Raw genomic sequence first — 57671 nt, 5'->3', positions numbered from 1 at the left:
GACATGGCGAAAATGCGCGCGCTTCCAGAAGGTGTCGCCATTCCAGCTAAGCAACGGATGCAGTTGTCCCCCGCAGGGCACCATATAATGCTAACTGGTTTGAAAAAAGGTCTGGCTGCCGGTGACACAGTGCCGCTCGTGCTGAAGTTTTCCAACGGCCTTACTATTGATATTAAAGCAGAGGTTAGAATGCTTGATAATGAAGGCGCCCATCACCATCATCAATAGAGAAAGAAGAAAACCTGCGCTATTGTAATCCAAAGCGTGTTTGCGATAGTATCAATAAGATAGATGATAAATACGGTTGTTAATCGTTAAAACCTTATAAAGGAGTGAATCATGAGCAAGATTGATATTGGTATTTCTGAAGGTGATCGTAATGAAATTGCGGAAGGTTTAAAGAAGCTGTTAGCTGATTCCTATACCTTATATCTGCAAACCCATAATTTTCACTGGAACGTGACGGGCTCACAGTTTCGTGAACTGCATCTGATGTTTGAAGAACACTATACAGAACTGGCTGAAGCAGTGGATGACATTGCAGAACGTATTCGTACTTTAGGTGTAGCCGCTCCTGGCACCTATAAAGCATTTGTTGAATTAAGTTCAATTGAAGAAGTGGATGGCGTGCCGGAAGCTTCAGAAATGGTCCGTTTATTAACCCACGGCCATGAGCAAGTGGTAAAGACCAGTCGTCTGGTTTTAAAAACCGCCCAGCAAGCTGACGATGAATCTACTGCAGCATTAGTTTCTGACCGCATGCGTGTGCATGAGAAAACGGCGTGGATGCTTCGCGCATTACTGCCTAACTAATCGTTACGGAACAAACGAATGCGAAAAATTCAAGTTCCCTTGTGCCTGGCAATCTTGTTGCTGGGCACATCTGCGTTTGCTCCTCTAGTTAACGCTCAAGAGCTTCAGGTTAAGGAATTGGCCGAGGGTTTGTCTAATCCCTGGGGCATGGCATTTCTGCCAGACGGAAGCATTATTTTGACTGAGCGGTCAGGAAATATTCGGCGTTATTCCGCTAACAAAGGTTTAAGTGAACCTTTGGCAAATGTGCCAGAAGTCGCTGCGGCGGGCCAAGGCGGGTTGTTGGATATTACTCTTGACCCGGATTTCTCTAAGAATCAGGTAATTTATTTTTGCTACAGCCGGGCCGGTGAGGGCGGAAGTAGCAGTAGCGTAGCCAAAGCAACGCTGGGTGTTACTGAACTAAAAGATGTATCAACCATATTTGTGGCTTCGCCTTTGGTTGATAACGGTTTTCACTTTGGTTGTAGGCTGGCTTTCGACAGCGACAAAAACCTGTATGTGACGCTCGGCGACCGATATAGCTTTAAAGAAGAAGCTCAGAATACGGACAATCATCTGGGGTCTATAGTGCGCATACATCGAGACGGCAGTGTGCCCAGCGATAATCCCTTTGTTGATGGAAAAGCGCCTGAAATCTTCAGCTATGGGCATCGTAATGTACAGGGATTAACAGTGCATCCTGAAACGGGAGAGCTTTGGGCGATGGAGCATGGCCCGCAAGGCGGGGATGAAGTAAACCAGCTCGCTAAAGGCAAAAACTATGGTTGGCCTAAAATCACCTACGGCATTGATTACAATGGTGACGTGATTTCAGATAAAACAGAAATGGAAGGTATGGAACAGCCAGTGGTTTATTGGGATCCTTCTATTGCACCAAGTGGTATGGCGTTTTATCACGGCGACGTATTTAAAGACTGGCAAGGTGATCTGCTGGTAGGTTCGCTGAAATTCAACCACTTACGGCATATTGCTATGGACGGTGATAAACCCGGGGAAGAAACTGAATATCTGCGGGATCGTAAAGAACGTATCAGAGACGTAGAAGTAGGACCTGATGGTCTGATTTATCTACTCACCGATGCACCCAATGGCAAACTCTTACAAGTCTCGCCGGCTAAGGGTTAAGCGCAAGATAAGTGTGAAATTGAAACCGGCTACGCGCCGGTTTTTTGTTATTTTGCTCACCAACTGACTACAGCAAAGAACAAGTTTAATGATCCTGATTGGTGATTTTTTGAGTACCAAACAGCGTTAATGATTATTTACGGACTTTATGTTCAGAAAATTTTCTCTCGCTCTCACCTCAAAGGAGAACACTATGATAAATAAAGCAGCGATTAGCATCGCGTTCGCTCTTAGCACATTTTCCGCCGCTCACGCAGCAGATAATATGACCGTTAAAATGAATGATTTGGAGTCAGGTAAAGCGGCTGGAACAGTAGAAATAAGCAAAAGTGACTATGGTGTCGTCTTCACTCCTTCTTTGTCCGGGGTCGCAAGAGGTGGACATGGTTTTCATGTACACGAAAACGGCTCTTGCGAAAGTAAAATGAAAGATGGCAAAAAAGTTCTCGGGGGCGCTGCGGGTGGACATTATGACCCAGAGAAAACCGGTAAGCACGGTTATCCTTGGACGGAAGACAATCACAGAGGCGATTTACCGCTGTTGTACGTTGATAAAGATGGAAATGCTCAGCATCCGGTGCTTGCTCCCCGTCTGGAAATGGACGAATTAAAAGGCCTGGCGCTGATGATTCACGCGGGCGGCGATAACTATTCCGATTCGCCTGAAAAATTAGGTGGCGGTGGCGCGCGAGTTGTATGTGGCGTAATCAAATAAGGCGCTGCTCAACTCCATGCTGTTGTTAAAGAAAGCCAGGGACTTTGCCTGGCTTTCTTGCACTTTTAAGCGCTACTGCGAGTCAGGCTTTTTCTTGTAACGCTCAAACCAAGCCAGAATATTTCCTACCTTCTGAATTAAACGCGAAGGCGTGGCAGCAATGCCGTGAGAGGCACCGGGAATTCTCACCATTGCCGCGTCTACGCCCTGTAAACGTAGCGCTTGATAGAATTGTTCAGATTCGCTAATCGGGGTGCGGTAATCAGATTCGCCGGTCAGCAATAGCGTAGGTGTTTTCACATTGCCAACAAGTGAAAGAGGGGAATGCTTCCATAAATGGTCGGGAATCTCCCAAGGCATTCCCGGCATCCAGTATTGACTGAAAAACGGGTAGGCATCTGCAGTTAACGCGAAGCTCATCCAATTAATCACAGGTTTAGCAACTACGGCAGCGGCAAAGCGATCGGTTTTACCCACTGACCATGCGGTGAGTACCCCACCACCAGAGCCGCCAGTGATAAATAAATTGCTTTCATCGATGTAACCTTTTGCAATGGTAGCATCAACAACATCCATAAGATCGTTATAATCTTCTGACGGATAATTATGATGAATTAGATTACCAAAATCTTCTCCATAAGACGCACTACCCCGCGGGTTAGACCAAACCACCACGTAACCCTTGGCCGCCATTAACTGTATTTCCATGGAAAAGTGAGGGCCGTATGCAGCGTGAGGACCGCCATGGATTTCCAAAATAAGCGGATATTTTTTCTTCGCGTCAAACCCGGGAGGTAATGCTACCCAAGCGCCAATCGAGCGTTGATCAACTGAGGAAGTAACATTCAGCTCTTCAACCTTGGCGAGGTTTAAGTGACCTAAAGCATCAGAATTAAGATCAGTGAGGGTTTGTGGTTTACCGCGGCGGCCCACAATAGCCAAGTCCGCCGGGCGGGAGGTGCTATCGGTAGTATAAACAATAGTGCCTTTGGCACTTACTGCAAAGTCACCCGAGGTGTAAGGGCGGCCCAGAGATTGTCCACCAATAGCTACATCCATTTTTTCGATGTCACCGTCTAAACTTACGCGGGCCAGTTTGCTGGTGCCTTGATCCAGATAACTAAACACCAACTCTTTGCTATCGTTTGACCAGACAAACTTACCTGGCGCACGATCCAAATCACCGGTCAGGCGAGTTACCGCACCTGAACTCAAGTTCATTACCACTAAGTCGGCATTTTGATAGGAAAGCTTGCGGTCATTAAGCTGAGTGAACGCCAGATATTTTCCGTTAGGACTAAGCAGAGGCGAGGCTTCCGGGCCTGCCATGTCGGTTACCTGGGTGACTTTACCACTGTCAATGTTCACCTGGAAAATATCGTTGTCCAGCGGGTGTAATGAATAATCTTCCCGACGATCAGTTGAAAAGTAGATAGCTTTATTGTCTTTACTAAAAGCCAGACTGCCACCGTTGGGGTATCGCCCGGACGTCAGTTGTCGGGGCGTACCACCGGCAACCGGCAGAATATAGATTTGCTGAAAACCCTCGGGTAAATATCCCGCACCATCAGAACGATATTGCGTCTTTTCAATAAATTTTGCGGTTTTCGCCCACTCCGCACCATCCGGTTTGGTTGGCATATCATTAAAAAGTGAAGCCGGTTTGCCTGGAGTAAATAGTGTAAAAGCCAGTTGAGTAGAATCGCCGGACCAGGTGAGGTTGCCCGGTGAAAAAGTAAGATTGGTCAGTTTGGCCTGCTGTCCGTTATCTAAATACTGAACATACAATTGACTGCTACCTTCCTCATCGGAGATAAACGCCAACTTCGTGCCATCCGGTGAGAGCGTTGCCTGGCTGACATTCGCACCGGTGGCGATAAGTGGACGATGCTGATGGTTATCTAAATTGATCTGCCAAAGACTGGTATGGGTACGATCCTGCATAATGTCCATAGAACGACGCTCGTATATCAGCGTTTTACTGTCTGGGGTAAAAAAAGGTGAGGCGGCATATTCAAGATTAAAGGTATCCTGGTATTGCAGCGTAGTCGGTAGAGCCTCTTCAGCCTGAACTGAAACTGCAGCGACTGTACCAGACAGCGCTGTAAAAATAATTGCATTGCGATACCGTCGCAGAGTTCCCGTCATTGTCGTTCCTATTGTTAGCTGTTTATTGTTGTTTAATTATTATCATGAGAAGACGGCGATGTCGAAGGAGGATTGGCGTCGCAAGCACTTCCTTTTAATGACAATCGGCCAGTGAGAATGTCTTTAAACATCACCCAGTCACCGATGAGGCTGTACAACGGGTAGCGAAAGGTGGCAGGGCGATTTTTCTCAAAGAAGAAGTGCCCAGCCCAGGCAAAGCCATAGCCAATAACCGGAAGTAACCAAAGCAGGGCCCACTGCTGTAATACCACAGTTATTACAACAACGGCCAGCACCAACCAAGAACCGATAAAGTGCAACATGCGACATGAAGCCGTCGCGTGTTCGCTTAAATAATACGGATAAAACTCAGTAAAACTTTGGTATGTTTGATTGGCATTCACAGTAAGCCCTCTGTTCCCATTCACGAAGTACGACTTATTAACCATTGTACTAGCTTTATGTTAGCAGAACTTCTGGCCGGGCAGTGTCTGTTATAGGCTTGTTTTTTGCGCTGAATACCCCATATCACTTTGCAAAGTGAGTCAATAGGCAGAATTCATGGACCTTTCAGCAACAAACAATATTGTGGATATCACCTTAGAAAATTTTCAGCAGGTGATTCTGCAGGAATCTCAGGAAAAACTTATTCTGGTCGATTTTTGGGCGCAGTGGTGCGAACCATGTAAAGACATGATGCCCATTCTGGAAAAAATTGCCCGGGAATACCAAAAAGTACTGATTCTGGCAAAAGTAGATTGCGATGAGCAGCAGGAAGTTGCTGCGCAGTTTGGTATTCGCAGCCTGCCGACGGTTATGGTAGTTAAAGATGGTCAACCTGTAGATGGTTTTGCCGGGGCGCAAACGGAGAGCCAAATTCGGGAAATGTTGGCAAAGTATCTGCCGCAGCCGGAAGATGAAGATTTGCAAAAAGCAGCGCAAGCAATCGAAGCTGGCGATTATCAGGGCGCTTTCCCTTTCGCAAAGCAAGCGTACGATCTTAACCCGGAAAATATTGATAGTCGGTACATGTATATCGACTGTTTGGTGGAAACAGGCTCTATCGAGCAGGCAAAGGCCGAGTTGGAAACTATTAAACTGGTAGATCAGGATAGCCGCTATCAAGTGTTGTTAGGTAAAATCGAGCTAGCGGAACAGGCCGCAGACACGCCTGAAATCAAACAACTGCAAGAGGCAGTGGAGCGAGAGCCCGAAAATCTGCAACTAAAAATTGAATTGGCAGTGCAGTTACAACAAGCGCGTAAAGTTGATCAGGCATTAGCACTGTTGCACTCGGTATTGCTGAAAGATTTAAACTTCGGTGAAGCTAAAAAGTTAATGCTGGATATGATTAATGCGTTGCCAGATGGCGAACCGCTCAAGTCTGCTTACCGTCGCAAAGTGTATAGCCTGTTATACTAAGGGTGAAACCGCACTGCGTAACAGCAGCTTATTTATAAACTAGGTTTCAACAGAAAAAGATTTACCGTAGGGCGTGTAGCCTTCTTCTTGTAGCCAGCTTAGCGCCGCAAAGTAACTGGAAAAGTAGCGGCGCTGGTAGCCCGCCTGTTCATGTTCGGCCTTAATGGCAGGATGAGTACGTTCAAGCTGGGCTTTTTTTACCATGCCCGAGTCCAGTACATAAGCAGAGCGCTTGAGGCCGAAGTCAATGTTCCTCTTTATGGCTTCTGAAATTACTTGCTGGCAATCTGGCGTCGAAAATATCCAGCGCCGCCCATCCATTAATGCCGCCCAGGGGGCATGATTAAATTCTTTCACCATGACATGCATTTCCTCAACCATGGCTTCAGTGGTCGCCAGATTCCACGCACCCGTAGCGAACACTTCCAACATATTGCCTGACATTTCCAGCGTATAATGCCCGTATTTAGGAAATCGCATTCCATCTTCCTGATTGCTCGCAGTAACTATTGTATAGCAGATATATAAAAAATAGGTAAAGGTAGATCTTAGTAGACGTAAACAATCAGCGGAAGCTGTTTACTGGCAAAGAAGCGGAAGGCTTAAAATTCAGCGAAGAATTAATATTTTCGTTTCAATATTTGCTAGAGTGGGCTTTTCGTTCCTTATAAGCCAGCAACATGTATCAGCATTTCTATTCCCGTTTTTTAAAGGCAAATGCGGGTAAGCAACATTATTCTTGCCACAGTCATTATTACTGGCCGGACGTAACGCGGGATGCCATGTGCGAATACTGGGATGACAGTGCGCGGTGGGTAGACGACAAATGGCAGTTTTTTTTTGAAACGGTAGTGCCCGAGGTTCAGCAGACTATCAGTGATATTTTGCAATCCAGAAAGCCAGAACAAATAGTCTTTGCTCCCAACACCCACGAATTATTATTTCGTATATTAAGTGCACTGGACTGGCGTCAACCGCAGAAAATTCTTTCCACTGATAGCGAATTCCACAGTTTTCACAGACAGGTACAACGGCTAACAGAATGGGAAACGATAGAATTAACCTCGGTGCCCACACTGCCTTTTGCTTCTTTTATTGATCGCTTCATTGAACAAATCAAACAACAGCAACCGGATGTGGTTTTTGTCAGTCAGGTATTTTTTAATTCCGGATTTGCTATTGGTGATCTTGAGGCAATTGTTAATGCCGTCACCAATCCCGACACCATTATCATAATCGATGGATATCACGGTTTTATGGCCGTGCCGACAAATTTAAGTCGCATTGCTGACCGTATTTTTTATCTGGCGGGTGGCTATAAATATGCCCAGGCAGGTGAGGGGGCTTGTTTTTGTCACGTTCCCCCAAACTGTCAGTTGCGGCCACTGTACACTGGCTGGTTCGCCGAATTTGGTGAGCTGGATAAAGCCCGCGATGATGTCGTCAGCTATGCTGCTAACGGAATGCGTTTTGCTGGCGCCACTATGGATTTTTCAGCGCTATACCGAATGCGGGCAGTATTTCAATTATTCAAAGCCAATCATATAACGGTGGATACAATCCAGCGCCATGTCCAATCTGTACAGGCTGCATTTTTGAAAAAGCTTAATGATATTAATCACCCTTTCATTAATTCATCGACATTAATGGTAAAAGATGCGGCTGAACGCGGGCATTTTCTTACATTTTCGCTGCCTGATGAAGCCAGTGCGGCGCAACTGGCTGCTGCGTTAGCGCACGAAGGTATTCAAACTGATTATCGCGGCGACCGATTACGTTTTGGCTTTTCCTTGTATCATCAGCCAAACGAAATCGATTTGCGTTGTTTGGCTAAATTTTAACAGGAGTAAGTAATGGAGTGGTTGTGGTCGGCATTAGCCATTGTTTGTATTCTTGAGGGGCTAGGGCCTCTGCTTATTCCAAATCGCTGGCGGTTGTATATGCTTCAGATAAGCCAGCAGCCGTCTAACCAGCTACGTCAGGTAGGCGGGGTGCTGGTGATAATAGGTTTTATCAGCCTGTTTTATCTTAACTATTGACACAAACGGGGCAAAGGTTAAGCGGCAATCAGTATCCACGATAGAAAATTCTCCACGTAAAATGATGCTGTTGTATTTTTGCGCATAAAACAGATGATCAACCATGGGAATCTTTGATAGAATCCTCGCCTAATTTTCTTACACAATTTGATTCATGGCAAAGAACGTTGTGGTACTCGGCACCCAATGGGGTGACGAGGGTAAAGGTAAGGTCGTTGATCTTCTCACTGATCGCGCGAAGTATGTGGTTCGTTATCAAGGCGGACATAATGCCGGTCACACCCTGGTAATTGACGGTGAAAAAACCGTGCTTCATTTGATTCCTTCTGGCATTCTGCGGTCTAACGTTACCTGCATTATCGGTAATGGGGTGGTACTCAGCCCGGAAGCACTGATGACAGAAGTTTCCATGCTGGAAGCGCGCGGCGTTCCGGTCCGCGAGCGCTTAAAAATCAGTGAAGCCTGTCCGCTTATTCTTCCTTACCACATTGCTATTGATGTAGCCCGGGAAAAAGCTCGCGGTGCTAAAGCAATTGGTACTACTGGTCGGGGTATTGGTCCAGCATACGAAGATAAGGTTTCTCGCCGAGGATTACGCGTTGGGGATCTTTTCAATCCAGAAGACTTTGCCGCGAAGCTGAAGGAAGTGCTCGAATATCATAACTTCATGCTCACGGAATATTATAAAGAAGACCCTGTAGATTTCGATAAAACTCTTGCCGACGCGTTAGCTGTTGCCGATATTTTAAAAGCGATGGTAGTTGATGTAACAGATGTTTTGGATAAAGCCCACAAAGCCGGTTTGCCCATCATGTTTGAAGGCGCTCAAGGTACGTTGCTGGATATTGACCATGGTACTTATCCTTACGTAACATCTTCCAACACCACGGTAGGTGGCGTAGCCACAGGCGCTGGGTTTGGGCCATTAAAGCTTGATTATGTGCTGGGTATTGTTAAAGCCTACACAACCCGCGTAGGTTCTGGCCCGTTCCCTACAGAACTGGCTTGTGATGTAGGTGAGCATTTAGGCGTAAAAGGTCACGAATTCGGTGCGACAACAGGTCGTAAACGCCGCACCGGGTGGTTTGATGCAGTAGCGATGAAACGGGCAGTACAAATAAATTCAATTACTGGCTTTTGTTTAACCAAGCTGGACGTGCTGGATGGTCTGGAAACCTTGCAGATTTGTACCGGCTACAAAGACGCAGATGGTAATATTAAAGACGTTCCGCCAATGGCAGCCGACGGTTATGACCTTATCTCACCGGTGTACGAAGAAATGCCGGGATGGAGTGACACTACCTTCGGCGTGACTGAATTTAGCAAGTTGCCAAAAGCCGCGCGTAACTATATTAATCGGTTAGAAGCCATTACTGGCGTTCCTGTGGATATTATTTCAACAGGTCCAGATCGTAACGAAACCATTGTGTTACGTCACCCTTACGACGCTTAAGCACAAGCTATCCACGAAGTTATCAACAGCCTGCCTTGCGCAGGCTGTTTCTTTTTCCATTCACGAAAATAATACCATGTGCTTTTCTGCGAATTGGCGTGGCTTCTTCGACTTGTGTCTGTATCCTGTCGCTGCTTTTGTCTTCCACACTCTGTTCCTGTCGCAGTTGCCTCGGCGCGCCTTTTTCTCGTGCTGAGTGAGCGCATTATTGCGGATTAATTCAAATTGCTTAAAACCGTGTTATCATTTTTGACTAAAATGATGAGGAGGTGTTATGCCGCAACCGTTCCATTTAGCAATTCCGGTAGATAATCTCGATGACGCCGCCGCTTTCTACGGCGATTTATTAGGCTGTGAGCGTGGCCGTAGTGACACACAATGGATTGATTGGAATTTCTATGGTCATCAACTGGTGACGCACAAGGTCGAAAGCACGCCTTCGGCTCCGAGACATAATGCAGTGGATAATCACGCAGTGCCCGTGCCGCATTTTGGCGTGGTATTGACTATGGAAGTCTGGCAACAGTTGGCCGAACGCCTGCAAGAATCAGGAACGACATTTGTAATAGAACCTTATATTCGTTTTAAAGGGCAACCCGGCGAGCAGGCCACGATGTTTTTTCACGACCCCGCTGGCAATGCGCTTGAATTTAAAGCGTTTGCGTCGCTCGACCAGCTATTTGCAAAGTAAGACAAGACCAAAAGGCCATGCGCCGGGCGTTTTCTTAATGACCCCCGGCTGCGACGATACTCTTGCCTCTGCCCCTTGCTTCTGAAGCGGCCTCTAACCCTGTGGCAGTGCGTTTAATTAGTTGCACATCGCCAAAATTGCTTTGCTTCATTGTGTAACCCATGGCTTCCAGTTCTGCAATTACCTGTTGCGATAAGCCTTCATGATAAGCAATGGTATCTTTGGGTAATAGTTGATGGTGGAATCGTGGCGCGTTCACCGCTTCTTCTGCTGTCATATCAAATAGCAATGCGTTCAACAGTGACTGAGTGGCTGACGAAATAATGGTGGTGCCACCAGGAGATCCCGTTACCAGCTGTACCTCATTGTCTTTCAACACGATTGTTGGGGTCATTGACGAAAGCATCCGCTTGTACGGCTGAATTTCGTTTGCCGTACCGCCTACTGCACCAAAAAAGTTAGGTACACCTGCTTTCGCGCTAAAATCATCCATCTCATCGTTTAACAAAAAGCCTGCGCCTTCTACTACCATCGCGTTACCGAAAAGCAGATTTAACGTGGTAGTGTTAGACACGGCATTTCCCCATTGATCCATTACTGAAAAATGCGTGGTTTGCGGGCTTTCATATAAACCTGGTTTTACATCTTCGGTAGCAGAAATGTTATTTATGGTGACTTCATTGGCGCGTTTATCAATATAGTTTTGATCAATTAATTGGCTGACCGGTACGTTCACGAAATCCGGATCGCCCATATACTCGGCGCGGTCGGCAAACACCCGTTTGCCAATCTCCGCCATAAGGTGCACGTAAGAAGCGCTGTTTTGGGCGGGCAGGGTTGTATTCTCCAGCACATCATCCAACATGCCTATCCACTGGGCCACGGCAACGCCGCCCGAACTGGGTGGTGGGGCCGTAACCAAGGTATAACCCCGCCAGTGGTAACGGACCGGTTGGCGCCATTTGGCTTCGTAGCGTGAAAGATCATTTTGGGTGATCAACCCGTTATTCTTTTGCATGTACTGAACTATAGCCTGGGCAGTTTCGCCAGCGTAGAAACCCTCTTTGCCTTCGTCGCGAATGCGTTTAAGTGTGCTGGCCAGTTCCGGTTGCTTAAACACTGTACCTGCCTTCGCGTGAGCAAAATACCGGTTAAAGTTGCTGTTTATGTCTCTTTTTTCTGCCCGGCTGATTTGATCGCTTATGCGTTCTGCTAGCTTTTTGGGTACCACAAAACCTTGTTCAGCAAGTTCAACGGCAGGTTGCACCAGACGTTTCCATGGCAGTTTGCCGAATTTTTGATGTGCTGCCCACATACCAGCGACCGTACCCGGCACTCCCGACGCGCGGGCACCGAACAGCGAATCCATTTTTACGACTTGGCCTTGTTCATTCAGATACATATCGCGGTCGGCGCTGCCCGGCGCCATTTCCCGATAATCCAAAAACATCGGCCGGTGGTCGTGATAAATTGTCATAAAACCACCGCCGCCAATATTCCCGGCTTCCGGTAACGTCACTGCCAATACAAACTCTGCAGCGATGGCAGCATCTATAGCATTACCACCATCGTCCATCACCGCCATTGCGGCATCGGCACTGAATGCATCTGGCATGGCCACAGCTTGCTGGCCGTTTATAGATGCCGATGACAGGTCAGGGTTGGTAGCAGTGCCTGCAGAACAGCCAATTAACCAAACGGTAAAAAAATAAATACTGAGTAATCGCATAATTTCATCCAATCATAATAAAGCTGGCAATAACATAGGCTAACAAAGTGAATCCGCCAGCAGTTAGCGCGTAGGGAAGCTGAGTTCTTACGTGTGTCAGAAGATCACAACCGGCAGCAATAGAAGACACTGCAGAGGTGTCAGAAATGGGGGAGCAGTGATCGCCAAAAACACCGCCTCCCAGAATAGCTGCCACGACAAGAGAAGGGGGAAGGCCGAGAGTTTGAATGAGCGGAACGCCGATAGGAATAAGAATGGCAAAGGTGCCCCAGGAGGTGCCAGTGGTAAAAGACATTACCGCACCCGCCAAAAAAAGCATAGGAACAATTAAAACATTAGGTAAGTACTCGCCAACGATTCCGGCTACAAATAAGCCAGTTCCCAATACTTTAAGGCTGCTCCCTAATGTAAGAGAAAGTAGCACAATAGTGACCAAGGGTAGTAATTCTCCCATTCCCTTAAAGCCAATTCCTACGGCTTGGTGATGAGTAAACCGCTTGTGCATCAATAGCAGAGCGTAAGCCACTGCCGTCGCCAGCATAGTGGCATAAAGTACAGATTTACTGCCGCTTCCTTCAGCCAGTACGCCATTGCCTGTCCAGAACATAAACCCGATCATACTGATGACCATAACCAGTAAAGGCACAATCATAAAACGCGCTTTTGTGGCGGGCTGTGCGGCTATTGACGTTTCCATTTGTCGCATAGCAGCATCTTCTTTAGCCATTGGCCCGTGTACTTTATCTTTAATGATGGTGTACAGCACAATCGCCAAGGTAAACAGTGCGTAAAAATTAAGAGGAACGCTTCCCCATAATATGCTGGCCGATGACGCTTCCAGTTCGTAGGTATCAAGCATACCCAGCACAAACGCGCCCCAGCCGTTTAGCAGTATCAGAATACAAACAGGCGCACTGGTACTATCAATAATGTACGCTAAGCGGGCGCGACTCATGGAGAATTTGTCAAACAGTCCGCGGGCGAAAATTCCCGCCGTAAGCACGCTAAGATTTGATTCGATAAACACAGCCACGCCAGTAAAGAACGTCAGCCCGCCCACTTGGCGGCGGGTTTTAGCCACACCTTTCCCGACCAGCCAGTTCACCGTAGCGGTAACGCCACCAGAATCACGAATATAGGCTAAAAGCGCCCCAACGAGCACGGAAAACAGCAAAATACGGGCATTTCCCGGGCTGGAAACCACCTCAATAACGCGTTCCACCGACGTAATGGGAGCCATTAGAATAGTGCTGTCTGTGGTGCCAAACAATATGAGCGCTTCTGCTGATAGCACTGCCAACAACAGCGCCATAATGACTTCTTTTTTCCAGAAGACGACAATTATTGCGACCAGGGGAGGGATGATTGACATCCAATTCATACTAGCAATTCCGTTAGAATTTCGTTTTTAATTCCGCCTCGGCGCAGATGTGCCTAAGCAGACTTTTATTGTAGCGCGATGAAAGCAGCAGAGTTTGTGCATAGCCTACTTATTTTAATCGCATAATCATAGCCATTTTACGATTCAACATCCTGGAGCGTTAGCGGGCGTTAAGAAGCGTTTCGTAAATTTTTGCGATCACACTACCATATTTTGCAGTTTCGAAGTCCGTGCCGGTAAAGCGCGGGTTACCATTGCTGTCTTTAACAATTGGGCTATGGCGCGCATTGGTTAGCAGCACAATACCCATATCAAGTTCCGGGTCGATAACGGTAACTGTGCCTGTCCATCCAGTATGACCATAGGCCGAGGCGCTGGCATAGGGGCCGAAATGCCAGCGATTGGCACCATCGGCTGGGCGGCGCCAGCCAAGCCCAAACCCAGGGTGATTAGCTGCAGGTTTGGTGAAAGTATTGACAATATCTTCACTAAACAATTTTACATTTCCGTAGCCGCCGCCGTTTAGCAGCATCTGAATCATTACCCCCATATCTTTGGCCGTAGAAAACAGACCAGCGTGGCCTGACACTCCACCCATAGCATAAAACGCTTTTTCATCATGTACTTCAGCGCGTAACGTGTGTGTACGAATATTCGGGAAGCTCATGGAATCGTCACGAGTATTGCCTCGTAACTCAGTGGCAGCGAATTCATAAGCGCTTAAGCCCTTGCGAAGCGGGTTAAACAATGTATGGCTTAGCCCCAGCGGCGTATAAAGCACACGTTCACAGTATTGATCCAGTGTCATTCCAGTTATGCGTTCTATTAATAGCCCCAGCAGCATAAAGTTGGTATCGCTGTATGACGCGTTCACCCCATTACCAACAACAAAAGGAACGCGGTTTAATAATAATTGTGCAGTAAGTGCTTTATCTTGCGAGAAAAACGCTTCGCCATCGGAATTGTTGGGTGTAAAAAACTGCACTTCCGGTGCATAACCCGATTGATGGGTGAGCAAGTCTCTGACCGTGCGGCTTTCTCTGCCGCTGCCCCGGTACTCCGGCAGGTAATGGTAAACGGGCTGATTGATATCCACTTTTCCTTGTCCCGACAAGTGCATCAACGTCAGCGTAGTGGCAAACATTTTAGTATTTGAGGCTAAATCGAACCCGGTTTCCAATGTCATGGGTTCGCTGGAAGCCAATGGCGTTCCATCAGTATCATAGCGCCTCGCATAGCCATACGCGGTATGCTTCACTACTGCGCCATTTTTCACAACCAACAGCACTGCGCCAGGAAATCCGTTATTAATGTCCTGTTTAATCAGATTATCTACTGCCGTAAAACGTTTTTTCCATGCCGCGGTGTCATCGACAAGCGTGGGATAGGGAATAGTAATATGCACGTTGGCACTGCTGGGCGTTACAGATGCTACAGCAAGTGTATTAACGCCATCATGCGTTCGCCGTTTCAGTGAGTAGTGATACGGCTTGCCCGCCATAAGTGGAGAAGCGATATTTAGCGTTTCTCCATTTATCGCAATAGTGGCATCAGCATCTTCGCTTGCCACTATTGTCATTTCGCCCCGGCCGCTATAGCTTTTAAAACGGGCTTTATCGTTGACGTCCTGGCGGCTGGATCGTTCTTGCTGAGGATAAATGTCATCTACTTGCCCGTGAACAGGTGTTATAGCAGCAGCCTCGCTTCGTGCTGCGTTTTCGTTTTGGTAGCGCTTTATCAACTTATTGGCTTTTTGGGGGAAATACTTTTTCAGCAACGCGAACAAAGCGCCCGCAGTTTTGTTGTCAGGTTGCCCCGTTAGGTGATACGGCAAAAAGTGCGATTGAAAAGCAGAAATAGCGTTGATCGTAGGTAAATCCAGTGTACCGGTTTCAGTAATTCCATAGCCATACGCACGCAGCGCTGCCTGTATTAGGCCGACGTTAGGCCTGGCGTCGTTAAACATTTGCCAGTATGATGCGAGGGTATCATTTTCATACCAGGCTCCCACGCCCGCTTGATATAGCTGGAACCAGGGGAAACGTGGGCCCGGATCGTTTTTACGGTTAAAGGCGATATCGGCATGTCCCACCACGGCTGTGGGTTCAATATCCGGGTTGCGTTTAAGAATATCCTGCGCCAGAGAAATAACCGCTTCTATTTGTGCAGGGTCGTAATCTGGAAATATGCACAATCGGTTATCGCCGTATTCTGTGTGCAGAGGTGAAAGTGCTTCATCCCACTGGCACTGCGGCACGTTCACTATCTCAATACCAATAGACGAATCATTTAAATGGGTGCGGCTTTGCCAGTAGCTTTCACCTGCGTGCCAGGCCCGCTCACTTTCCTCCACAAGCTGAATTGCCTCAATCTTGTCATTGCCGTAGGTATCATCGTGAGATTCAGGCACCAGATAGTGAGAACTTAAGCCGCCTTCCTTTACCAGCGCCGTAACGCTCTTTTCGTAGTTGATAGCGGTGAAGTGAATGACAAGAGATTTTATTCGCTTGCCGGTATTCGCCGAAGGCATCTGAGAATACTGCTGACTCGCGCAACTGACGATAAAAGCCGTACAACATACTATGGCGAAAAAGCGTGATCGTAATTGTGACATAAATTCAAACATAGGGGTTTATAACGTCCCGCGCACCACTATCGTTGCTTTGGCTGCCAATAGCTGCGCCCGCCAATTTTGAAATTGTGGCAATAAAAAGGCAACCCACCTGGCAAAACAAAACTGGAAGAAGTTGGTAAGTGCTAACACCTTCCAGTTCATCACCGTTTATTAAAAGTCATAGGTGAGCTGCACCGTGTAAGAGCGGCCCCGTGGATCTGCTACTCTGGGATCAAATGCTGCACCGGGCGAATAATCGTTTTGGTGAGCGGTGAAGGGGGGATCGCGATCAAACAAGTTCTTAATGCCGAAGGTCACTTCTAAATCTTCCCATCCAGAATATCGTAAACTGTAATTGTAAATTAGATAGCTACCGACTTCTCCGTCATAATAAAGAGGATTGGCTTCACCCGAGGTAACGCCTGGCGGTGCTTCATCTTCATAGCTGTCGCGAAAAATCTGGGTAAGCGTGTGTGTAAAATTGTCCAACATATAGACAAAAGTTAACGTGTGTTTCCACCGCAGCGGAATGTTGCCCCGTGAGTGAGTGCCCACTAAGTTTTCGCTGAACTCTGCTGTATCGATGAGTTTTTTCTTATCTTCAATAAGATAACTGCCGTTGAAATTTAGCGCCCAGTTTCCTGCGTAAAGTTCTCCATTTGCCATGACGCCCACTTCAATGCCGCTGGTATTGCGTTCACCGGCGTTGATATACCGCTGATCAATGGCAAGTAACTCACCTTCTTGATCACGTACAAAATTTGCTTCAAAAAGACTGTAGTTTTCAAGCAGTTCGTCTAAGGTGGGAACCTGAATGGTGCCGTCGATAATAATTTCCCACCAATCCAGGTTCATAGAGAAATGTTTATTAGGCGCATACACCACCCCCAAACTTTGCTGCTCAGACTCTTCTGGTCCTAAGTCAGCTTTACCTCCATATAACACGTTTGGCTGAATAAGCGTACAGTTTGGATTCTCAATATTCACAATGCCGCCTGGACAATTTGCTGGGTCAGCAAGATCCTGCCCTGTGTAGGGTTCTTCGGTAATGCCATTGAATATCTGATTAAACGAAGGAACGCGGAAGCCTGTGCTGTACGCACCGCGAAACAGCAAGCTTTCGGTTGGTGTCCACTTAAAGCCATATTTCGGGTTGGTAGTACCGCCAAATCCGGAGTAATGATCGTAGCGAACGGCAAGATTAAGTTCAAATTGCTCTACAACAGGAATTAAGGTTTCAGCAAATACTGCCTGAACAGTACGGTGAACATTATCCAGCTCGTTCGTGTTGTCGAATGGTGCGCCATAGATCTCAGGCTGGGCATCAACTTCTCTGCGGTCGCCGTTGAACTTGTATTCTTCCCGGCGAATATCGACGCCTCCTGCTACGTAGATGGAATCGCCGCCCCAGCCCAATGACCACCCGGTATCGCCGGTAATTGAACCATCAAACTGAGTCATGGTGGTTTCACCGCCGTACAACGTGGTGCCGTTTGCGGAAGCTGCGTTAAGTGCGGCCATACCTTCATCGGTTTGCGACTCGCCAGGTAATAAAAACGGATTTAACAGGCCACGACCAATCGCGTTAGCTAGTTGCTCTGTATAGTGGTACCCATTCATCAGCACCGATTCAGATTCGTTGGTAGCTCGCCCCAGGCCGACTTTGTAGTCCCAGTCGCCAATGCTGCCATCCAGCCCCAGTTGTAATTTATACGACTTTGTGGTGGTTTCTATTTCCCGCTGACCGCATTCCATACAGCGCCAGCGATAGGCTATCGGAGCCCCAATATTCAGCTGATCAGCGCCGTAGTAGCCAGAAAGTGCCTCAACAATGTCATCATATGAAGCGCCTGTAGATGGATACCAGCCTGCTGGCGTGATCGCCCAGGGAGTGATTTGATTAGGCTCAAATATTTTGTTTGAGGTAACTTCTGAGCCTATAAACTCCACAAAACCCTCAGTTTCCTCGTTTATCTTCATCGTACCGCGGGTAACAAAATCGAAGCTTTCTACAGGTTGTTGCAACGCTGCTGCACGAGGATAATCCCAGGCACAACTGACACCTTCATTTTGCGCTCGGTTCCACAACGCCGCACCGTCGTCTCCCATTAATGGATAAGCGTCACAACCTGCCTGCCCCGGGAGCGCCAATACATTTAAAACATCATTGGTTAAACCGTTTACGGGATTAACTAATCCCTCGCCAATCAAATTGTAATTTGGGTCTGCGGGGTCACTACCGCCTGGCCGGTTATTTAAAGAAGCATAGGGTGTACCGCGAGAGTCCGGTGATAGCCCACGCTCAGGCTGGAACGTGTTGGTAAAATCTCTGTCGGCCCCCCGCAGCAGTTCTGCCTTTTTATAGGAGGCACTCGCCATCACATTGAAGCCATCTTTATTTAAATCGCCGGTCCCTGCCAGCAGGCTCAGACGATAGATGTTGCCGCCACCTGCTTCGGTATGATCGGCAAAAGCATTAACCTGTGCACCTTCATAGTTCTTTTTAAGAATGAAGTTGATTACCCCGCCAATGGCGTCGGTGCCATAAATAGCCGAAGCGCCGTCTCGCAACACTTCTACCCGCTCTATGGCGGCGAAAGGAATTGAGTTAAGATCGACTGAACGCCCTTTTAAACCGTGGGTGGCGGTGCGCCTGCCGTTTAACAAAACAAGGGTAGAACTGGCTCCCTGCTGGCGCAGGTTTGCGCTGGAAGCGCCATTGTTGCCGCGCTCTTCACCGCTAACTATGCCGGTGTTACTGGCCAGATTATCGTTGGAATTGGAGGATATATTTAGTTGTAATAACAACTGTTCGGCTGTTGTGATCCCCTGGGCATCAATGTCAGCTCTGGAGATAACGGTAATCGGTAAATCACCTTCAAGATTGGTTCGTTTAATACTGGAACCCGTTACCTCAATTCTTTCAACTGATTCTTTTTCTCCAGAGGCTTCGGAGTTTTGTGCGAGGGCGGAGGAGCTTATTCCTGACATCGCGAGCATTATTGCTAGTTTTGTGTGTTTCACTGTGCAGTCTCCACAATATTATTTTAAATTATCGTCAGGCTGAGCTGGAAGCGCAACCTGTAGAGGTGAGATGCAATACCTGATATCAAACCTCTTTGGGATGAGATACAGCTTTCATCAATGCAAGCGAAGAGCGGCCGACAGAAGTATGAACAAACCGCATGCGGTGAAAAATCCATCGTAAGTTCAAGTTATCATAAAAAGTTCATTTGTAAATAATAAAATATTCACACGAACAGGATTTGTAACTGTGCTCCTACGCCCTTCATTAAAAGGGAGATAAAACATCAAGATAGGAACCTAAAATAAAAATTTTAGCACTCAAATAGCGACTGCCCTTTATTTAGACGCTGATATTTGGCGATTTTTTTGTCGTAGCAATTAAACATAAAGCTTTTTAGGAAATAATATTTTTGGCGTCACTACCTTGCGCTAACGCGTTTCTCTCGCCGGCAGGTAAACAATCGGGAGCAAACTACCCTGTGAATAGTATCGGGCAGTATGGAATAATTTATTTATTGTTGATCATCAGGTAGCATAAGGTATCAATAAAAAGAGCCCCGCTATATGTACTCAACGGTTTGCAGATTTCTTTGGTATTTTCTATTCGGTTTTTGTGTTGTCACAAATGTGCAGGCAAAGGTAGCGCAAACTACTCCCACCGCTCTGTTGGGGCAAAAGCTAATGCTCGACTTCCGCTATTTCTGTGACGACGGCACACCTTCTTTGCAATGTAAAACACCAGTGACTGAGCTTACTCCTGAAGTGGCCGACATTTTGGTTAGCGGGCAGATTGGCGGTGTGATTTTATTTAAAGAAAACTTGGTCAGCGCTGCGCAAATCGTCACTTTAAATTACGCCATGCAAAAGCTTATGCAAAAGCACGGACTGCCGCCGCTATTTATTGCCATTGATCAGGAAGGCGGGCGCGTGGCCAGGTTAGATGACAGCATCGCTACGCGCTTTGTGGGTAATATGGCAATTGGTGCTACTTATGAGAAATCGGGTACTGCCTTTGCAAGTGCGGTAGGTGAGGGCATTGCCAAGTCTCTTCGGCCGCTAGGGTTTAACGTAAATTTTGCGCCCACTGTCGATGTGAATGTTAATCCGCAAAACCCGGTAATTAACGTAAGAAGTTACGGCGAATCTGCCGAGCGGGTGGCCAAATTGGGTAAAGCCAGTGTGGCAGCTATGCAATCTTGGAATATCATGAGCGCGCTTAAGCACTTTCCTGGCCATGGCGATACCCATGTCGATAGCCACACAGGATTGCCCCGCGTAACGCACGACAGAGCTGCCGTGGATAAAATCGACCTGCTACCCTTTAAGGAAATTATTCACAGTGACTCGCCGCCGGCAATGATAATGACGGCGCACATTCAGTACCCGCAACTTGACAGTACAACCTTTTTGGCGAAAGACGGCAAAACCACCGTACTGCCGGCAACGATGTCGGAAAAGATCCTCACGGGCCTGTTGCGGGAGGAACTGAATTATAAAGGCGTAATTGTTACTGATGCACTGGATATGGCGGGAATTGCGCACTATTTTGATAATGCTGCTGCGGTTATTCAAACGTTTAAAGCCGGCGCAGACATTGCCTTAATGCCCTATACCATCCGCAATATCAAAGACATCGAGGGGTTTTGGCAAATGCACCAAGATGTTCTTGAAGCAATTCGCGACGGGAGGTTGGCGAAAGCGCAATTAGAGCAATCGGTTGCCCGAATACTGGCACTAAAAAACCAATATAGCACCGACGCCTTTACCAAGCTTCCGCTGACCCAACGTATCGCGCAAACTAAGCCATTACCGCTGGCGGAAAATAAGCGATTGGAAAGACAACTTGCACGCCAGGCTATCACGCAACTTTATGACACCGGCGTACTACCCGTTGCGCGGCAACAACGCTGGCAAACAGTAATGCCAGACGAAGCCCGATGCCAGGCGTTTAAGACGGGAATTAACCACGCGGATACGTTGGCAAAAGTTGAATGTATAAGCTTGGCGACAATACCTGAAGGTTCGCCGTGGAAAGGCTGGCGTAAAGGCGATGTGGTGGTAATAGGTGATATTTCGCCGCAGCACAGCGTAGCAGAAATGGGTGGCATGGATGATTTACCCAATCTTGCGACCCGCGCCAGTAAACAGCAACAGTATGAATGGATGCTGCGGGCAGTAGCCTATGCTAAGCAAAATGGGTTGCCAGTAATTTTTGTCGCGTTACGAGCACCGTACGTGGTTGAGCAATTTGCCGACCTTGCCGATGCTGCGGTAACGACTTATGGATACAACGTGACCGTGCGCGGAGCGAGCGCTACGGGTGCAGTATTTGATGCGCTGGCTGATGCCTTACTTGGCATTGCTCCTATGCACGGCCAGTTGCCAGTAACGGTCAACCTGCCCGCTATACATGACTAAACTGCCCCAGCGCATTTTGGCGGTGGATGCGCTACGGGGTATCGCCATTGCCGCAATGGTGCTGGTAAATAACCCCGGCAGTTGGTCTCATGTTTATGCACCTATGCGGCACGCTCAATGGCACGGATGGACGCTTGCCGATCTCGTTTTTCCTTTCTTTATATTTATTATGGGCGTGTCGGCCGCGCTCTCACTGCCCAAACAGGTAGCCAGTGGAAAGTCAGCCATTCAGGTTATCAACCAAGCGGCCATACGCGCGGGTAAACTTTTTTCGCTAGGTCTGCTACTAGCGCTGTTTTATTACAATTTTCACGTGGTGGACTATTCCTGGTGGCACCAGCAGGTGGTGGAGTTACGGGTTTTCGGGGTATTGCAGCGCCTCGGATTGGTATTTTTTATTACAGCTGTGTGCGTGGTGTGGCTGTCGGCTCGAATGATAGCAGTGATGTTTTTGTTGTTGCTTGTTCTTTACTGGGGGCTGATGGCGTTGATGCCCTACTCAGACGCAAGTGGTAACGTGTATCAGGGATTGTGGAATTTTGGCAACAGCTTCGCGGCCTGGGTGGATGCAAACCTGTTGGGTGTTAGCCATGTTTTTTATCGCAGCGCCACACCCTTCGCTTTCGATCCGGAAGGTATACTCAGTACACTGCCTGCTGTTGCAAGTGGTTTACTTGGCGTATTGGCCGGCAAGGGAATACAGCAACCAGCAACATGGCTCGTGAAGCTAAACTGGCTTATAGTTGCAGGCGCAGTATTAACCGCTTCAGGCTTATTGCTGGAACAAGTTGTTCCTGTCAACAAAGCACTTTGGACACCCTCTTACGTACTGTTAACAGGAGGTTTGGCTTTATTTTCGCTAAGCGCTTTAATATGGCTGCTGGATGTTAAGCAATTAATCTGTTGGGCTCAGCCGCTAATAATTTGCGGTAGCAACAGTATTGCTTTTTATTTAATTGCTGGTGTACTAGCCAGGCTGCTTATTATTATTCCTGTTGGCAACTCCAGCTTACACGGGTGGATTTATAACAAAGGCCTGGTGCCGATTTTTGGTGAACTTAACGGTTCTCTGGCATTTGCAGTTATTTTCTTTATAGTCAGCTTTATACCAATATGGCTCATGTACCGAAAAAATTTCTTTTGGAAGGTGTAGGTATTTAACTCTTTCTAACAAAGTGCGGCATTCGCGACCGCTGCGACGCTCACAACTTCGCTCGCATGCGCACGGCGTTAAACCTAATCAGCATTGAGCCTTTTTACGTCATTCCCTAACGTGAAGTTGTCTGGCTTCGCGTTAGGTCAAACTGTAAACCTCCTTTAAACCATGCTCCACAGTGACTAAGATCCAAAAATCGAGATAGAACTTATACACCAATGCCTAATACCAATTTACTGCAGCGGCCATTTGCTTCCTGATTACTTTTGTTGCCGTCAATCAAGCCTGAAAAAACTGCCGCGCAAAAAGTTAAGCTCTAACAAATAGGATGCTGAGGGGCAGCGCTCCTAAGGGTTTAGTTGTCATATTGTTATTATTTCACGACATGAAATTCCAATTCAGTTCCCGCCTCTTTGCGGTGGGGAAAATAAAGGAGACTTCCATGAGCGAACAGATTGATAAGACTATGCCTGCCGCCGAATTCATTGATGAAAGCTATAAAGGCTCAGGCAAGCTAGAGGGAAAAACAATACTGATCAGCGGCGGTGACAGCGGGATTGGACGCGCTGTTGCGCTGCACGCCGCTCGCGAAGGAGCCAATGTTGCCATCATTTATCACAACGATTCCGAAGATGCTGAAGAAACTCGCAAAGCGATTGAGGCAGAAGGCGCGAACGCTTTGGTTATTCAGGGAAATGTGGGTAAAAGTGCAGATTGCGACGCCGCCATCGCCAAAGTTATCGACATGTGGGGCGAGCTGGATATTTTAGTTAACAATGCGGGTTTTCAAAAACCCTTTGCCAGTCTTACAGACATCACCGATGACGAGTGGAAAGCGCATTTTGATGTGAATATTCATGGCTTTTTCTACCTGACCCGTGCGGCTTTACCACATCTTGGCAAGGGCGCGAGCATCATCAACACCACTTCTATTAACGCTTTTGCGGGTAACAAACATCTTGTGCCTTATACTGCGACCAAAGGTGCAATTACCGGATTCACCCGAGCGCTGGCCTTGCAATTGGCGGAGAAAGACATTCGCGTAAATGAGGTTGCTCCCGGCCCGGTGATTACCCCTATACAGAAGACGTTTAAAGATTATGACAGCGATATTTTAAAAAACATGGACGAGATGACGCCGATGCAGCGTATCGGCCAGCCTCGGGAGCTTGCGGCTGCTTATATTTATCTCGCGTGTAAAGACAGCTCGTTTGTCACCGGTCAGACAATGCATGTGAACGGAGGCATGATTATCAATGGCTGACACATCTGTAGCCGCCGATCCGCAGCGTATTTTCTGGGTAGACCGCAGCGTTCACCGCAATTGGCTGATGACGCAGGGCCAGCATCTGCTGGAACACTACAGAGCATCAAAGGTTGCCGGAGGATTCGGTGAATTGGATGATGACGGACAGTTGGTGGATAATTCTGCACAGACCATTGTCACGGCAAGAATGGTTCATTGCTATAGCGTTGCCTCACTTTTAGGCGTGCCCGGTGCCGCCGCTTTGGCCGATCACGGCGTAGAAGCCTTGCTTGACGGACCACTACGTGACAAAGAGCATGATGGTTGGTTTGAAGGTGAAGATCCCGGCCGCAAGCAGGCTTATGTTCATGCTTTTGTTGCTCTGGCATCCGCCAGTGCGGTTATGGCGCTTAGGCCACGCGCCGAAGAGTTGCGCGAGGCTATCGGTTCTGTCATCGATAAGCGTTTTTGGCTTGCTGATGAAGAGGTTATGGCTCCCAGCTTTAGTGCCAATTGGCATGACTGCGAGAACTATCGCGGCGCAAACGCGAATATGCACTCAACAGAAGCTTTTCTGGCGCTGGCCGATGCTACGGGAGACAACCTCTGGCTGGAACGCGCTTTGGCGGTAGCGAAGCGTTTTTGTCACGTTATCGCTCGCGCAAATAATTACATGCTGCCCGAACATTTTGACAATAACTGGCAGATGCTACCGGATTATAACCGCGATAATCCAACGGATGATCTACGGCCTTGGGGAATGACACCGGGTCATTTTGCCGAGTGGAGCGGGCTGTTGCTTAAAATTGAAGCCGCACTGGCTGCACGGGGCTGCGACATCCCAGACTGGTTTTTCGAAGACGCTGTTGGGCTGTTTGATAATGCGCTTAAATGCGGCTGGAGCGTCGATGGTGCTCCGGGTATGGTTTACACCATTGGTTGGGATAAAGCTGTATCGGTTGCAAACCGGCCGTGGTGGGTGCAAGCCGAGACCGCAAACACCGCATACATGTTGCTGCGACGTACCAAGCACGCCGATTTCGATCAGACCTACAGAATGGTCTGGGATTATATTGCCGACATATTAATCGATTCCAATAACGGTGGCTGGCGTCCAGAGGTTGACTGTAAAGGAAATCGCTCCCGCGAGGTCTATCCCTTACGCAACGACCTTTATCATGCCTTTCAGGCGACATTGATACCTTTGCTGCCTGTGGGCTCCTCGCTTGCCGACAGCGTCAGGCGCCATTCAGTTTAAATGAAGAATTTTTAAAGCCTATGGCAGAGCAGTGAGCGCCGGACTACTTAAACCCACGCGTAAGAGAGCTTAAGTAGCATTCTGAAGCTTAAAGATTCTCCTCAAATTTTCGTATCGCTGATTGATAAGCTTGCTCAATACGTTGTTCCAGGACAAGCCATAAGTTTGGAAACTGAACGTCTGACTCCAGCGCAGCCACCACGACCTGCTGTGAGTCCGGATGACTTATGAAAAAGGATTTTGATAAAACCCACAGGCGCGCCTATTATGAATCTTCTTCCACGACTGGGTTCGTTATACACAGGAATTGCGTACTTGAGATACCTTATATGAAGATCTATGGTGATATGCGGTCGGGTAACTGTTACAAGATAAAATTGCTGTGTTCATTGCTGGGTATCCAACATGAATGGCTTCATGTGGATATTCTTGCCGGTGGCACTCAAACTGACAAGTTTTTAGCGAAGAACCCCAATGGAAAAATTCCACTTTTGGAGCTGGACGATGGTCGTTATCTTTCAGAATCTAATGCCATTTTAAACTATCTTGCCGCAGGAAGTTTGTTGCTCCCCCAAGATAGATATAAGCTCGCTCAGGCACAACAGTGGCAGTTTTTCGAACAATATAGCCACGAGCCTTACATTGCCGTCGCACGTTTCATTGCAAAATACCTGGGTTTGCCGGAAAACCGCCGGGAAGAGTATGAACAAAAGCAGACGGGTGGTCACAAGGCGCTGGCTGTTATGGAGCAGCAACTATCTGTTTCGCCATACTTGGTTGGCGATTCGTTATCGGTATCCGATATCAGTCTTTACGGATACACTCATGTCGCTCATGAGGGAGGTTTCGATCTAAGTCAGTATCCAGCTATTATAGCGTGGCTTGAACGGATAAAGAGGCACCCAAACTATATTAGTATGGTGTAGATAGCGGGCAAACAACTGCAGCGGTCTAATTCCCGCTGCTCTTTTACTGGCGACTTTGCTGGCTTCATCTGTTGTATTTACGCGTTTCGGATGAGAAATTTGCTTATTCCTCGCATGCTGAATTTATATTCATGCTCATGCGCCACCTGATGTTAACAACACGGGAAATAACCATGAAAGTAACAGGTATGACTTTAGAAAAAGGGCCTTTTTTACGAGTAGCGGTATTCACATTCGCAATCTTATCCGTTCCTCTTATCGCCATGCAATTTACTGATGAAGTAAATTGGGATATCGCTGATTTTATTGTTATGGCTTGCCTGTTATTCGGTATGGGTAGTCTATTTATTCTGGTGTCCCGAAGTGTTTCACGGGAGCACCGCTATTTAACGGCTATTATTTTCACGCTTCTTTCGTTTTACATATGGGCTGAACTTTCAGTCGGTGTTTTTACCAGTTTAGGAAGTTAGCGGGTAACAGGTTGGCTTTAGTTACAAAAATCGGGCTGAGGAGCGCAAATAGTTTTTAAATAGAAGGGAAGGTTTTTAGCTGAAACTCTGGAGCAGAGATTTCAGCAGCGCCCGCAGGCATGATTTGCTGCGATTCGGATGAGATAACCTTTTTGCGGCAGGTAAATTTTTGTTACTTATGTTCTGACATATGAACGGGTAAACGCCCACTTGCTGTCTCTGCTAAATCTGAATAACTCAGTTGCCCTTACCAAAGTCTACATCAGTCCCGATCGTATCGCTGCTACACGAGCCTTCAATGCACAAATGATCGTGAAAAAATTGATGTTGCGACAATTGAAGCGCCTGTTCGCCAGAATTAGATCGACAATAGTTTATAAACACCAAGTGGATCTTGGAGGCAGTTGTTGAAGTAGGGAGTGTCCTGCAGGCCGCGGAGGCAACGCCTGAGTGCTTATTTTGCAGGAGTCGATTATTCATTTTATATCTGCATCAAACAATTATTGTGGTGCTGGCGTACTAGAGTGTAAGAGGTAAAAAAACATCGCGTTGTAATTGCTAATAATCTTGGTCGGCTCGCTTATTGTGGTTTTAGATGCTAATTCTGATTAGGCCAGCAGGCACTTTCCGCTACTTCTGCGGTTGTGAATATTAAGATTCCGCTTATAGCTATTCAGTCGGTCACGACAGCGGATCAACGCGTTCTATTTCCAATTACCAACTTATCCGAGGCGTTGGTAAGTTATTCACGATGGAGAGAAAATGCAGGATTTAATCGAACCAATAGCAGAATGGGGAGCGTCTGTAGTAGAGCTTTTGGGTATTTTTATTATAGTGGGAATTTCATTTTACACCTTGATCTACGGCTCTGTTGGCTTATTTAAAAAGGACAAGGCAGAAACAATATTTCGGCAGGTTCGTCAGCGTCTCGGGCGGGGAATTTTACTCGGTCTGGAGTTTCTTGTTGCGGCAGATATTATTCATACTGTGGCGGTGGAACTGACATTCCAGACTGTCAGCGTGCTAGCCATTATCGTTTTAATTCGTACGTTTCTCAGCTTTACCTTAGATGTTGAACTAACGGGGCGGTGGCCATGGCAGGATAGCAGTGGCTGATAGGCTCAGCTCAGTTTGCACCTGCATCGTCCAATGTCGCTTTTCCTGTAATCGCACATGCCGCAGCGAGCCTCTACAACAGACCGGATTTTAGCACTTACTGGTGTCTCTCTGGTTCTCTGTGCCAACGAGGTACAGCGGCTATACGTTACTCTGCTTACATCAAAAGAATAAAGTTCGGTTGCGAGCGCAATAGCTACGCCAGCAGACGCTACAGTTACCAGGTCGTTATAAGCCGTAGCCAGAGGCTGTAGTGAGTGTTTACCACTGCGCGTAAGGGCCGATCAGCAGTGCCTAAGTTCGGCATCGATACTTGTGGCAATCACTCTGTATAAACATCTGGTTTAATGTTTAAGGTTGTTTTACAGTCTGATTTACGGCATTAAGAAGCATGCGCTATATTCGGGCGGTGGCATGACAGGAAGCTATATCGTAAAAAGGAGTTATTGTGATTTTTGAACAGGAAGTTAGCGTTTCATTAAGAGCCTTTATAGGGCTTGTCACTTCAGCCATTTCTCTGGCTTTTTTATCTCTTATAGGGTTCTTTTTAATAACTTCGAATGGTAGATTTTCTCTCGCTATTTTTATTGTTTACACAATCTTAGCGCTACTCGCTTTTTGGTTCGGCAGAATTAGTTACCAGTTAATCGTTCCATCATCAAAAAACAAAGCTTATCTGTTTTCACCGTTATCAGTGTTGTGCATCTTCTCACTGTTTGGCTTAGGGACAATGGCAGGTACCGTTTTTAGCTTTTTAACCGGTGGCCTGGAAAATGGATTCTTAAGCCTACTTTTACTTTGTCTACTTCTGCCTGTGGGTGATTACTGTTGGAAAATAGCAAAAAAGCGGGCTGGTGAATAATTGAGGATTTGTAAATCGAATGGCTATGGCGACGCTATTCAGGAGCTGTTGAGCTGTCCAGACAGGGCAACCGCATGAGTGAGCGAAAAACCATCAGCTGTGAAAATATGTAAGAGTTTCTTATCCGAAACGCCGTAAAATCATCCCTGATGGCTCTGCTGGAGCATCCATGCTCCAGAAGTTCGGCTAAGAAACTTTCACTTATTGTTTAAAAGATATTCGCGCCCTCGCCCTGGCTTTTCAAAGGTTTGCAGTTGTTATAGAGTGTTGGCGACAACTTACAAACTGCTTTTGCTTAATTAAACGTCAATTCCAGTGCCTCTTTGCAGCTTCTTGAAAAGCTCAACAACTTTGAAGTCACCGGTAATACAGCAGCAATATGCCCGACTTTTTCATTGGTTACTGCTATTTCCTTATCTTCAGCTGTTACATCAAATCCCAGATTTTTTAAGTCCATTAGAGAGTACGACCAAAGTTGAATTTCATCAGAATAATTTTTTTGTTGTGAAAAAAGCTGTCCCCATATCAACATTTCCTGTGGCTTATTTATCGCAGCAAAAAATGCAGATTCCTCGCTGCACCAGTCCGCCATAGATTGACGCATCATCAACTTATTTTCTTCGGAGAAATTTTTCATCTGGTCAGAATAGTCTTGAAGCGCGCCGCCGTGCCAGCCGACAATTGCACCCGCTTCAAGGTATACAGACTTAGCGCCAGTAAATACATAATTAGCACAGGAAGAAGCACAAAGAATACGTACTACTACGTTGATCTGACGATCGCGTACAAAATTTCCGAACATTAAACCTCAGGTAGTTTCGCCGCCACCACTTGAGATGATAAGGGTCTCAAGAGAATTTTTGTGCTTTTTCAACTCCTCTTGCATTAGTCGAAAATTATCTTTTGAAACATTACCTTTAAAGTAGAGTGTAGTTGGATTTTCCCAGCTAAAGACCGGTGGTTTGGTTTCATCAGCCAGGCAGGAGGGAACGATAAACAGCAACAGAAAAGATAAAACATACAATTTCATAAATATCCTTATCATCTCAAACGGCATCCTTGTCAGTGATAACGGCCACAGCACAACGGTACTGAAGCATCTACTATAGCTGGCGATAACTTTCTCACACACATTCACCCTAGTCTATTGTTGCTACAAATTTTCCGTAGCCAGAGGTTGCAGCGCGTTTTGCCTATAGGTGGTTACTGTTAGAAATAGCAAAAAAGCGTGCTGGTGAATAACCTCGCATGTTTCAAAAGGGAATGGCTGGCGACAAATTAAATTCGTGGATCTTTCTTCCTCATGACACCTTCTACCGCAGCATGGCAATCGATATTCCTGCGGCTAACCCGCCATGGAAAAAAGAAATGCTCCTACTGCAATGACGCACGGAAAAAGAAGGAACCATTGAGGGCGCCATAATATTCCCGCTATAGTTCCTAAGTAGAACACGAACCATAAGCTCCATTGTGTAGCTCCAAAAAAATCGGTTAGGAATAACAGAAATATTCCCACCGACGTCTTCATAAACACGTAAAAAATACTTTCGATCAGCAGCGGAAACTTTTTGTTAGGCAAAGTTGTAAGATAAAGCTCGTAACGGAGTCGGATCGTCTGCGTTCCAAACAGGCTGCTAGCCAGTACCAGTGCAGTAAGAAAGCTTACCAGATTAAACAAATAGGGTTGCACATCAGCGTGCAGTCCCGTCATACTAACCCGCGTCAGTGTTATCAGTAAAAGTAACGAAATAAGCCTAAACTTCTCTCCTTCAGGGGAGGCAATGTCCGCCTGTAAGAAAAGCCGCAAAGGGCCCTTTGGCCATCTGCCCAATGTTAACGAAATAGCTGGTATGTGGTGCTCGATGAAAATAGCGGCAGACCAGAGTAGCAACCATTGAAGTTTTGTCAGTTCCTGTGCCCAAATAAAAGCCACTAACGGAAAAGCTAGCAAGCCAGAAAGGTGTACCCGCGCCGAATCGATATTCAAACATAGATTCCGGCATACGCTTCTTTGCCCATAGGAATGGCTGACGTTATCAAAAACTACCAATGAAGCGACCCCTCAGCTGTTGGTATTTGTCTAAAAATACGTTACAGAATAACAGCAATAGCGGTTCCTTCTACCATAACTAATTTCCTCGGTAACACTGCAGTCGCTGTTATCGTTTGGTGAACACAATTATTAACTTCGAAAAGCATCAATTAATCACTTCTTTAATGCTACAAATTTTCCGTAGCCAGGAATGCAGATGAATAACTATCCACAACAAGTACTAGAGCTACCAAGCCCATTGCTATGCCCGATGATGTATAAATTAAAAGCGTGTTGTTGCCGGATATTTCACCAATAATTCCACTTAAAACCAGCCCTAACGGAAGTAACGCGGTGGAAGCAGTTATCAGTAAACTGAGCACTCGCCCGCGTATTGCTTCAGGGATAACCGATTGGAACAGTGCCATGGATTGCAGATTGAATGTGCCAAAGAAAAATCCCGACAACGCGATAGCCGTTAACGAAATATAGGTACTACTGCTAGAGCCTAGCACCACAAAACAGACAGAAGCACCTAGCAAAGATAAAAACATGAATTTTGCTCGTGCTGCGGCTTTTACTTTTCTGTGTTGTGAATACCAGTAGCCAGACATACTGCCAAGCGCCATAGCCGCTAACATAAAGCCATACCAATGAGCCGCTTCATGTAAGCTATTTTTCACTAAAAATGGCAGGAAAAGCATGATAGGCGCACAGAAGAAGTTGATAGACGACGCGCATAGAATAACCGTCATTAAGCCTCTGTTCTTAAATACGTAATCCAGCCCTTCTTGAAGATCGTTAATCAGGCTCTTGTAAGTTTCTTTAACGGGCAGAGAAATATAGGTTTTCTTAACCGCAGGTGACTGAATAAACATCTCGCTGATAGCGGAAATTAAATAAGATAAAGCGTCGAACAGTAGCAGTAATGGTGCGCCAAAAAGCCGGTAACACATTCCACCTAATGCTTGTCCAACCAACGTAGCCACCTGATTGGATGAACCAAAATACGCAATTGTTTTCGGTAGTTTTTCTGCATCCGCCAGAATTGGCATAAAAGCCTCTATCGCTGGCTGGAAGAAGGCTTTTGATGCTGCATTTAATGTAGAGACGACAAAGAACATCCAAATAATCAGTGCGGTATCGTCATGGGTTGAAAACATTAAAAGAGCGAGCAGGAATACCGACAGGCCGCGGATGATATCGGTAACTACAATGATGGTTTTACGAGAATGACGGTCTGCAAAAACGCCGCCGAAAGGGCCAAGTAACACACTGGGAATTAAAGATACTGCCAGTATTGTTCCCATTATGGCGGATGAGCCTGTGGTTTCCATCAGCCAGTAGAGCATTGTGATACTAAACGCTTGTGATCCTATCTGACTGACAAACTGCCCTTGCCAGAGTAGAAATATATTTCGGTTCAATCCGTTGTCCCTTCAGGTGTAGATCCCTTATACCGATAGTACGACAACTTCTCTGCTATTACGATTACTAAAATAAAGGTATCAACGGCCAGTCTATACTGCGCAAATCGCGATCCTGACCTTCTTTGTGTTCGTATCAATTTGCAGAAAATTAAGGAGAACCCATGATAAATCAAGATAACGAACCTAAGCACAATTCTATTGCCAACATGAAAGGATTGGAATCGGCTATCGCCAACGGTGAAGAAACACGAGTGAAACAGCTGCTAACGAACTTAGTATTAGATGAATTGCAGAAGAGTTACCTGATTGATATTGCGGATTTAAACGGCAATCAGAACATCGTAAAGTTACTGCAAGATACACCCGTTAAACCCTAGGTATAATAAACCTTTGACGCTTTGTCACGGACGTTGTTTAACAAAAAGTGTGGCAACAGAAGGCCCCTGTAACAACATAAAGTAGTGGTGATTTGTAAAAGGGATAACGCCTTTCATCGAACCAGTGGGGCGCAGCGCCGAATGATTTCCAACTGATATCATCAATCCGCTGCTGCATTGCGCTCCAAGCCATGTTTAGAGGGCAATAACGTGGCCGTTTAAAATTGCCAGCTTCGGCGTATTGTGACTCCCCGCCAATAAATAAGCAGGCTCTTCTGGCTTTAAGCAGCCCAGTGATAATGTCGACGGGCAGTGCCATACAGGTAAATCGGTGTGACTTGTCAAATATTCTGCAGGGCCAGTGAAGTAAATATATCCTTCCCGTAATAGTGATAAATACGTATCTGTAGCTAACTCCAGCGGTTCAGTAAGTGCAAACCCTTTGCGAGGAAATACGGTAAGGCTTTCCCCCGCCAGCGTAGCAAATCCTTTTACCACAGATTGATCACCAATAGCTTTAATGGTAGCAATCTGGGTTTTCCTATCCATATTTATCGTAATATCAGCGTTAAAAGCAATGTGGTTTTGATGTTGCTGCACATTGCAAAGTTTAAGATCACACAGCCCGTCTTCACGGTTGGGCGGAATAGCATAATAATCGGCCAGTGAACGCTGAGAAAATGTGCCTGAACACAGACTTTGCAGGGCGGTGTTTAACGCGATAACGTTCATGCGTCGCGCAATTTGCCGGTAAGGATCATCTGCATGCGCACCACTTTCAATTAAAATAGTGCTGGCGCCCAAACCGGCGATGTTGTCGCCAAAAGAACGATGGGAATAGGTATCATCGTAGCGGGCAATGTTGCCAGGAAGCCAGTGTTTAAGTACATGATGCATCTCGCCAATAAGCTGCTTTGCCCGCAATCGCGGCGCATCAACGTGCTTGTCCTGATGAAATGCCGGTGCCAAAAATGAAATGGTGGCAGGGGCATCCGTGTTACCTACAGCGTAGTAAGGATTTTGATCGTGAAGATTAAACGCGATGTGAGGTTGCAGGGAGGTGGCTTGCTCCCATAGCAGCTTTCCCTCTGGGCTTTGTTGGGCTACCGCATCACGGTTTATATCGATGCCTTGCGCATTCTCGCGAGTGTTAGCTTGAGCGCCATCCGGGTTCAGCATTGGGATTATGTGAAGTGTTACGCGGCTCTGCCAATCTTCCGGCAGGCTCGCAGGAGTTTGCGTAAGCAGTATTTGCAGCCAGTCCAGCACCGCGGCTGTGGCTGTGGGCTCGTCTCCGTGCATCTGGGTCCAGGCTAAAATGGTTGTGGGGCCGCTGCCAAGCGTAAACCGGTGAATTGCCACGCCGTTTAGTGAGCTGCCTATTTGCGTAAACTGCACGTGAGGCTTAGCGCTCAGTAATGTCATGACTGGCGCAATATCCTCATAAGTAAGCTGAGGTTTTGCCAACTGCTTGAAATGTAGGGTATCGAATAGCTGCGCGATGTCGGCGGCAGGTAGATGGGGATGGGTAGCCATAATATTATTCCTTATCAGCAAAAGAACGCGGTTTGCTGACTTCATCCAATAGATACACGATATGATGATAAGGTACGCCGCTGTGGTGAGAAAGTCCAATTTCGCAAGTACGACTGTTACTAATGCCTCGGTTACAGAGATGCGGCACCGATTGCCTTAAAGAGGCCAGGGCGCTGGCGTTGAGTTCCGGCAGAAGCAGCCCTTTATCACCAGCAAAACCGCAACAGGTAATTTCTTCCGGTTGTACAATGTGAGTACAACATAAAGAAGCGAGTTGTTGTATGGCATAACCCTTATCTAAATGCGTACTGCTGCAGGTTGTGTGCAGCATAATTGATTCGCTACTAGGGTGAATTTGCACGCGGGGTACAACGTATTCCAGTAAATATTCGCTGAGTTCGTAGATATTCAAATCGGGTGTATCTTTTAATTGTAAGGCACAGGGGCTGGCGTCAAGAATAATTGGCCATTTGCCGTTTTCACTGGCACTAGCCAGCTGCTTGTACCAATTCTGACGGCGCGCGTTAGCTTGGTCAGGAAAGCCTTTCGTTTCCCACGGTTGACCACAACAGGTGCTATCCATGTTATCCGGAAAAATAACTTCAATACCCGCCTTATTCAGCAAACGAGATACCACAGTCATCATAGAAGATGAGTCTTCATCTGCCCCGAAAAGACGATTAGGGCAGGTGGAAAAAAATACCGCTTTATCGCTAAACGGTTGTCCGGGTGGCGTACGAATTTTTGCACCCGCAGGAATGTCTTGATACCAAATCGGCGTTTTCCGCTGAGTCCAGCGGTGGAGCTTAAAGCTGGCACGTTCTACTGTTTCCGGCTGTAGCCAGTTCGCGGCCTGTTTTACCGCTGAAAGAGTAAATCTGCCGATTGCGAGGCTGGGGGACAAAAATCTGCTTGTCTGCGTCGCTACGCTGTCAGATCCAGCCAGTTCGACGCGAAGCTTTTTTACCCATTTACCGGTGTCAATGCCCACCGGACAAGTCGTGGCGCACAGACCTGTTGCTGCGCAGGACTCAATGCCCAGAAAATTAAACGCATTGTCTATTTCCTGGCGAGACGCAACCGGCATGTGCTGCTGACGCCGACGCAGCGCAATTCGCTGGCGAGGCGACAATGTAAAATTTAAGGAAGGACATTGTGGTTCACAAAAGCCACATTCAATGCATTTATCAACAATAGGATCTACCGCGGGCATCGCCTTCAAATGTTGCAGATGCGCCTGATTGTCAGCGTTGATGATAACGCCAGGGTTTAATATACCGGCGGGGTCAATTACCTTTTTAATCTTCTGCATGATGGCGACGCCAGCTTCCCCCCATTGCGCATAAAGAAACGGAGCCATGTTGCGGCCGGTACCATGTTCTGCTTTTAAAGTGCCGTCAAACTGCCCGGTTACCAGCTTTACCACATCCTGCATAAAGTTATCGTAACGCGCGATATCGTTGGCGGTTTCAAACCCTTGGGTGAATACAAAATGGACATTTCCGTCCAAAGCATGGCCGAAGATAATCGCTTCATCATAACCGTGGCGTTCGAATAGCTTGGTCAGTGCTGATACACCTTCAGCCAATTGTGCAAGTGGAAAGGCGACATCTTCGATAATCACCGTGGTGCCGGTTTCGCGTACTGCTCCCACTGCCGGAAACAACCCCTTGCGAATTCGCCAAAGTGCCTCTATTGCTAACGGATCGCGGGTAAATTCACACATAGCTTTAGCAGCATTTGCGCCCTCGCAAAGTACTTTTGCAAGTTGCTTTAACTGAGTAGTGAGTAATTCTTCAGACTGCTCACCCACATCAATCAGCAATGCCGCCGCACCGTTTTCAATGGCATGGGGATAGAAAGCGTGCAACAAGGAAGCCACGCTGTTAAGCGCCCGTGAATCCATTAACTCGACTGCTTCTACGTTAAGTTGCTGAAGTGCGGGAATAACTGCGCAGGCATCTTTTAAATTGCGAAAAAGGTAAAGGCCGGTAGCGCGACTGGGAAGCACCGGAATTGTCCGATAGGTGATATTGGCAATAAAGCCGAGGGTACCTTCCGACCCAATTAGCAGATGGCTAAGAATATCGAGAGGATCTTCATAATCAAGTAACGCATTTAGGCCATACCCCATGGTATTTTTAAGCCGATACTGATGCCGCACCTGTTCACTCAGCACCTCATCTTTACGCAGATTTGCGGCTATTGCAGACAAAGCGCTGAGCAAAGCCGCGTGGCTTTTACGAAAGGTGTTAACGCTGCCAGGATCTGCTGTATCTATTGTGGCGCCGTCAGCTAGCGTAAAACAGATATCGGTCATGGTATGGTAGCTGTTGTGCTTAACACCGCAACACATTCCCGATGCATTGTTAGCAGCAATACCGCCGATTTTACAGGTGTTGATAGAAGCAGGATCAGGGCCGATTTTACGACCAAAAGGCGCTAATAAACGGTTAGCTTTAGCGCCAATTATGCCGGGCTGAAGCGAAATTCTGTCACCATTTTCAAGGATCTCCGCCTGTTGCCAGTGTGGCGAAAGCAGGATCAATACTGAATCGCTGATAGCCTGACCTGACAAACTGGTGCCCGCCGCTCGAAATGTTACGGCAGTTTTCGTCGCCTGGGCCAACCGGAGCACTGCCTGCATCTGCGCCAGCGTTTCTATCTGTAATACTAATTTAGGCACTTTGTGATAAAAGCTGGCATCGGTACTAAAGGCCACGCGGCGGCTGACATCAGTAATAATGCCGCTATCCGGGAGAATGCTTTTGATGCCGTTCAGGAAATTCTCCCACCCACGCTTTCGGGTAGAAGGTTTACTGCTGATACTACTGTGGGTGGCCATACGGCGTCTCCTGATGACTGGCATTCCTGTTCATTTAATGAGATTTTGATATTCGTATCAACTGGTTTATATTTGAATAAATAATTCTTCGGGATGAATCACTGTCTTTTTATCAGTATCTTGTTCGAGCGAAAAGTATAGTTAATAAAACGTGGTATCCAGGGGAATAACAAGCGAAATTACTATGTCAGCATTTACCAAAATTAAAGCAATTAAACACGCGCTGTCTATTAGTGAAACGAAACTGGCCACTTTTACACTGGATTCGCCCAATGCGGTGCGGGATTTATCTTCGCAGGAACTGGCGAATGTAGTTGGGGTAAGTCAATCAAGCGTGGTGAAGTTTGCGCAAAAACTTGGCTATAAAGGCTATCCGGCGTTTAAACTGGCAGTTATTGACTCGTTAAATAAGGAAATTCCTAACACCCAGATTCACGGGCAAATTACCTTAAGCGATGGCTTTGAACAGATGGCAGATAAACTGTTAGCCAGTAAAATCAGTGTACTGAATGAGACGCGAAATTTAAATGAGATGGTAGCGTTTGAAAGAGCCGTAGAATTATTGAAGAACGCTAAGCGAATATTGATTTGCGGTGTGGGCGGCTCCGCGCTGGTGTGTAAGGACTTTTCTTACAAATTACAGAAGCTGGGAATGACGGCACTAGCTGAAGCTGACGGGCATGTTCAGTTGGCGAGCGCCGCGACTTACAACGAATCCGATGTGCTGGTGGCAATTAGTGAATCTGGTGCAACACGTGAAATTGTCAATGTTATTCATGAAGCTCGAAAAAACCAGGTAAAAATTATTTCTATTACCAAGTACGGGCAAAATCAGGTATCCGAACATGCCGACGTACAGCTGTTTTCCGTTGCCGAGGAAGCTTCTCTTCGCCTCTCTTCTATTTTGGCAAGAACGGCTCAGGAACTTATCATTGATATGTTGTTTATCGCGCTGACACAAGCGTCGCGCCAAGGACGAAAGCTGCTGGAACGCACCAACAAAGTCGTTTCACAGTTTCGTCAGCAGCGCCCCATCAGTTAAACACGAATAGGATGCGTCTGATTTAAGCCGAGTACAGGAGATTTTAAGCAGCGCTTATTGTTCAGGGTACAGCAAGTAAGGCTTGCGCTGTGCAATAAACGCTTGAATATCGGTGCGCCAGCCAGCTTTAATTGCGGTTGCACTTTCACCGGCTTCAATGGCTTTTCGCAGTTTATCCGTGCCGCTAAGTTTATCCATAAAATCTGGATGGATAAAAAAGGGTTCGCCAGCGTCTTTAAACTGATGATACGTTTTTACCAGTAATGCTAAATCTAAACCTTCAATGGGCGTATTTCGCAAATCACGTCCCCGCACTTTCTTGCCTTCTAGCTTTGGGTGTAGTGCTATTCCAGGAAGGCTTTCGGGAGTAAAAGTAAAATCTCCCAAGGGTACGGTATCGTGCCCGATTATCTGAAAAGGAAGAGCGGTTCCCCGTCCAACGCTAACCGCGGTGGCTTCAAAAAAACACAGTGACGGATAAAGCCTTACCGCTTCAGCGTTCGGTAAGTTTGGGCTTGGGGGCACCGGCAATACATAAGCCTGAGCTTTTGCGTAATCCTTCACGGGTACCACACGTAAATCGAGCTGCTGCGCCTGATTTATCCAGCCTTCACCCTTAATCATCTGGGCAAGTTCGCCAATTGTCATGCCATGCAATACGGGAATAGGATCTATGCCAACAAAAGATTGAAAACCCGATTCGCGTACAGGGCCATCGACAAAACGACCATTAGGGTTCGGACGATCAAGCACCAATAACGGAATGTTTTGCTCGGCAGCGGCTTCCATAACGTAATGCAGCGTGCTGATATAAGTGTAAAAACGCGCGCCCACATCCTGAATATCGAAAATCAGGATATCTACGTCTTTGAGCATGGTGGAGGTGGGTTTCTTGGTCGCGCCGTATACCGACAGTATCGGTAAGCCGGTTTTTCCATCACGAGCATCATTGATAGCTTCGCCCGCGCCAGCCTCACCCCGAAAGCCATGTTCTGGAGCCAGCACTTTCACTACGTTAATCTTGCGCGCCAACAGGTGATCTACCAGGTGAACATCGCCCACGCGGGAAGTTTGATTTACCACCAAAGCCACCCGCTTATCCTGTAGTAAAGGCATATATTGGCTGGGTCGCTCTGCTCCTACAGTGATAGCCGCTGCTTGTAGACTTAGCAGAGTGGATGCCAGGATAAAAATCGTTAGCCAGCGCCGCATTTACTGCCTCTGGACCGCGCGGCGTAAAAAGCCATTATGATCATGTAGCGCAGCTTCCGCATCTTCGGCATTGGTGTCGGTCAACAACATAAGAATGGCGACTTTGGCCCGATTACCTGAGGCAAGTAACGCTTGTGTTGCAGTTGCCTTATCGCAGTCAGTCGCTTGCATAACAATATGTATCGCGCGCGCCTGTAACTTTTGGTTGGTTGCATTTACGTCTACCATAAGATTTTGATAGGTTTTGCCCAGGCGAATCATGCTGGCGGTACTTAACATATTCAACACCAGCTTTTGCGCAGTGCCGGATTTCATGCGGGTTGAGCCGGTAAGGCACTCAGGCCCCACAATAGGGCAGATACCATTGTTCGCGACATCCATCAGCAGCGAACCCGGGCTACAGGTAATTGATACGGTTTCGCAGCCAAGGCTATTGGCGTACTCAAGTGCGCCTGCAACATAGGGCGTTCGACCGCTGGCAGATAACCCCACTAGTACGTCCTTATCACCAAGCTGGATGGCTTTAACATCTTCGACGCCTTGTACTTTGTTATCTTCTGCGCCTTCTACGGCGTGCTGAATCGCTTTTTCGCCGCCCGCAATTACACCGCAAACCAGGCTGTCGGAGACACTGAACGTAGGGCGACATTCCACTGCATCCAGAATACCCAACCGGCCACTGGTACCTGCACCGATATAAATAAGCCTGCCGCCCGCCTGCAGCTTCTCCACAATAGTATCGACTGCGCGAGCAATCTGAGGGATCACCAGCGCTACTGCGGCCGCTACCTTGGCATCTTCCTGATTAATCTTGCGTAAAACGGCTTCTGTGGGCAGCAGATCAATATCCATGGTGTCCGGATTTCTGCCTTCAGAAGCAATTTGATTTAACTGCGCTAATAAATCGGTAGAGCTGGTTGTCTTGTTGGGCTGCATAGTCTGCCTAATGTCAGGTGTTATTGGTGTTGCTTTCTGTCGTCGAAGAAGCTTAAAGTATTCCCTTGTTGCTACGCCAGCTTGTTAGTAGGCGTAGCAGGTGAAGAAGTGCCAGCAATACAAATGAGCGTTGCCAATGCCGTACCTATCACCAGTTGCCAGGTAAACCCGATGCTAATTTGCATAGATTCCGGTAGATAAAGTGTCATTACGTAAGGCTGCATCAACAAGGGTACACAAAATCCCACCACCAGAGCCAGCATGACTGAGGTGCTGTTGCCACGGTTGCTAAACAGTGTGACAAAGTAAACCCCAAGCAGACCACTATAAGAAAACACCATTACTCCCAAAGCAAATTGTAATAGCGGCGTGGCAGTATATTGCTGCCAGTAATAGCACAGACATGCCATCAGCCCTAGGGCTGCAGCCACTATCGCCATTGCCCAGCGTCCTGCTGTGACATAATGGGCTTCATTTAGCTTGATACGGGAGCGCTGTTGCCGCCATGGGCGATAGATATCCTGCACTAACACGCTGGCCATAGAGTTTAGCCCCGAATTAAGCGTTGATAAAGCTGCTGCAATTATTCCTACTGTTACCAGACCTTTGACTCCTGCCGGAATTTCCGTCAGTACGTAGTACATAAATATGGTTACCGGTTTACCTGCAAAGGTGGGAACGGGGCCGCCATCGCTGGCTATTGCCATAATGTCTGGACGTTGATAGTACAGGTAAAGCAACAGGCCGATGATAATGAACAACAGCATAACCGGTATGACCATAATGACGGACATCAGCATGGCTTTACTGCCCTCCCGCGCGCTTTTGCATGTTAGTACCCGTTGCGTCATATCCTGATCCAGCCCGAACGCAGCAATGTTGAGAAGGACAAAGCCAGTCAGTACCGACCAGAGACTGAATACGCCGTCGGGGGAAAAATCCAGGCTGGTATTAATCACGCGTAATTTGGAGGGCTCACCCGGCGCGGGATGTTGCAGCGCAGCAATGATGCCTTCCATACCTACCGGAATGGCATTGTATAACACTATAATTACCGCGCACGCAGCAGCAACATAAATAAACGCCTGTAGTACGTCAGAATAAATTACCGTGCGAATGCCGCCATATACTGTGTACGCCAGGCCCACCAGCGTGATAATCAATGTCGATAAAATCACGCTTGAGCTTTCAATGTTGCCGAACAGAATCATTGCTACTGCTAATGCTGCCATATAAAGCCGGGCGCCACTGGCAAACACCCTGCCAAATAAGTACATGAGCCCGGCCTGGCGTTTTGCCTGCGCGCCAAACCGCTTTTCCAGCAATTCGTAAACGGTATAAACCCGGTTTTGATAAAACTTGGGAATAAGAAATATGGCAACAAAAAACGCCGCGATAAAAGCACCAATGTTGGTCGCCAAATAAGTTAAATCGTTGCGATAACCTTGATCCGGCCCACCCAGAAATGTTGCTGCTGATTGCGAGGTTGCCAGTACAGAAATTGCCACCATCCACATAGGAATGGCACGTCCGCCAAGAAAGTAATCGTCGGCAGAACGGTTTTTTCTGCTAAAAAGCCAACCACTGGCAAATAGCGTCAGCGCGTACAAAAAAAGGACGAGTATGTCGGCAAATGCGTACTGACTCAGCATCAAATTCCTGTTAGCTTTAGATTCTTAAATAGACGGTGAAAGAATAGTTTATTCCGGCAGGCATGTATAGATGGAATTTTATAATGATGATTCCATGGTACACTTGCTGCCTTGCTTTAGTGTAACGACCAGGACCCGAACAGTCGGTGAGCAGACAAACCCAAGCCATCATTCACGCAGATGCCATAATTAGTAATTTTTCCCGCTTAACATCTCTCGCTGTTTCCAGTAAGACTATGGCTGTCATTAAGGCTGACGCATATGGCCACGGGGCGGTAAATGTTGCTCATATTCTTAAAGATCATGCCAGCTGCTTTGCAGTAGCGCTTCTTGAAGAAGCGCGGTTATTGCGAAATAACAATATTACTGCGCCTATAGTTGTGCTGGAAGGGCCGCATCAGGCGCAGGAGTGTGCTCAGGCAAAGCACCTAAATTGCATTTTGGTGGTGCACAACAGGCAACAGCTGCAGTGGCTAAAGCAGCTTCCCAAAGCTGTCAGACCTACGGTTTGGCTCAAGGTGGACAGCGGCATGCACAGGTTAGGCTTTGCCTGTCACGAAGTGGGCGCCATAGTAAATGAGTTTGGTGAGTTTTTTGATAATAATACCGTCCTGGTAACGCATCTTGCATGTGCTGATGATGTTGATAATGCCTTTACTGCACAGCAAATAGCGGCCTTCGCCGACGTTGTAAGGCAGACGCAATTTCCCGTAAGCATCGCAAACTCGCCTGCGACGGTGGGCTGGCCGCAAAGCCATGGCGACTGGAATCGAATAGGACTGGCAATGTTTGGCAGTGAACCGCTGTCACGGGGCGGATCTTCTGTTGCTTTAGCGCCAGCAATGACGCTAGGTGCCAGTGTTATTGCCGTGCGCAAGGTAAAAAAAGGCGAAAGTGTTGGTTACGGACAGAATTGGTACGCCCCGAGAGACAGTATCATTGCTACCGTGGGTATCGGCTATGCCGACGGGTATCCCCGCCATTGTCCTAATGGAACACCGGTATGGGTCAACGGACTGCGGGTTCCGCTAGTAGGGCGGGTATCCATGGACATGATCACAATTGATGTCACCGAGGTAAAAAAGATTGCCTGTGGTGATGCTGTTGAGCTCTGGGGCGCTAATATCTGCATTGATGAAATAGCCAAATGGGCAGGAACGATTTCCTACGAATTGATGACACGGGTTTCTCCCCGTGTTCCGCGAATTGTCGTACCTGATTTTGAAAGGTAAGGGCTACAAAAAATATCGCTGCTTTTTTCACTACTTACTGCACGATTACCAAAGTACCGGTACAATTTTTTATTTTTTAACAGGAATTAAATGGAAGCATCCAGCGTTATTTTGATGGGTTTTACCGCAAGCCTGTGCGCTAGTATGGGGACTACGGTTGGCAGTCTAGGAGTGTTAACCATTCGACACTTGTCCCGGCGAATGGAAGACGGTTTATTGAGCCTTGCTGCGGGTATTATGTTGGCGGCGACATTTTTCTCTCTTTTGCTTCCGGCGCTGGATCACGCTACCGCTGACTACAACAGTGAAATGCTCAGCGCCTTTGTGGTGGCGTTAGGCGTATTGCTGGGAGCGGGAACGCTTTTTTTTATTCACCAGCGTACGCCTCATGAACACTTTAAAACCGGTAGAGAAGGGGCCAGCGCCTCCAGGTTAAGTCGTATCTGGCTGTTTGTGATTGCAATTACGTTGCATAACTTTCCGGAAGGTCTGGCGGTTGGCGTTGGATTCGCTGGTGGTGAGATCACCAACGGAATTTCTTTGGCAGTGGGTATTGGCCTGCAAAACATCCCTGAAGGGCTGGCCGTGTCTGTTGCGTTGCTGTCGGTGGGGTACTCTCCTATGCGCTCGGCGATGATTGGTATTGCGTCCGGCTTAGTGGAGCCAGTGGGGGGACTGGTAGGCGCTGTGGCAGTGTCTACCATGGCAGCATTTATGCCGTGGGCCCTGGCATTTGCGGCAGGGGCAATGCTGTTTATTATTAGTGATGAAATCATTCCCGAAACTCACCAGAACGGTAACCAGAACCTGGCGACATTTTCGCTGCTCTTTGGGTTTGTGATCATGATGATTCTTGATGTGGCTCTTGCTTAATATTGCCCGTGTTCTTTGACATTACACCCCGGCAATAAGCGCCAGCACTTTACCGACAATCAAGCCGCCTGCGGTGCCGACAATATATCCCAGCATCGCCATTAGCACTCCAATAGGAATAAGCGCGCGGGAATAAGACGCTGCCAGAATAGGGGCCGAGGCCACGCCACCGATATTGGCAAGTGACGCTAGCCCACAGGTAAATAAGTCCAGCTTGAAACACTTCGCCAGTAGTACCATAAACGTGCCATGGATAACCAGTATTACCAGCCCTGCCAGAATGTAGATTGGCGCTTGCAGTAATTCGCCAAAATTGGCTCGTGAGGCGATAAGCGCAATGACAAGGTTTAGCAATACCGTTGACAATATTTGCCCGCCTCCAATATGGCGCATTGGCGTCATTGCCGCAACAATGCCGGCGAGCGTGACAATGGCGACAGTCCAGGCAGTGTGGGTAAAGTAGGCCGTGGTAGGCAGCATGGTGGCCAGTGACTGAGACGCGGCAGACACCACAAACGCCGCCGCCAGAAGTACCATGAGATTACCCGCAGAAACGGCAGAGGCCTGTTCAGACTGCTGGTCGAGCCGATTTCCAATATCGGCTAACAGGGAGTCGTCAGCGCCAGTCCATTGGTTAAACCGACGGGCGTAGGGCACAAGTGCCAGCAGTAACATTACCCACAGTGCGTAATCAATAGAATCAATAAGCAGGGTGTAACCCATTGATGCATCGGGTACATTTAAAGCAAGTTGAACGGCAGCCATATTCCCGGTGCCGCCCATCCAACTGCCGCACAACGCTGCAAAGGTTTTCCATGCGTCATCAGCCAGCCCTTGATGAAATAAGGCAAAAGTAACAATAAAAGCTAAGCCAATACTGATTGCTGCCAGCAGAAAGGTAACAATCATCTTCATACCCAGCTTTTTGATTTGTCGCAGATCCGCATCCAGCAACATCAAAAATATCATTGCGGGTAACAAATTGTTTCGTAAAGCTTTGTAGGTGGCATCAATAGTCGGCCCCTGTTGCCACAGGTTTAGCGTGGCACACACCATTACGACAAAATATAACAGTACAATGGCGGGTAAATATTTAAACATCGCCATCTTGCTGCGGGTCTCAAGAAGGTGCAATATAGCGGCGATGGCAAAGAGTGCAGCTATATAACCAAAAGCTGTTGTGATCATGCCATCTCCCGATAATGTCTGGCGCATGAAGTCAGATGCATAACGTTCTAATTTTCTTATTTCGTTACCGCAGACAATAAAGGATTCGCAAGTTCAGCGCAAAAAACCGTGGTGTATTTACAAGTTTGGTGTCTGTAAATACGGATAGTTGAAGGGGAAAGGCAGTTGAGCTTTTCTTATAAACTGCTCTTGTCGATTAACTCTTCGGCGGCTTGTGTTGGGCGGAAACAGTGGCAATATTGTCAGAGGTCTTTTATGCGAACAGGTTACTCACGGCCAAGAGTGAACAGAGGTGTATTTAGCAGGCCCATACCTAAGAAACCTACCAAGTAACGATGAATCAATGCACGTAAAGTATTGTAAAGCCCGTAGAACGTCAACATGCTCTATGGGCTTTTTCGTAAGTGCAGACCAAAACTCTGGCTCAGTTGTTGTTAGAATTTAAAGGAACTCTAATGGAACTGTCCGGCTTGAACAGCAACATACGCCAGCAAATTATTGTCTATTTAGCCTGGTTTCACCGTTTCCGGTAACGTTGCCTTTTCTCTCTTGCTGGGTTAGCCCGTCCACTTCAAGCGCACTTCTAGCTTTTGATCACCTGCTTAAAATACTGCCAGATGTTCTTACCTGCACCCAAAGACAGCTTTTGCGCACTACTGGCTATCTGTGTGACTTATTCAACATATCATGTGAGTTATGGCAAGCCAGAAAGCGTAAAAATTGACGAGTAAACAGGACATGCTACTCATTTTTAATTGAAGGTGGGTGTCCATATTTGCATATGTACATATTTTCATCACTAATTTTTTTCAGCACTGTGAACCGAAAACGTCCCAAACTGAACCGAAAGACAGCCCGAAAGCGTAGTAGATAGCGTTTATTCACCCTATACTTCGAAACCGTTGGGCGCGCTCTATGTCGGCTCGGCGAAAATACACGGAGATCTGCCATGGTCGAGACGCTCGTCACCGACATCCCTGACGATCTGCAGGAGCGCATCTGCAAGGTGCTGAACCGAGCCTGCGATGACGAATGCACGCTGGCCACGGCGGAAAGCTGCACCGGCGGGCTCATCGCTTCGCTCTTCACCGATGTCGAAGGCTGTTCCCATGCGTTCGAGCGGGGCTACGTCGTCTACACCAACAAGTCCAAGACCGACATGCTGGGGGTTCCCTCCGATATGCTCGACGAGCACGGCGCCGTGTCGCGACCTGTCGCGATCGCCATGGCCGAGGGGGCGCTGGCCGCCTCCAATGCGCGTGCGGCATTCTCGGTGACGGGATTTGCCGGGCCCGCGGGCGACGCCGAGGAAGGGCTCGTGCATTTTGCTTGCGCGGTCCGGGATCGGAAGACCGTGCATCGCGAGGAGCATTTCGGTCCCATCGGCCGCAGCGGCGTACGCCTGGCATGCATCGAAGTCGCGATCGAGATGTTCGAGGAGGCGCTAACATGACCGATTTCCCGAGGCCCGAAACCTTCCACTCCCTGCACCGGCACGGCTTCGTCCGGGTCGGCGCAAGCACGCCACGTGTCCGGACGGCGGCCGTAGCCTTCAACTGCGAGGGGATCCTGGAAGAGGCGCACCGCGCGGACGAGGCGCGGGTCGATCTGCTGGTCTATCCCGAACTCTGCGTGTCGTCCTACGCGATCGACGATTTGCATATGCAGACGACCCTGCTGGACGCGGTCGAGGACGCGCTGGCCTATATTGTGTCGGAAAGCGCGGACCTGGCCCCGGTGCTTTTGGTGGGCGCGCCGCTTCGCCATGACGGGCAGCTCTACAACTGTGCCATTGTGATTTCGCATGGCCGAATTCTTGGTGTCGTGCCCAAGTCCTACCTGCCGAACTATCGCGAGTATTACGAAAAACGGTGGTTCTCTCACGGGCGGAATGTCCGGGGACGGACCATGAAGATCGGCGGGCAGGAGGTGCCGTTTGGCAGCGACCTGATCTTCGAGGCCCACGACTTGCCGGGCTTCATCTTCCATGTGGAGATATGCGAAGATTACTGGTCCGCGATCCCGCCCTCGTCGGACGCTGCGCTGGCCGGGGCTGTGATCCTGACCAACCTGTCAGCGTCGAACATCACCATCGGCAAGTCCGACGAGCGGCACATGCTCTGCCGGTCGCAGTCCTCGCGCGCCATGGCCGCCTATGCCTACTCGGCCGCAGGGCCGGGCGAAAGCACGACGGATCTTGCCTGGGACGGGCAGGGGGCTATCTACGAGCTTGGCGATCTCCTGGCGGAATCCGAACGCTTCTCGCTCGATCCGCAGCTTTGCCTTGCCGATATCGACACGCAGCGGATCCTGAACGAGCGGATGAGAACCGGCACCTACGCAGACGCCGCCGAGATGCGCCGGATCGAGTTCCGTCGCGTGAGCTTCGACCACCGGCCGCATTGGCAGGATGCCGGGCTGATCCGCCCGATCCGGCGCTTTCCGTATGTACCCAATCGCCGCAGCCACCTGGACCAGGATTGCTACGAGGCGTTCAACATTCAGGTCGAGGGCCTGCGCCGTCGGTTCGAGACCACCAGCGGCAGCCGCATGATCATCGGGGTGTCGGGGGGGCTCGATTCGACCCATGCCCTGATTGTCGCCGCAAAGGTGTGCGATCAGTTGGGTCTGCCCCGCTCGACGATCCTGGGCTACACGCTGCCCGGCTTCGCCACCGGCGACTCCACGAAGAGCAATGCGTGGAAGCTGATGCGCGCCCTGGGCATCGAGGCGGCCGAGATTGATATCCGCCCCGCCGCGAAGCAGATGCTCAGCGACATGAACCACCCCTTTGCCGGGGGCGAGCCGGTCTATGACGTGACCTTCGAGAATGTTCAGGCAGGTTTGCGGACGGATTACCTGTTCCGCCTGGCCAACCAGAACAGCGGCTTCGTCATAGGCACGGGCGATCTGTCCGAGATGGCGCTAGGCTGGTGCACCTACGGCGTCGGCGACCAGATGAGCCACTACGCGGTCAACACTGGTGTGCCTAAGACGCTGATCCAATACCTCGTCCGCTGGGTGATTCAGACCGAGCAGTTCGACGCAGAGACCAACGAGGTGCTGGACGCGATCCTCGACACGAAGATTTCGCCCGAGCTGGTCCCCCAGGGCGAAGAGGAGGAGCTGCAATCGACCGAGGACAGGATCGGCCCCTACGAGCTGCACGACTTCTTCCTGTTCCACACGATGCGTTACGGCTTGCCGCCGTCGAAGGTGGCGTTCCTGGCGTGGCACGCCTGGCGGGACGCTGAGGCGGGAAGCTGGCCGATCGATTTCCCCGATGCGGCCAAGCGAGAATACAACCTGCCGCAGATCGCCGAATGGCTTCGGGTCTTCGTGCAGCGCTTCTTCGGCTTCAGCCAATTCAAACGCTCGGCCATGCCCAATGGACCCAAGGTCTCGCCTGGAGGTTCGCTTTCGCCTAGGGGCGACTGGCGGGCGCCTTCGGACGCGACAGCCAAACTCTGGCTCGACGAGCTGGAGCGTAGCCTTCCGGACTAAGTGGGGGCGGACATTGGCGCGTGTTTTTGCCATTGATGTGTGTGCTTATGCAGTAATGAGTAATCATACTCACGTGGTATTGCATGTTAATAAGGAGCAAGCGCTAAGCTGGACAGCCGGCGCGGTGTTGCTGCGCTGGCAAAAGCTGCATCAGGGCACGGTATTAACCCAATGATTTGTTAACCAGACAGAACGCGAAGCCATGTCTGATGCCGAAGTAAAAACGGTTGAAGAGATTGCTCAGGTATACCGGCAACACCTTTACGACATCAGCTGGTTTATGCGTTTGCTTAATGAATACATCGCCCGTCAGGCTAATAAAGAAGATAACTGTACCGGGCGTTTCTGGAAAGGGCGTTTTAAGTCTCAGGCCCTACTGGACAAAACCGCTCTGGTCGCGTGTATGGCATATGTCGATTTAAACCCTGTACGCGCGAAAATGGCAGCTACCCCGGAAAAATCCAGCCATACCAGTATTCAAACGCGTATTCGCGCGGTCAGGAATTCTGCGCAACCCTGTAACCTGTTCCCGTTTGCCGGAAACCCAGCACAACCTATGTCCAAAGGTTTACCTTTCCGGTTTCAAGATTATTACAACTTGTGGATGAAACTGGTCGCTATTTTCACCCAAACAAGCGAAGAAAAATTAGCGATAACCTGCCCATTGTAGAATGCGCCGGACTCAGTTCTGTGGTTTGGCACTGGCTGGTTGCCGGTATTGAAACACAGTTTACCACCCGGATCTGTCTGACCACCATCCAGCGTAAGCTCAACCTGCGCATAGGAAGCCAATCCGGTTAGCCCGTCCACCTCAAGCGCACTTCTAACTTTCGATTCCCTGCTTAAAACACAGTCAGACGTACTTACCTGCACTCGAAAGCAGCTTTCGCACATTTGGCTATTTTGTGTGGTTTATCCTCCGCATTATGTGAGTTATAACAAGCAAAAAAGCGTAAAAAATTTACGAGTAAACAGGACATGATTTTTATCTTCCTAAAGGTGGGTGTCCACATTTTGCCTTGATTTGCCGCAGATCCGCGTCCAGCAACATTAAAAATATCATGGTGGGTAAAAGATTGTTTCGTAAAGCTTTGTAGGTGGCATCAATAGTCGGCCCCTGTTGCCACAGGTTCAGCGTAGCGCACACCATTACGACAAAATATAACAGTACAATGGCGGGTAAATATTTAAACATCGCCATCTTGCTGCGGGTCTCAAGAAGGTGCAATATAGCGGCGATGGCAAAGAGTGCAGCTATATAACCAAAAGCTGTTGTGATCATGCCATCTCCCGGTAATGTCTGGCGCATGAAGTCAGATGCATAACGTTCTAATTTTCTTATTTCGTTACCGCAGACAATAAAGGATTCGCAAGTTCAGCGCAAAAGCCTTGGTGTAGTTACCATTTTGATGTTCGTAAATACGGGGAGTTGAAAGGGAAAAGGCCGTTGGCCTCATCCTGCTAACTGCTCTGATCGAATGACACTTCGGCGGCTTGTGTTGGGCGGAAACAGTGGCAATATTGTCAGAGGTCTTTTATGCGAACAGGTTACTCACGGCCAAGAGTGAACAGAGGTGTATTTAGCAGGCCCATACCTAAAAAACCTACCAAGTAACGATTATTTAAAGCACGTAAAGCATTGTAAAGCCCGTAAAATCACAGTAGTTTTACGGGCTTTTTCAGCTTTTGAGCTGCACCAATTGCATTCGATTCAGCCCCGCTAGAGCTTCACGGAACTGGCTTGCCAAAAGCTGAAAAATTTCTTGCGCTGAGTGAGCACATATCAATGCGCACTAGTGTTACAACTTAATAAATATTTTGCGGCGATAGAGCCATAGTGCAACCAGAAAATGCAGCGCCACTACCAGCAGCGCAAAAACTAACGACGCATTATAAGGAGACATTACTGAGGAAAGAAACGTAAAGGACATCTCGTACGCGTTAGTGTCTTTGCCATCTACCTTGAATCGAATAACTTGTTGCAACGTTGCAGCAAACAACCACGACAGTATATAAATAAACAACGGGTTACTGCCAAATATCTGTGCAGCGCTAAATACGCCTTTACCCCAGTTTCGGCTGTTGAAAAATACTATTACTGCCAGCGTTATCCAGCCACATGCGGCCGTTACCAGCACATAAGAACCTGTCCACAGCGGCTTATTAATTGGCTGCCATTGATGCCAGGCAAGACCTAACGCCAGCGCTATAATCGCCCAGATAGCTAACTGTTTTATTTTCTCTTTAGCGCTTTGGTGATGGGATAATGCACTGCTGGTTAAATACCCCAGTAACAGAGTTGCGGTCGCTGGAATGCAGCTCAACAACCCTTCAGGATCAAAAGGAAGACCAAACCCCTTGTACATGTGCGACGCCCCCAGCAAGTAAAGATCCACATCCCTCACCAGATTATTCTCTAGCGTCCAGGCCGGGCTTTGTGTCAACATAACGCCGAAATACCCAATCATCAACACTGCAGTAGCCAGCCAGATCCCCTTATCAGAAAACAAAATAATGATGATTGCGCCCAGGCAATAACATAACGCTATTCGCTGCAGCACACCCATAATTCGCCAGTTGTCGATGTCACTTGTGAAGGGGTAAAAGTTAAGAGACATACCGATAAAAAACAGCAGCGCGGTGCGTTTTACAATCTTTAGCCAGGGAATTTGACTTTTCGGCTGGCGGCTAAGCGAAAAGAACATCGCCGCCCCAACGATAAAAAGGAAAAATGGAAAGATAAGATCCGTCGGTGTTAGACCATGCCAATGGGAATGCAGAAGAGGCGCATAGACATAGGACCAGGAACCGGGGGTGTTGACTAAAATCATTGCCGCAAGGGTGAACCCACGGAAAATGTCCAAACTGCTTTCTCTCTTCATGCGTTTCTCGGCTGAGGTAACGGTTGATATTTCGAATTAAATAGAAGCGGGCGCTTGCCCGGCTGCTATTTAACCTGAATACTTCTGCCCACGCGCTGTGTTCCTGGCAGGGTTGAGCGTACAGCGATATCGTCTTTGATATTTCCTCTTACTTCGACAGGCTCGCGGTAACGCTGCCATTTTCCTTCTCCCTCACGATACTCGATAGTTACGCCTTCCCAAGGGGCAACAGCGTGAAGTTTGCCGTTGCGGATTTCCGCACCAGGAACAGGCAAGCGATAGAAAATGTCTGTCTTGTTTAGCGCAGGCAGATACTTGTTCACCATGGTTTGCGTAAACGCAAGCCAGTCCCGATTCTGCGCTCGCTGCAATTCGTCGGTAAAATATTGCGTTTCGGCACTGTAGTTCCTGCCAGCAACGTAGGGTATTTCCCACGTAGCCTGATGCCATGCGCGTTCGGCCAGAGCCAGCATTCTAGGGTTATAAAGGTACTCGGCGGTGCTGTCCTGACGAACTATTTCGCTCCACAGTTGCCCTTGAATACCGGTAAAAGACGCGCCTTCTTTTAGTGGCGTAGAATCTTGAGCTTGATATTGATTCCCCATTACGTCAGTCCAGAACTCAGCGTGCGCGGGCAGGTTATCGGGCATAAACTGAAACAACTGATAGGTATCGGTGCTTCTGGAACCCCAGTAAAAGCCGGTTTCCACGGGATCAGCCTGATAGGGAAAATCAAAATACAACACGTCAGGCAGAGACAACACGGTATCCCATCCTTTGTTCGCCATTTCCTGCGCACGCACATGCCCTTGCGCAGGAAGCAGGTCCCATATGTTCGACTGAATACTGGCTGGCAGCATATCGGGCTTCACGTGACTAAGGCCGTCACTCCAAGCGCCGGTGGTTATGCCCATGCGATCAACAATTGTTGCCACCCGCGAAATAAATAAGCTGGTAAGTTTTTCGGGGCTATCAATATTTTCTTGCTTCATTAATGCGGCGCAAGCAGGAGATTCAGACCAGGCTCCCGCGGTCTCGTCAGCGCCAATGTGGTAACGCTTAAGCGGCAGGCCGGCATCCTCATGCATTTTTTTGACCTCACTTATTACCGCTTCAACAAACCGATAGGTTGCTGGAATACACGGGTTTAAGGTGTTGTCGTTGTAATATTGGATGGATGAGTATTGGGTGGTGTCCTGAGGCTCCACTAGCCGATATTGCTCAGCTTTTGCTATTTCCCCTGCTGCTTTCAGACGCTGGTATCGCGCTTCCATCGACTTGATAGCCGCCCGGGAGTGACCGGGCATATCAAGTGACGGGATCACTTCAATGTGATAACGCTTCGCTAGCTGAAGAATTTCCTTATAGTCTTCTACGCTGTAAAACCCGTTAACGCTGGTGTCCTTAAAAGGGCCATTACCCAATTGGGGCAGTAAACAAGTCGTTTCCGATAAATCGTGACAGCGGTAAGCGCCAAGATCTGTTAGCTCAGGTAATCCGGGAATTTCCAAACGCCAGCCTTCATCGTCTGCAAGATGCAGATGCAACTTGTTGAGCTTTAACATTGCCATTTCTTTCATCAGCCTGAGGATCATTGCCTTGCTGTGAAAGTTGCGGGCTACATCAATGTGAATGCCCCTGAAGTCATACCGCGGTGCATCTTCGAAAGTACCAACGGGAAGCGAAGAAGTGGCGGTGTCGTATAGCCATGCCAGACTGATCAAGCCATAAAACTGACCCGCGGCTGAACTGGATTGTAAGGTAATTTCTTTTTCTGAAATGGCTAGCGAATATGCTTGTGCACCTAACGAAGGTGCTGACGTCAGCTTGACCTTCAGCCCGCTTGTGGCCAAAGGAATATTCCGCAGTTCAAAAAGAAATGGCAAATCCTTCGCTGTGGCATCATCAAACGCCAAGCCTGAATTTAATGTAACGCGTTTACCGGTGACTGAAGCGTTTTTAATAGTGGGAATAATACGATTTTCTGCTGCCGTTGACGTGTTACCGGCAATGGCGGAATACCACTCAAACAGTTGTGACGCCGTTGCCTGAGGCGAGTGATCGTTTTCAGATCTTTTCAGTTGTTCTTCTTTGGTAAAGCTGCCCGCGTGGGGAAGCGTATACAGTCCCGTTTCCTCATCAAACGTTTCCACTGTGGCAGCAATAATTTCTGGTTCGAGCCCCGGCGACGTTAAATAATAATTAGGCATCACTGTAGATTCAGAAATATAGGAGAAATGCCCTTCCAGAGGAATTTCTACCGCTTCGCCTGCTTTGAATCCAGTGAATTCGGTGGTAGGAGAAAGCGTATGCAAATCGCCGTTAACATGCTTAACATCAAATAACGCACTCTGGTCGCCTGTGACAGGCGCATTCTGGCCAAAATAGAGCGTCCAATCTGTTGCTGAAAACTCGGTAGGGCTGGTTAACACCAACTTTGAGCGAGGGCAGGGGGAGCGGTATTCCTTACAGGATGTGTCATTGAAATTGCTGATAACTTCATACTTAACGTCGAGTTGCTGAGCCAGCTTGTGCAGCGCTGCTTGGTTCAGCTCCGTTGCAGCAGCAACATTTAGCGCTGGGATCGCCAGCAGAACACTAGCCACCGTAAAAGATACTTTTATTCCCTGCATAATCTTTTCCTTCGAGTTAAGATGGGCCTTTGTTATCATAAAATGACAACGCTATCATTTATGTTAACAAAGTATTTCTATCAAGCAACCGTTTTATTCTGGGAGGGTGTTTTTACCTTATATTGCTAGTTATCAAAATAGTTTGATTAGGTATTTCTATACTATTCGTCAGGTTGGAGGATAGCCGCAAAAATTGTTCTTGCATGAACTGTAGGAGTACGACGGTGGGATTTGAAATCCCACCGTATTATGTGCATTAATAGTGTAATAGCAGCTAAAAAGACAGTGCTAATATGATAACGCTGTCACCAGCTGAAAGAGGGAGTATCAGTGGCCAAAATACGAAATGTGGTGATTGTGGGTGGCGGTACTGCCGGATGGATGGCTGCGGCAAGTCTCGCACGTTATAGCGAATCGCAGCCGTTAAAGATAACCCTGATTGAATCGGCAGACATTCCTACAGTCGGTGTTGGCGAAGCCACAGTTCCAAATATTGTGGAATACAACCGACAGTTGGGCCTAGACGAAATCGAGCTAATTAAAGCCACAAAAGCTACCTTCAAGCTTGGCATCCGCTTTATCGACTGGAGCAAGGAAGGAGAGTCATTTTTTCACCCATTCGCCGACTATGGCGTTGACTTTCAGAATGTGGGTTTTCATCATTACATACGGCGTTTGCAACAGGAAGGCGTTGATGTTGCCATAAATGATTTTTGCTTTGCAGAAGCATTGGCAAATAAAGGTCTGTTTGCACAACCTGCTACGCCACCCGTTTCACCTGTTGCTGATTATGCCTATGCCTATCACTTCGATGCGGCGCTCTACGCCCGGTTTCTGCGCGATTTTTCAGTTCAAAAGGGAGTCAGCCATATCTCCGGTCATGTCGCGAAGGTGAACCTCGACGGGAGAAAACATATTGCGGATGTTCAGCTTAAAAGCGGCGAAATCATCGCTGGCGACCTATTTATCGACTGCACCGGTTTTGATGGTTTGCTAATTGAGCAGGCGCTGCAAACCGGCTATGAAGACTGGAGCCAGTGGTTATGGTGCGATACCGCCGTGGCGGTGCAATCGGCTTCAACTGAGCCCCCTTTACCCTTTACCCGCTCAATTGCCCGTGAAGCCGGCTGGCAGTGGGAAATCCCGCTACAGCACCGCACTGGCAATGGTTATATCTTTTCAAGTAAGTATATTCAAGCCGATGAAGCAACGGAAAAGCTGCTGTCAACGCTTAAAAACGAGCCGCTTACGGCGCCCCGAACCCTTCAGTTTCTTCCGGGCAGAAGAAAGAAAATTTGGAATAAAAACTGTTTTGCACTGGGTTTGGCGTCAGGTTTTCTTGAGCCGCTTGAAAGCACCAGCATCTCACTTATTCAGACAGCGATAGCCAAGCTGTTAACTTTCTTTCCTGACATGACTTTTAATCAGCACGATATTGATGAAGTTAACCGGCTGCACAATGAGGAAGTTGAACGCATTCGCGATTTTCTTATTCTTCATTACGTGTTGAATCAAAGGGAACAGGGGGAGTTCTGGCATGACTACCGGCATCTTGCAATGCCAGAAAGTTTGCAGCATAAAGTGGAGGTATTTAAAAGCCGCGGCCATCTTGTGCAGTATGCCCACGAATCTTTTAACGCCTCTAGCTGGTTAGCTATGTACAACGGCTTCTATATACGAGCTGCCAGATATGATCATCGTGCCGACGTGCCTTCGCAGCAAACGTTATTGGCTCATATGGCGCGTATTCAGCAATTTATAGCGCAATTAAGTGATGGAGCATTATCTCATCAGAATTTTATTAAAAAGCACTGCCAGAGCGGCGGGTAAGTCAGGTCAACACGCCCTAATGAAAAGCAAAAAATAATGGGTGATAAATAAAAAAGCCGCCACAGTGTATCTGTAACGGCTTTTTGCCTATGCGGCTTAGAAACTGGCTCTCACACCCAGCGTCCAGCGCGCTTCATACTGGTTTTGGAACGCCTTTTGATCAGAAAACTCTAAGTAAGTCTGCTGATACTCTTCAAGAACATTTGAGCCGTTAAGATAAAAGCTTATATTTTCATCGAAGAAGTAGTTGAAACTGACATCCAGTTGCGAGTAATCATCCTGATAGAGTGACTGGAAGCCTACTGCAGCACTACCTTGCGTGATCAGGCGTGGGCTTCTTGAGTTCCAGGCTACGCGGGTAGAAAACATTTCATTTTCATACCACAGCACCAGGTTATAAGTGTCTTCAGACATACCCACAAACGGTAAGTCTTTGCCAAATACATCTTTGGAGTCCTGAGTGCTATCGGTGAAAGTGTAATTGGCATCAAGACCAAAATTTGACCACAAGCTACCCTCGCCAATAACGTCAGCTAAAGACAGCTTTAATCCGGTTTCAAAGCCGCTCACGTCGCCACCGTTACCTTGTACACTGGTCGAGAAAGGCCAGGGACCGCGGCTAATGCCGTCGTCGTCGGGTTCGTCAATCATTACCGTGCCGCTTTCGATGAAGCTATCGATATCAATCATAAAGCCTGCTAAAAACAGCATAGAAGCAGTGCCAGCATACCATTCAGCCGAAACTGAATAGTTGGTAGAGCGCCATGGATCGAGCTGCGGGTTGCCGCTTAACGTACCATTTACTACTCGTAAGCAATCGCAATCCCCATTAATGGCTTTACCCACGGTTTTACCGCCGCCCCAGCTAGCCAGGTTCAGAGGCTGCATGTTTTCAGAATACGCTGCCCGCAGAATGATATCTTCCGCGGCTTCATAGGCGATATTGATTGAGGGAAGAACATCTGTGTAGCTTCGCTCGGTGACTACATCTCCTGCATCTGGTCCTAAGCCGCTATGAGGTAGATTGGGACCGACCAGATTCTGCTTCACGTATAAATCAGTTTCTACTACTTTTACGCCCACGTTACCGCTGAAGGCTTGCCATTCAAAGTTGGCCTGAACAAAATATCTGAACTCTTTTAACTGCACATCATAGCTGGCACCGGCGTTTTCGACTCGTTGTACATTGCCGAAGGTATCTAGCTGGAACTGACGAGGATCATTGAAGTTGCTGGGATCAATTGCCCACACACCGGGAAGTCCGCCAACATCGCCAAAGTCAGTGATGTAGGAAACCGACGTGTACTGATCCAGACGAGTAGGCCCTAACAGGGTATAAGGAACCCAGGTGCCTGCCGCAATAGTGGAACCATCAACAGTCACATCTTCTGTTAAATATTCACCCGCCGCCGGGTTTCCTTCACAGGTTGCAGCAGTATGATATTGATCTACTGCTTTCCACTGCGCTATGTCGCAACCGTCGCCAAATTCTGAGGTGTAGGTAAATTGATCGTGATCCACTTTGCGCTCACTCTGGCGTAGCCCAAAATTCACGCTAGTGATAACGCCATCATCAAACTTATAATTCCATTCGGTACTAACAGTGTTAATTTCCCCTTCATCATCGGTATTGCCTTCAGAAGAAAATGCACCGACGTGATAAGCATCCAGACTAGCCATGTAGTCAGCTACGCTTTGACGTCCCAGGCCGCCATCGACCATTTGGTCGAAGCCACCGAAAACGGGATATTCGCCAGAGGCGTCGTAAGAAAGGGTAAACTGATCCTGAATACCCCCAGGAGAAAACTCGGCATAGCAGCCGCCGCCATCGCCGACTATGTTTTCGCCGTTGGTG

At 48.0% G+C, this 57671-nt stretch carries 48 protein-coding genes (2 of these 48 only partly in view); 26 read left to right on the top strand and 22 right to left on the bottom strand.

The features are described from left to right. From CA267_RS06755 to sodC, 4 genes are all read left to right on the top strand, one after another. On the top strand, positions 1-228 hold the 3' end of the coding sequence (locus CA267_RS06755) for a copper chaperone PCu(A)C (RefSeq protein ID WP_075608197.1). It extends 252 nt beyond the left edge of the window; 228 of the gene's 480 nt are visible here — the last part of the coding sequence; the start codon falls outside the window, past its left edge; it ends in the stop codon at positions 226-228. A 111-nt stretch (positions 229-339) separates the two neighbouring features. Further along, positions 340-813, top strand: a complete 474-nt coding sequence (locus tag CA267_RS06750; protein WP_075608198.1) for a Dps family protein — start codon at positions 340-342, stop codon at positions 811-813. An 18-nt stretch (positions 814-831) separates the two neighbouring features. Continuing rightward, positions 832-1941, top strand: coding sequence for a PQQ-dependent sugar dehydrogenase (locus CA267_RS06745; RefSeq protein ID WP_075608199.1), 1110 nt, complete (start codon positions 832-834; stop codon positions 1939-1941). A 193-nt stretch (positions 1942-2134) separates the two neighbouring features. Next, a complete protein-coding gene (sodC, locus tag CA267_RS06740; protein ID WP_097349129.1) occupies positions 2135-2656 on the top strand; it encodes a superoxide dismutase family protein in 522 nt (173 codons plus the stop codon). A gap of 72 nt (positions 2657-2728) precedes the next feature. Here sodC and CA267_RS06735 read toward each other — a convergent pair whose 3' ends face one another. Beyond that, on the bottom strand, positions 2729-4804 hold the full coding sequence (locus tag CA267_RS06735) for a S9 family peptidase (protein ID WP_075608200.1): 2076 nt from the start codon (positions 4802-4804) through the stop codon (positions 2729-2731). 32 nt (positions 4805-4836) lie between these two features. Then, positions 4837-5253: a DUF962 domain-containing protein gene (locus CA267_RS06730; RefSeq protein WP_075608201.1), complete on the bottom strand. Its 417-nt coding sequence runs from the start codon at positions 5251-5253 to the stop codon at positions 4837-4839. Between the two features lie 112 nt (positions 5254-5365). On the opposite strand from CA267_RS06730, the gene trxA reads away from it, so the two are divergent. Beyond that, the gene (gene trxA, locus CA267_RS06725; RefSeq protein ID WP_075608202.1) at positions 5366-6226 is read left to right on the top strand and encodes a thioredoxin; all 861 of its coding nucleotides are present in this window, start codon (positions 5366-5368) and stop codon (positions 6224-6226) included. A gap of 39 nt (positions 6227-6265) precedes the next feature. Here trxA and CA267_RS06720 read toward each other — a convergent pair whose 3' ends face one another. Further along, complete coding sequence (locus CA267_RS06720; protein ID WP_075608203.1) at positions 6266-6706, bottom strand: hypothetical protein; 441 nt, start codon at positions 6704-6706, stop codon at positions 6266-6268. Between the two features lie 200 nt (positions 6707-6906). On the opposite strand from CA267_RS06720, the gene CA267_RS06715 reads away from it, so the two are divergent. From CA267_RS06715 to CA267_RS06705, 3 genes are all read left to right on the top strand, one after another. Beyond that, positions 6907-8067, top strand: coding sequence for an aminotransferase class V-fold PLP-dependent enzyme (locus tag CA267_RS06715; protein ID WP_075608204.1), 1161 nt, complete (start codon positions 6907-6909; stop codon positions 8065-8067). A gap of 12 nt (positions 8068-8079) precedes the next feature. Continuing rightward, entirely contained in the window at positions 8080-8265 is a 186-nt protein-coding gene (locus tag CA267_RS06710) for a DUF2065 domain-containing protein (RefSeq protein WP_075608205.1), read from the top strand. A 154-nt stretch (positions 8266-8419) separates the two neighbouring features. After that, positions 8420-9718: an adenylosuccinate synthase gene (locus CA267_RS06705; protein WP_075608206.1), complete on the top strand. Its 1299-nt coding sequence runs from the start codon at positions 8420-8422 to the stop codon at positions 9716-9718. A 22-nt stretch (positions 9719-9740) separates the two neighbouring features. Here CA267_RS06705 and CA267_RS19125 read toward each other — a convergent pair whose 3' ends face one another. Next, complete coding sequence (locus CA267_RS19125; protein ID WP_269748481.1) at positions 9741-9866, bottom strand: hypothetical protein; 126 nt, start codon at positions 9864-9866, stop codon at positions 9741-9743. A 126-nt stretch (positions 9867-9992) separates the two neighbouring features. Here CA267_RS19125 and CA267_RS06700 point away from each other — a divergent pair, with 126 nt between their 5' ends. Next, positions 9993-10409, top strand: a complete 417-nt coding sequence (locus CA267_RS06700; RefSeq protein ID WP_075608207.1) for a VOC family protein — start codon at positions 9993-9995, stop codon at positions 10407-10409. Between the two features lie 34 nt (positions 10410-10443). Here the strand turns inward: CA267_RS06700 and ggt are convergent, their stop codons facing one another. From ggt to CA267_RS19120, 4 genes are all read right to left on the bottom strand, one after another. Further along, complete coding sequence (gene ggt / locus CA267_RS06695; protein ID WP_075608208.1) at positions 10444-12138, bottom strand: gamma-glutamyltransferase; 1695 nt, start codon at positions 12136-12138, stop codon at positions 10444-10446. Positions 12139-12142: 4 nt separating this feature from the next. Continuing rightward, positions 12143-13519, bottom strand: coding sequence for a Na+/H+ antiporter NhaC family protein (locus CA267_RS06690; protein ID WP_075608209.1), 1377 nt, complete (start codon positions 13517-13519; stop codon positions 12143-12145). A gap of 160 nt (positions 13520-13679) precedes the next feature. Beyond that, positions 13680-16133 (bottom strand): penicillin binding protein PBP4B, encoded by a 2454-nt coding sequence (gene pbp4b, locus CA267_RS06685; protein ID WP_075609960.1) that lies wholly within the window; start codon positions 16131-16133, stop codon positions 13680-13682. Between the two features lie 171 nt (positions 16134-16304). Then, positions 16305-19157: a TonB-dependent receptor domain-containing protein gene (locus CA267_RS19120; RefSeq protein ID WP_075608210.1), complete on the bottom strand. Its 2853-nt coding sequence runs from the start codon at positions 19155-19157 to the stop codon at positions 16305-16307. Positions 19158-19724: 567 nt separating this feature from the next. On the opposite strand from CA267_RS19120, the gene CA267_RS06675 reads away from it, so the two are divergent. The 8 genes from CA267_RS06675 (at position 19725) to CA267_RS06640 (ending at position 28612) form a co-directional block, all read left to right on the top strand. Continuing rightward, on the top strand, positions 19725-21578 hold the full coding sequence (locus tag CA267_RS06675; RefSeq protein ID WP_083638288.1) for a glycoside hydrolase family 3 protein: 1854 nt from the start codon (positions 19725-19727) through the stop codon (positions 21576-21578). Next, positions 21571-22731, top strand: a complete 1161-nt coding sequence (locus CA267_RS06670; protein ID WP_075608211.1) for an acyltransferase family protein — start codon at positions 21571-21573, stop codon at positions 22729-22731. The genes CA267_RS06675 and CA267_RS06670 overlap by 8 nt, the downstream gene beginning before the upstream one ends. A 445-nt stretch (positions 22732-23176) precedes the next feature. Next, entirely contained in the window at positions 23177-23998 is an 822-nt protein-coding gene (locus CA267_RS06665) for an SDR family oxidoreductase (RefSeq protein WP_075608212.1), read from the top strand. Continuing rightward, positions 23991-25238 (top strand): AGE family epimerase/isomerase, encoded by a 1248-nt coding sequence (locus CA267_RS06660; protein WP_083638290.1) that lies wholly within the window; start codon positions 23991-23993, stop codon positions 25236-25238. The genes CA267_RS06665 and CA267_RS06660 overlap by 8 nt, the downstream gene beginning before the upstream one ends. A 329-nt stretch (positions 25239-25567) precedes the next feature. Continuing rightward, positions 25568-26164, top strand: coding sequence for a glutathione S-transferase family protein (locus CA267_RS06655; RefSeq protein WP_075609963.1), 597 nt, complete (start codon positions 25568-25570; stop codon positions 26162-26164). 173 nt (positions 26165-26337) lie between these two features. Continuing rightward, positions 26338-26634, top strand: coding sequence for a hypothetical protein (locus tag CA267_RS06650; protein WP_217358055.1), 297 nt, complete (start codon positions 26338-26340; stop codon positions 26632-26634). A gap of 762 nt (positions 26635-27396) precedes the next feature. Next, positions 27397-27750, top strand: coding sequence for a DUF1622 domain-containing protein (locus tag CA267_RS06645; protein WP_075608213.1), 354 nt, complete (start codon positions 27397-27399; stop codon positions 27748-27750). 448 nt (positions 27751-28198) lie between these two features. Next, on the top strand, positions 28199-28612 hold the full coding sequence (locus tag CA267_RS06640) for a hypothetical protein (protein WP_075608214.1): 414 nt from the start codon (positions 28199-28201) through the stop codon (positions 28610-28612). Between the two features lie 295 nt (positions 28613-28907). Here the strand turns inward: CA267_RS06640 and CA267_RS06635 are convergent, their stop codons facing one another. The 4 genes from CA267_RS06635 to CA267_RS06620 all read right to left on the bottom strand — a co-directional run bounded on the left by CA267_RS06635 (position 28908) and on the right by CA267_RS06620 (position 32071). Further along, positions 28908-29414: a hypothetical protein gene (locus CA267_RS06635; RefSeq protein WP_075608215.1), complete on the bottom strand. Its 507-nt coding sequence runs from the start codon at positions 29412-29414 to the stop codon at positions 28908-28910. Between the two features lie 6 nt (positions 29415-29420). Then, complete coding sequence (locus CA267_RS06630; RefSeq protein WP_075608216.1) at positions 29421-29642, bottom strand: hypothetical protein; 222 nt, start codon at positions 29640-29642, stop codon at positions 29421-29423. 315 nt (positions 29643-29957) lie between these two features. Next, positions 29958-30599 (bottom strand): DUF6136 family protein, encoded by a 642-nt coding sequence (locus CA267_RS06625; protein WP_075608217.1) that lies wholly within the window; start codon positions 30597-30599, stop codon positions 29958-29960. A 233-nt stretch (positions 30600-30832) separates the two neighbouring features. Beyond that, positions 30833-32071, bottom strand: a complete 1239-nt coding sequence (locus tag CA267_RS06620; RefSeq protein ID WP_075608218.1) for an MFS transporter — start codon at positions 32069-32071, stop codon at positions 30833-30835. A gap of 164 nt (positions 32072-32235) precedes the next feature. Between CA267_RS06620 and CA267_RS06615 the strand changes: the two genes are divergently transcribed. Further along, positions 32236-32451 carry a hypothetical protein gene (locus tag CA267_RS06615; RefSeq protein WP_075608219.1) on the top strand — a complete coding sequence of 72 codons (216 nt, stop codon included), beginning with the start codon at positions 32236-32238 and terminating at the stop codon, positions 32449-32451. Positions 32452-32646: 195 nt separating this feature from the next. Here CA267_RS06615 and CA267_RS06610 read toward each other — a convergent pair whose 3' ends face one another. Continuing rightward, positions 32647-33987, bottom strand: coding sequence for a M14 family zinc carboxypeptidase (locus tag CA267_RS06610; RefSeq protein ID WP_075608220.1), 1341 nt, complete (start codon positions 33985-33987; stop codon positions 32647-32649). Positions 33988-33991: 4 nt separating this feature from the next. Further along, positions 33992-36832, bottom strand: coding sequence for an FAD-binding and (Fe-S)-binding domain-containing protein (locus tag CA267_RS06605; RefSeq protein WP_075608221.1), 2841 nt, complete (start codon positions 36830-36832; stop codon positions 33992-33994). A gap of 184 nt (positions 36833-37016) precedes the next feature. Between CA267_RS06605 and CA267_RS06600 the strand changes: the two genes are divergently transcribed. Next, the gene (locus tag CA267_RS06600) at positions 37017-37874 is read left to right on the top strand and encodes a MurR/RpiR family transcriptional regulator (protein ID WP_075608222.1); all 858 of its coding nucleotides are present in this window, start codon (positions 37017-37019) and stop codon (positions 37872-37874) included. Between the two features lie 54 nt (positions 37875-37928). On the opposite strand, the gene CA267_RS06595 is transcribed toward CA267_RS06600, so the two are convergent. The 3 genes from CA267_RS06595 to CA267_RS06585 form a co-directional block, all read right to left on the bottom strand. Beyond that, entirely contained in the window at positions 37929-39086 is a 1158-nt protein-coding gene (locus CA267_RS06595) for an exo-beta-N-acetylmuramidase NamZ family protein (protein ID WP_075608223.1), read from the bottom strand. Continuing rightward, positions 39087-40022 carry an N-acetylmuramic acid 6-phosphate etherase gene (murQ, locus tag CA267_RS06590; protein WP_075608224.1) on the bottom strand — a complete coding sequence of 312 codons (936 nt, stop codon included), beginning with the start codon at positions 40020-40022 and terminating at the stop codon, positions 39087-39089. 71 nt (positions 40023-40093) lie between these two features. Then, on the bottom strand, positions 40094-41674 hold the full coding sequence (locus CA267_RS06585; RefSeq protein ID WP_075608225.1) for a sodium:solute symporter: 1581 nt from the start codon (positions 41672-41674) through the stop codon (positions 40094-40096). Between the two features lie 146 nt (positions 41675-41820). On the opposite strand from CA267_RS06585, the gene alr reads away from it, so the two are divergent. Further along, positions 41821-42906, top strand: coding sequence for an alanine racemase (gene alr / locus CA267_RS06580; RefSeq protein ID WP_075608226.1), 1086 nt, complete (start codon positions 41821-41823; stop codon positions 42904-42906). Between the two features lie 90 nt (positions 42907-42996). After that, a complete protein-coding gene (locus CA267_RS06575) occupies positions 42997-43779 on the top strand; it encodes a ZIP family metal transporter (protein ID WP_075608227.1) in 783 nt (260 codons plus the stop codon). A 21-nt stretch (positions 43780-43800) separates the two neighbouring features. Here CA267_RS06575 and CA267_RS06570 read toward each other — a convergent pair whose 3' ends face one another. After that, positions 43801-44967: a DUF819 family protein gene (locus CA267_RS06570; RefSeq protein WP_075609965.1), complete on the bottom strand. Its 1167-nt coding sequence runs from the start codon at positions 44965-44967 to the stop codon at positions 43801-43803. Positions 44968-45916: 949 nt separating this feature from the next. On the opposite strand from CA267_RS06570, the gene CA267_RS06565 reads away from it, so the two are divergent. From CA267_RS06565 to CA267_RS06555, 4 genes are read left to right on the top strand one after another with little or no spacing between them, the layout of a single operon-like run. After that, positions 45917-46420: a CinA family protein gene (locus CA267_RS06565; protein ID WP_075608228.1), complete on the top strand. Its 504-nt coding sequence runs from the start codon at positions 45917-45919 to the stop codon at positions 46418-46420. Continuing rightward, on the top strand, positions 46417-48471 hold the full coding sequence (locus tag CA267_RS06560) for an NAD(+) synthase (RefSeq protein WP_075608229.1): 2055 nt from the start codon (positions 46417-46419) through the stop codon (positions 48469-48471). Before CA267_RS06565 ends, CA267_RS06560 begins: the two co-directional genes overlap by 4 nt. A 13-nt stretch (positions 48472-48484) precedes the next feature. Continuing rightward, positions 48485-48646 (top strand): hypothetical protein, encoded by a 162-nt coding sequence (locus CA267_RS19225; protein ID WP_408609411.1) that lies wholly within the window; start codon positions 48485-48487, stop codon positions 48644-48646. A gap of 27 nt (positions 48647-48673) precedes the next feature. Further along, a complete protein-coding gene (locus tag CA267_RS06555; RefSeq protein WP_408609410.1) occupies positions 48674-49141 on the top strand; it encodes a hypothetical protein in 468 nt (155 codons plus the stop codon). 315 nt (positions 49142-49456) lie between these two features. Here the strand turns inward: CA267_RS06555 and CA267_RS06550 are convergent, their stop codons facing one another. The 3 genes from CA267_RS06550 to CA267_RS06540 form a co-directional block, all read right to left on the bottom strand. Further along, positions 49457-49753: a DUF819 family protein gene (locus tag CA267_RS06550; RefSeq protein WP_170669025.1), complete on the bottom strand. Its 297-nt coding sequence runs from the start codon at positions 49751-49753 to the stop codon at positions 49457-49459. Positions 49754-50270: 517 nt separating this feature from the next. Next, entirely contained in the window at positions 50271-51353 is a 1083-nt protein-coding gene (locus tag CA267_RS06545; RefSeq protein ID WP_075608231.1) for an acyltransferase family protein, read from the bottom strand. 65 nt (positions 51354-51418) lie between these two features. Next, positions 51419-53986 (bottom strand): family 20 glycosylhydrolase, encoded by a 2568-nt coding sequence (locus CA267_RS06540; RefSeq protein WP_075608232.1) that lies wholly within the window; start codon positions 53984-53986, stop codon positions 51419-51421. Between the two features lie 330 nt (positions 53987-54316). Between CA267_RS06540 and CA267_RS06535 the strand changes: the two genes are divergently transcribed. Then, complete coding sequence (locus CA267_RS06535) at positions 54317-55816, top strand: tryptophan halogenase family protein (protein ID WP_232367609.1); 1500 nt, start codon at positions 54317-54319, stop codon at positions 55814-55816. A gap of 96 nt (positions 55817-55912) precedes the next feature. On the opposite strand, the gene CA267_RS06530 is transcribed toward CA267_RS06535, so the two are convergent. Beyond that, a protein-coding gene (locus tag CA267_RS06530; RefSeq protein WP_075608234.1) for a TonB-dependent receptor crosses the window boundary here: on the bottom strand, positions 55913-57671 show its 3' portion. 1277 nt of this gene lie beyond the right edge of the window; 1759 of the gene's 3036 nt are visible here — the last part of the coding sequence; its start codon lies beyond the right edge, outside the window; the stop codon is at positions 55913-55915.

The sequence above is a fragment of the Alteromonas pelagimontana genome (assembly GCF_002499975.2).
GTDB lineage: Bacteria > Pseudomonadota > Gammaproteobacteria > Enterobacterales > Alteromonadaceae > Alteromonas > Alteromonas pelagimontana.
This window is presented reverse-complemented; position numbering and strand designations above follow the sequence as displayed.

Bases quoted from the DNA above. Each gene is read 5' to 3' on its own strand.
- CA267_RS06585 (WP_075608225.1), bottom strand. From the start codon at position 41,674: ATGCTGAGTCAGTACGCATTTGCCGACATACTCGTCCTTTTTTTGTAC.
- CA267_RS06570 (WP_075609965.1), bottom strand. From the start codon at position 44,967: ATGATCACAACAGCTTTTGGTTATATAGCTGCACTCTTTGCCATCGCC.
- CA267_RS06610 (WP_075608220.1), bottom strand. From the start codon at position 33,987: ATGGCTACCCATCCCCATCTACCTGCCGCCGACATCGCGCAGCTATTC.
- CA267_RS06550 (WP_170669025.1), bottom strand. From the start codon at position 49,753: ATGATCACAACAGCTTTTGGTTATATAGCTGCACTCTTTGCCATCGCC.
- CA267_RS06730 (WP_075608201.1), bottom strand. From the start codon at position 5,253: ATGGTTAATAAGTCGTACTTCGTGAATGGGAACAGAGGGCTTACTGTG.
- CA267_RS06615 (WP_075608219.1), top strand. From the start codon at position 32,236: ATGATAAATCAAGATAACGAACCTAAGCACAATTCTATTGCCAACATG.
- CA267_RS06575 (WP_075608227.1), top strand. From the start codon at position 42,997: ATGGAAGCATCCAGCGTTATTTTGATGGGTTTTACCGCAAGCCTGTGC.
- CA267_RS06705 (WP_075608206.1), top strand. From the start codon at position 8,420: ATGGCAAAGAACGTTGTGGTACTCGGCACCCAATGGGGTGACGAGGGT.
- CA267_RS06540 (WP_075608232.1), bottom strand. From the start codon at position 53,986: ATGCAGGGAATAAAAGTATCTTTTACGGTGGCTAGTGTTCTGCTGGCG.
- CA267_RS06545 (WP_075608231.1), bottom strand. From the start codon at position 51,353: ATGAAGAGAGAAAGCAGTTTGGACATTTTCCGTGGGTTCACCCTTGCG.
- CA267_RS06690 (WP_075608209.1), bottom strand. From the start codon at position 13,519: ATGAATTGGATGTCAATCATCCCTCCCCTGGTCGCAATAATTGTCGTC.
- sodC (WP_097349129.1), top strand. From the start codon at position 2,135: ATGATAAATAAAGCAGCGATTAGCATCGCGTTCGCTCTTAGCACATTT.
- CA267_RS06745 (WP_075608199.1), top strand. From the start codon at position 832: ATGCGAAAAATTCAAGTTCCCTTGTGCCTGGCAATCTTGTTGCTGGGC.
- CA267_RS06645 (WP_075608213.1), top strand. From the start codon at position 27,397: ATGCAGGATTTAATCGAACCAATAGCAGAATGGGGAGCGTCTGTAGTA.
- CA267_RS06560 (WP_075608229.1), top strand. From the start codon at position 46,417: ATGACCGATTTCCCGAGGCCCGAAACCTTCCACTCCCTGCACCGGCAC.
- CA267_RS06660 (WP_083638290.1), top strand. From the start codon at position 23,991: ATGGCTGACACATCTGTAGCCGCCGATCCGCAGCGTATTTTCTGGGTA.
- CA267_RS06605 (WP_075608221.1), bottom strand. From the start codon at position 36,832: ATGGCCACCCACAGTAGTATCAGCAGTAAACCTTCTACCCGAAAGCGT.
- CA267_RS06595 (WP_075608223.1), bottom strand. From the start codon at position 39,086: ATGCGGCGCTGGCTAACGATTTTTATCCTGGCATCCACTCTGCTAAGT.
- CA267_RS06700 (WP_075608207.1), top strand. From the start codon at position 9,993: ATGCCGCAACCGTTCCATTTAGCAATTCCGGTAGATAATCTCGATGAC.
- CA267_RS06670 (WP_075608211.1), top strand. From the start codon at position 21,571: ATGACTAAACTGCCCCAGCGCATTTTGGCGGTGGATGCGCTACGGGGT.
- CA267_RS06735 (WP_075608200.1), bottom strand. From the start codon at position 4,804: ATGACGGGAACTCTGCGACGGTATCGCAATGCAATTATTTTTACAGCG.
- CA267_RS06555 (WP_408609410.1), top strand. From the start codon at position 48,674: ATGTCTGATGCCGAAGTAAAAACGGTTGAAGAGATTGCTCAGGTATAC.
- CA267_RS06655 (WP_075609963.1), top strand. From the start codon at position 25,568: ATGAAGATCTATGGTGATATGCGGTCGGGTAACTGTTACAAGATAAAA.
- CA267_RS06630 (WP_075608216.1), bottom strand. From the start codon at position 29,642: ATGAAATTGTATGTTTTATCTTTTCTGTTGCTGTTTATCGTTCCCTCC.
- CA267_RS06600 (WP_075608222.1), top strand. From the start codon at position 37,017: ATGTCAGCATTTACCAAAATTAAAGCAATTAAACACGCGCTGTCTATT.
- CA267_RS06675 (WP_083638288.1), top strand. From the start codon at position 19,725: ATGTACTCAACGGTTTGCAGATTTCTTTGGTATTTTCTATTCGGTTTT.
- pbp4b (WP_075609960.1), bottom strand. From the start codon at position 16,133: ATGTCACAATTACGATCACGCTTTTTCGCCATAGTATGTTGTACGGCT.
- CA267_RS06715 (WP_075608204.1), top strand. From the start codon at position 6,907: ATGTATCAGCATTTCTATTCCCGTTTTTTAAAGGCAAATGCGGGTAAG.
- CA267_RS06720 (WP_075608203.1), bottom strand. From the start codon at position 6,706: ATGCGATTTCCTAAATACGGGCATTATACGCTGGAAATGTCAGGCAAT.
- murQ (WP_075608224.1), bottom strand. From the start codon at position 40,022: ATGCAGCCCAACAAGACAACCAGCTCTACCGATTTATTAGCGCAGTTA.
- CA267_RS06665 (WP_075608212.1), top strand. From the start codon at position 23,177: ATGAGCGAACAGATTGATAAGACTATGCCTGCCGCCGAATTCATTGAT.
- CA267_RS06750 (WP_075608198.1), top strand. From the start codon at position 340: ATGAGCAAGATTGATATTGGTATTTCTGAAGGTGATCGTAATGAAATT.
- CA267_RS06710 (WP_075608205.1), top strand. From the start codon at position 8,080: ATGGAGTGGTTGTGGTCGGCATTAGCCATTGTTTGTATTCTTGAGGGG.
- trxA (WP_075608202.1), top strand. From the start codon at position 5,366: ATGGACCTTTCAGCAACAAACAATATTGTGGATATCACCTTAGAAAAT.
- ggt (WP_075608208.1), bottom strand. From the start codon at position 12,138: ATGCGATTACTCAGTATTTATTTTTTTACCGTTTGGTTAATTGGCTGT.
- CA267_RS06635 (WP_075608215.1), bottom strand. From the start codon at position 29,414: ATGTTCGGAAATTTTGTACGCGATCGTCAGATCAACGTAGTAGTACGT.
- CA267_RS06565 (WP_075608228.1), top strand. From the start codon at position 45,917: ATGGTCGAGACGCTCGTCACCGACATCCCTGACGATCTGCAGGAGCGC.
- CA267_RS06650 (WP_217358055.1), top strand. From the start codon at position 26,338: ATGAAAGTAACAGGTATGACTTTAGAAAAAGGGCCTTTTTTACGAGTA.